58 protein-coding genes and 1 tRNA gene (1 of these 59 cut by a window edge) are annotated in these 56,527 nt (G+C 43.9%); 28 read left to right on the forward strand and 31 right to left on the reverse strand.

What is annotated here, in order from left to right:
* The 3 genes in view from AC04MQ_RS08940 to AC04MQ_RS08950 are tightly spaced (at most 41 nt apart) and all read left to right on the forward strand, a layout consistent with a single transcriptional unit that may run on beyond the window.
* Positions 1-2,276, forward strand: the 3' portion of a protein-coding gene (locus AC04MQ_RS08940) for a transglycosylase SLT domain-containing protein (RefSeq protein WP_475391875.1). It extends 97 nt beyond the left edge of the window; 2,276 of the gene's 2,373 nt are visible here — the last part of the coding sequence; its start codon lies beyond the left edge, outside the window; it ends in the stop codon at positions 2,274-2,276.
* A 41-nt stretch (positions 2,277-2,317) separates the two neighbouring features.
* Positions 2,318-3,205 (forward strand): ABC transporter permease, encoded by an 888-nt coding sequence (locus AC04MQ_RS08945; protein ID WP_235046125.1) that lies wholly within the window; start codon positions 2,318-2,320, stop codon positions 3,203-3,205.
* Positions 3,202-4,026 carry an ABC transporter permease gene (locus AC04MQ_RS08950; RefSeq protein ID WP_015091741.1) on the forward strand — a complete coding sequence of 275 codons (825 nt, stop codon included), beginning with the start codon at positions 3,202-3,204 and terminating at the stop codon, positions 4,024-4,026. Before AC04MQ_RS08945 ends, AC04MQ_RS08950 begins: the two co-directional genes overlap by 4 nt.
* Before the next feature lie 30 nt (positions 4,027-4,056).
* Here AC04MQ_RS08950 and AC04MQ_RS08955 read toward each other — a convergent pair whose 3' ends face one another.
* The 10 genes from AC04MQ_RS08955 to AC04MQ_RS09000 form a co-directional block, all read right to left on the reverse strand.
* The gene (locus tag AC04MQ_RS08955; RefSeq protein ID WP_475391876.1) at positions 4,057-5,526 is read right to left on the reverse strand and encodes an amidase; all 1,470 of its coding nucleotides are present in this window, start codon (positions 5,524-5,526) and stop codon (positions 4,057-4,059) included.
* A 51-nt stretch (positions 5,527-5,577) separates the two neighbouring features.
* The gene (ychF, locus tag AC04MQ_RS08960) at positions 5,578-6,678 is read right to left on the reverse strand and encodes a redox-regulated ATPase YchF (RefSeq protein WP_015091739.1); all 1,101 of its coding nucleotides are present in this window, start codon (positions 6,676-6,678) and stop codon (positions 5,578-5,580) included.
* A 35-nt stretch (positions 6,679-6,713) separates the two neighbouring features.
* The gene (gene pth, locus AC04MQ_RS08965; protein ID WP_015091738.1) at positions 6,714-7,277 is read right to left on the reverse strand and encodes an aminoacyl-tRNA hydrolase; all 564 of its coding nucleotides are present in this window, start codon (positions 7,275-7,277) and stop codon (positions 6,714-6,716) included.
* Between the two features lie 84 nt (positions 7,278-7,361).
* Positions 7,362-8,003 carry a 50S ribosomal protein L25 gene (locus AC04MQ_RS08970; protein ID WP_015091737.1) on the reverse strand — a complete coding sequence of 214 codons (642 nt, stop codon included), beginning with the start codon at positions 8,001-8,003 and terminating at the stop codon, positions 7,362-7,364.
* 115 nt (positions 8,004-8,118) lie between these two features.
* The gene (locus tag AC04MQ_RS08975) at positions 8,119-9,063 is read right to left on the reverse strand and encodes a ribose-phosphate diphosphokinase (protein WP_198298051.1); all 945 of its coding nucleotides are present in this window, start codon (positions 9,061-9,063) and stop codon (positions 8,119-8,121) included.
* 110 nt (positions 9,064-9,173) lie between these two features.
* Positions 9,174-10,283 carry a ribosome small subunit-dependent GTPase A gene (rsgA, locus tag AC04MQ_RS08980; protein ID WP_475391877.1) on the reverse strand — a complete coding sequence of 370 codons (1,110 nt, stop codon included), beginning with the start codon at positions 10,281-10,283 and terminating at the stop codon, positions 9,174-9,176.
* Positions 10,284-10,496: 213 nt separating this feature from the next.
* Positions 10,497-11,096 (reverse strand): RdgB/HAM1 family non-canonical purine NTP pyrophosphatase, encoded by a 600-nt coding sequence (rdgB, locus tag AC04MQ_RS08985; protein ID WP_015091734.1) that lies wholly within the window; start codon positions 11,094-11,096, stop codon positions 10,497-10,499.
* On the reverse strand, positions 11,097-11,828 hold the full coding sequence (gene rph / locus AC04MQ_RS08990; protein WP_475391878.1) for a ribonuclease PH: 732 nt from the start codon (positions 11,826-11,828) through the stop codon (positions 11,097-11,099).
* A 69-nt stretch (positions 11,829-11,897) separates the two neighbouring features.
* Positions 11,898-12,683, reverse strand: a complete 786-nt coding sequence (locus AC04MQ_RS08995) for an N-acetylmuramoyl-L-alanine amidase family protein (RefSeq protein ID WP_015091732.1) — start codon at positions 12,681-12,683, stop codon at positions 11,898-11,900.
* A 118-nt stretch (positions 12,684-12,801) separates the two neighbouring features.
* Positions 12,802-13,326, reverse strand: coding sequence for a hypothetical protein (locus tag AC04MQ_RS09000; protein WP_475391879.1), 525 nt, complete (start codon positions 13,324-13,326; stop codon positions 12,802-12,804).
* A gap of 476 nt (positions 13,327-13,802) precedes the next feature.
* Here AC04MQ_RS09000 and AC04MQ_RS09005 point away from each other — a divergent pair, with 476 nt between their 5' ends.
* Positions 13,803-15,002 (forward strand): coiled-coil domain-containing protein, encoded by a 1,200-nt coding sequence (locus AC04MQ_RS09005; RefSeq protein ID WP_475391880.1) that lies wholly within the window; start codon positions 13,803-13,805, stop codon positions 15,000-15,002.
* A gap of 58 nt (positions 15,003-15,060) precedes the next feature.
* On the opposite strand, the gene AC04MQ_RS09010 is transcribed toward AC04MQ_RS09005, so the two are convergent.
* The 3 genes from AC04MQ_RS09010 to AC04MQ_RS09020 are packed head-to-tail and all read right to left on the reverse strand — an operon-like array spanning position 15,061 to position 17,503.
* A complete protein-coding gene (locus AC04MQ_RS09010) occupies positions 15,061-15,552 on the reverse strand; it encodes a hypothetical protein (RefSeq protein WP_015091729.1) in 492 nt (163 codons plus the stop codon).
* A gap of 15 nt (positions 15,553-15,567) precedes the next feature.
* Complete coding sequence (locus AC04MQ_RS09015; RefSeq protein ID WP_015091728.1) at positions 15,568-16,710, reverse strand: mechanosensitive ion channel family protein; 1,143 nt, start codon at positions 16,708-16,710, stop codon at positions 15,568-15,570.
* 1 nt (position 16,711) lies between these two features.
* Positions 16,712-17,503, reverse strand: a complete 792-nt coding sequence (locus AC04MQ_RS09020; RefSeq protein ID WP_475391881.1) for an undecaprenyl-diphosphate phosphatase — start codon at positions 17,501-17,503, stop codon at positions 16,712-16,714.
* A 172-nt stretch (positions 17,504-17,675) separates the two neighbouring features.
* Between AC04MQ_RS09020 and AC04MQ_RS09025 the strand changes: the two genes are divergently transcribed.
* Together AC04MQ_RS09025 and AC04MQ_RS09030 are read left to right on the forward strand one after the other, a co-directional pair.
* Complete coding sequence (locus AC04MQ_RS09025; RefSeq protein ID WP_475391882.1) at positions 17,676-19,220, forward strand: S8 family peptidase; 1,545 nt, start codon at positions 17,676-17,678, stop codon at positions 19,218-19,220.
* A gap of 177 nt (positions 19,221-19,397) precedes the next feature.
* Positions 19,398-20,213: an enoyl-CoA hydratase-related protein gene (locus AC04MQ_RS09030; protein WP_475391883.1), complete on the forward strand. Its 816-nt coding sequence runs from the start codon at positions 19,398-19,400 to the stop codon at positions 20,211-20,213.
* Here the strand turns inward: AC04MQ_RS09030 and AC04MQ_RS09035 are convergent.
* From AC04MQ_RS09035 to AC04MQ_RS09045, 3 genes are read right to left on the reverse strand one after another with little or no spacing between them, the layout of a single operon-like run.
* Positions 20,201-21,031, reverse strand: coding sequence for a DUF6279 family lipoprotein (locus AC04MQ_RS09035; protein ID WP_475391884.1), 831 nt, complete (start codon positions 21,029-21,031; stop codon positions 20,201-20,203). The two genes, AC04MQ_RS09030 and AC04MQ_RS09035, sit on opposite strands and share 13 nt — an antisense overlap.
* A complete protein-coding gene (locus AC04MQ_RS09040; RefSeq protein WP_475391885.1) occupies positions 21,028-21,606 on the reverse strand; it encodes an inner membrane-spanning protein YciB in 579 nt (192 codons plus the stop codon). Before AC04MQ_RS09040 ends, AC04MQ_RS09035 begins: the two co-directional genes overlap by 4 nt.
* Entirely contained in the window at positions 21,603-22,958 is a 1,356-nt protein-coding gene (locus AC04MQ_RS09045) for a dihydroorotase (RefSeq protein ID WP_475391886.1), read from the reverse strand. The genes AC04MQ_RS09040 and AC04MQ_RS09045 overlap by 4 nt, the downstream gene beginning before the upstream one ends.
* A gap of 91 nt (positions 22,959-23,049) precedes the next feature.
* On the opposite strand from AC04MQ_RS09045, the gene AC04MQ_RS09050 reads away from it, so the two are divergent.
* Entirely contained in the window at positions 23,050-24,021 is a 972-nt protein-coding gene (locus AC04MQ_RS09050; protein WP_475391887.1) for a hypothetical protein, read from the forward strand.
* Between the two features lie 5 nt (positions 24,022-24,026).
* Positions 24,027-24,752, forward strand: coding sequence for a HEAT repeat domain-containing protein (locus AC04MQ_RS09055; protein WP_475391888.1), 726 nt, complete (start codon positions 24,027-24,029; stop codon positions 24,750-24,752).
* A 30-nt stretch (positions 24,753-24,782) separates the two neighbouring features.
* Here the strand turns inward: AC04MQ_RS09055 and AC04MQ_RS09060 are convergent, their stop codons facing one another.
* From AC04MQ_RS09060 to AC04MQ_RS09075, 4 genes are all read right to left on the reverse strand, one after another.
* Positions 24,783-25,247: a hypothetical protein gene (locus AC04MQ_RS09060; protein ID WP_475391889.1), complete on the reverse strand. Its 465-nt coding sequence runs from the start codon at positions 25,245-25,247 to the stop codon at positions 24,783-24,785.
* A gap of 59 nt (positions 25,248-25,306) precedes the next feature.
* Positions 25,307-25,753, reverse strand: coding sequence for a DUF4442 domain-containing protein (locus tag AC04MQ_RS09065; RefSeq protein WP_475391890.1), 447 nt, complete (start codon positions 25,751-25,753; stop codon positions 25,307-25,309).
* Between the two features lie 59 nt (positions 25,754-25,812).
* Complete coding sequence (locus tag AC04MQ_RS09070; RefSeq protein WP_011165078.1) at positions 25,813-26,328, reverse strand: hypothetical protein; 516 nt, start codon at positions 26,326-26,328, stop codon at positions 25,813-25,815.
* Between the two features lie 90 nt (positions 26,329-26,418).
* Positions 26,419-27,858: a hypothetical protein gene (locus AC04MQ_RS09075; protein ID WP_475391891.1), complete on the reverse strand. Its 1,440-nt coding sequence runs from the start codon at positions 27,856-27,858 to the stop codon at positions 26,419-26,421.
* A 257-nt stretch (positions 27,859-28,115) separates the two neighbouring features.
* Here AC04MQ_RS09075 and AC04MQ_RS09080 point away from each other — a divergent pair.
* The 6 genes from AC04MQ_RS09080 (at position 28,116) to AC04MQ_RS09105 (ending at position 31,749) form a co-directional block, all read left to right on the forward strand.
* Positions 28,116-28,192, forward strand: a tRNA-Met gene (locus AC04MQ_RS09080).
* A gap of 220 nt (positions 28,193-28,412) precedes the next feature.
* Positions 28,413-28,781, forward strand: coding sequence for a hypothetical protein (locus AC04MQ_RS09085; RefSeq protein ID WP_475391892.1), 369 nt, complete (start codon positions 28,413-28,415; stop codon positions 28,779-28,781).
* Entirely contained in the window at positions 28,782-29,537 is a 756-nt protein-coding gene (locus AC04MQ_RS09090) for a replication-relaxation family protein (RefSeq protein ID WP_475391893.1), read from the forward strand. It abuts the gene before it with no gap.
* A 13-nt stretch (positions 29,538-29,550) separates the two neighbouring features.
* Positions 29,551-30,867: a type IV secretory system conjugative DNA transfer family protein gene (locus AC04MQ_RS09095; protein WP_475391894.1), complete on the forward strand. Its 1,317-nt coding sequence runs from the start codon at positions 29,551-29,553 to the stop codon at positions 30,865-30,867.
* A gap of 129 nt (positions 30,868-30,996) precedes the next feature.
* On the forward strand, positions 30,997-31,329 hold the full coding sequence (locus AC04MQ_RS09100) for a hypothetical protein (protein ID WP_475391895.1): 333 nt from the start codon (positions 30,997-30,999) through the stop codon (positions 31,327-31,329).
* A 9-nt stretch (positions 31,330-31,338) separates the two neighbouring features.
* Positions 31,339-31,749 carry a helix-turn-helix domain-containing protein gene (locus AC04MQ_RS09105; protein ID WP_475391896.1) on the forward strand — a complete coding sequence of 137 codons (411 nt, stop codon included), beginning with the start codon at positions 31,339-31,341 and terminating at the stop codon, positions 31,747-31,749.
* Between the two features lie 4 nt (positions 31,750-31,753).
* On the opposite strand, the gene AC04MQ_RS09110 is transcribed toward AC04MQ_RS09105, so the two are convergent.
* Positions 31,754-32,635, reverse strand: coding sequence for a competence protein CoiA (locus AC04MQ_RS09110; protein WP_475391897.1), 882 nt, complete (start codon positions 32,633-32,635; stop codon positions 31,754-31,756).
* A gap of 82 nt (positions 32,636-32,717) precedes the next feature.
* On the opposite strand from AC04MQ_RS09110, the gene AC04MQ_RS09115 reads away from it, so the two are divergent.
* On the forward strand, positions 32,718-33,251 hold the full coding sequence (locus tag AC04MQ_RS09115) for a CGNR zinc finger domain-containing protein (protein ID WP_475391898.1): 534 nt from the start codon (positions 32,718-32,720) through the stop codon (positions 33,249-33,251).
* 27 nt (positions 33,252-33,278) lie between these two features.
* Here AC04MQ_RS09115 and AC04MQ_RS09120 read toward each other — a convergent pair whose 3' ends face one another.
* From AC04MQ_RS09120 to AC04MQ_RS09165, 10 genes are all read right to left on the reverse strand, one after another.
* Complete coding sequence (locus tag AC04MQ_RS09120; protein ID WP_475391899.1) at positions 33,279-34,085, reverse strand: hypothetical protein; 807 nt, start codon at positions 34,083-34,085, stop codon at positions 33,279-33,281.
* Positions 34,086-34,120: 35 nt separating this feature from the next.
* The gene (locus AC04MQ_RS09125) at positions 34,121-35,608 is read right to left on the reverse strand and encodes a DUF2779 domain-containing protein (protein ID WP_475391900.1); all 1,488 of its coding nucleotides are present in this window, start codon (positions 35,606-35,608) and stop codon (positions 34,121-34,123) included.
* Positions 35,608-37,476, reverse strand: coding sequence for a UvrD-helicase domain-containing protein (locus AC04MQ_RS09130; RefSeq protein WP_475391901.1), 1,869 nt, complete (start codon positions 37,474-37,476; stop codon positions 35,608-35,610). Before AC04MQ_RS09130 ends, AC04MQ_RS09125 begins: the two co-directional genes overlap by 1 nt.
* A gap of 2 nt (positions 37,477-37,478) precedes the next feature.
* Complete coding sequence (locus AC04MQ_RS09135) at positions 37,479-39,518, reverse strand: ATP-dependent nuclease (RefSeq protein WP_475391902.1); 2,040 nt, start codon at positions 39,516-39,518, stop codon at positions 37,479-37,481.
* 2 nt (positions 39,519-39,520) lie between these two features.
* Entirely contained in the window at positions 39,521-40,666 is a 1,146-nt protein-coding gene (locus AC04MQ_RS09140) for a GIY-YIG nuclease family protein (protein ID WP_475391903.1), read from the reverse strand.
* On the reverse strand, positions 40,666-42,585 hold the full coding sequence (locus AC04MQ_RS09145; RefSeq protein WP_475391904.1) for a DEAD/DEAH box helicase: 1,920 nt from the start codon (positions 42,583-42,585) through the stop codon (positions 40,666-40,668). The genes AC04MQ_RS09140 and AC04MQ_RS09145 overlap by 1 nt, the downstream gene beginning before the upstream one ends.
* Positions 42,585-45,248 (reverse strand): class I SAM-dependent DNA methyltransferase, encoded by a 2,664-nt coding sequence (locus tag AC04MQ_RS09150; RefSeq protein ID WP_475391905.1) that lies wholly within the window; start codon positions 45,246-45,248, stop codon positions 42,585-42,587. The genes AC04MQ_RS09145 and AC04MQ_RS09150 overlap by 1 nt, the downstream gene beginning before the upstream one ends.
* A gap of 170 nt (positions 45,249-45,418) precedes the next feature.
* The gene (locus tag AC04MQ_RS09155) at positions 45,419-45,706 is read right to left on the reverse strand and encodes a hypothetical protein (protein ID WP_475391906.1); all 288 of its coding nucleotides are present in this window, start codon (positions 45,704-45,706) and stop codon (positions 45,419-45,421) included.
* Position 45,707: 1 nt separating this feature from the next.
* Entirely contained in the window at positions 45,708-46,259 is a 552-nt protein-coding gene (locus tag AC04MQ_RS09160) for a hypothetical protein (RefSeq protein ID WP_475391907.1), read from the reverse strand.
* Positions 46,253-46,654, reverse strand: a complete 402-nt coding sequence (locus tag AC04MQ_RS09165; protein WP_475391908.1) for a helix-turn-helix domain-containing protein — start codon at positions 46,652-46,654, stop codon at positions 46,253-46,255. The genes AC04MQ_RS09160 and AC04MQ_RS09165 overlap by 7 nt, the downstream gene beginning before the upstream one ends.
* Before the next feature lie 322 nt (positions 46,655-46,976).
* Here AC04MQ_RS09165 and AC04MQ_RS09170 point away from each other — a divergent pair, with 322 nt between their 5' ends.
* The 13 genes from AC04MQ_RS09170 to AC04MQ_RS09230 are packed head-to-tail and all read left to right on the forward strand — an operon-like array spanning position 46,977 to position 56,426.
* A complete protein-coding gene (locus AC04MQ_RS09170; protein WP_475391909.1) occupies positions 46,977-48,125 on the forward strand; it encodes a hypothetical protein in 1,149 nt (382 codons plus the stop codon).
* Positions 48,112-48,591 carry a hypothetical protein gene (locus tag AC04MQ_RS09175; protein ID WP_475391910.1) on the forward strand — a complete coding sequence of 160 codons (480 nt, stop codon included), beginning with the start codon at positions 48,112-48,114 and terminating at the stop codon, positions 48,589-48,591. The genes AC04MQ_RS09170 and AC04MQ_RS09175 overlap by 14 nt, the downstream gene beginning before the upstream one ends.
* 8 nt (positions 48,592-48,599) lie before the next feature.
* Positions 48,600-48,887: a hypothetical protein gene (locus AC04MQ_RS09180; protein ID WP_475391911.1), complete on the forward strand. Its 288-nt coding sequence runs from the start codon at positions 48,600-48,602 to the stop codon at positions 48,885-48,887.
* Positions 48,884-49,168 (forward strand): hypothetical protein, encoded by a 285-nt coding sequence (locus tag AC04MQ_RS09185; RefSeq protein ID WP_475391912.1) that lies wholly within the window; start codon positions 48,884-48,886, stop codon positions 49,166-49,168. Before AC04MQ_RS09180 ends, AC04MQ_RS09185 begins: the two co-directional genes overlap by 4 nt.
* Positions 49,140-51,293 carry a TraG/VirB4 family ATPase gene (locus AC04MQ_RS09190; RefSeq protein ID WP_475391913.1) on the forward strand — a complete coding sequence of 718 codons (2,154 nt, stop codon included), beginning with the start codon at positions 49,140-49,142 and terminating at the stop codon, positions 51,291-51,293. Before AC04MQ_RS09185 ends, AC04MQ_RS09190 begins: the two co-directional genes overlap by 29 nt.
* Positions 51,275-51,835: a hypothetical protein gene (locus AC04MQ_RS09195; RefSeq protein WP_475391914.1), complete on the forward strand. Its 561-nt coding sequence runs from the start codon at positions 51,275-51,277 to the stop codon at positions 51,833-51,835. The genes AC04MQ_RS09190 and AC04MQ_RS09195 overlap by 19 nt, the downstream gene beginning before the upstream one ends.
* Positions 51,822-52,763, forward strand: coding sequence for a hypothetical protein (locus AC04MQ_RS09200; protein ID WP_475391915.1), 942 nt, complete (start codon positions 51,822-51,824; stop codon positions 52,761-52,763). Before AC04MQ_RS09195 ends, AC04MQ_RS09200 begins: the two co-directional genes overlap by 14 nt.
* Positions 52,729-53,295 (forward strand): hypothetical protein, encoded by a 567-nt coding sequence (locus AC04MQ_RS09205; protein WP_475391916.1) that lies wholly within the window; start codon positions 52,729-52,731, stop codon positions 53,293-53,295. The genes AC04MQ_RS09200 and AC04MQ_RS09205 overlap by 35 nt, the downstream gene beginning before the upstream one ends.
* Complete coding sequence (locus AC04MQ_RS09210) at positions 53,270-53,740, forward strand: hypothetical protein (RefSeq protein WP_475391917.1); 471 nt, start codon at positions 53,270-53,272, stop codon at positions 53,738-53,740. The genes AC04MQ_RS09205 and AC04MQ_RS09210 overlap by 26 nt, the downstream gene beginning before the upstream one ends.
* Positions 53,737-54,531, forward strand: coding sequence for a TraB/TrbI/VirB10 family type IV secretion system protein (locus AC04MQ_RS09215; RefSeq protein WP_475391918.1), 795 nt, complete (start codon positions 53,737-53,739; stop codon positions 54,529-54,531). The genes AC04MQ_RS09210 and AC04MQ_RS09215 overlap by 4 nt, the downstream gene beginning before the upstream one ends.
* 36 nt (positions 54,532-54,567) lie before the next feature.
* Positions 54,568-54,927, forward strand: a complete 360-nt coding sequence (locus AC04MQ_RS09220; protein WP_475391919.1) for a hypothetical protein — start codon at positions 54,568-54,570, stop codon at positions 54,925-54,927.
* A 60-nt stretch (positions 54,928-54,987) separates the two neighbouring features.
* Positions 54,988-55,260: a helix-turn-helix domain-containing protein gene (locus AC04MQ_RS09225; protein ID WP_475391920.1), complete on the forward strand. Its 273-nt coding sequence runs from the start codon at positions 54,988-54,990 to the stop codon at positions 55,258-55,260.
* Entirely contained in the window at positions 55,251-56,426 is a 1,176-nt protein-coding gene (locus AC04MQ_RS09230; protein WP_475391921.1) for a tyrosine-type recombinase/integrase, read from the forward strand. Before AC04MQ_RS09225 ends, AC04MQ_RS09230 begins: the two co-directional genes overlap by 10 nt.
* Positions 56,427-56,527 lie beyond the last annotated feature (101 nt).

Below are 56,527 nucleotides of genomic sequence, written 5' to 3' on the forward strand. Positions count from 1 at the left end.
CCCTGGATCAGTTCCGCGCAGCGAAATACGATCAGGCCATTCCCGCTCTTCAGGATATTCTGAAAGAGAAAACCACACTGGAAGAATACGTGCGCTTCTATCTGGCGCAATCCTATATGAAAACTTCCAAATGGGATGATGCTGAAGGGGAGCTTAAAAAAGTTCTGGATCTTTCCCCGAACGTGAAAATGTCCATCGAGGCCTCCAACCTGATGGGTCAGATCGCGCTGGAAAAGAAGAACTATAAACTGGCCAGCACGCAGTTTGTGAAACTGGAAAAAAGAACCCGCAACACCGAAGACTATCCGGATGTGATTTACAATCTGGCGATCGCGGAAAAAGGGTTGAATCGTCACGGCCAAATGTGCAAATGGCTGGTGAAATTGTACGAACGCTATCCCGCTTATCCGAAAGTGGCGGACTGGAGCGTGGATCTGGCCATCAATGAATTTGAAGGCAAACCTTCTGACTGCAAAGTCACACCAGAAGACTTCCGCACGCGCGTTCGTTATCTGCTATGGGCTGGTCTTGACCAAAAAGCTCAGGGCGAAATCAACATCATGAAATCCAAAGTGGCCAAGTCTGACAAGTACCTGGCAGACAAACTTCAGGCCCAGTTCTATCTGCAAGAAGGTGAAGTCACCAAAGCAGTGGAACTGCTGAAACCGTATTATGAAGCCAACAAAAGAAACTTCGATTTCCTGATCCTGTTTGCATCTTCTGCGGCAAGAGCGGGTGAAGTGCAGTTGGCCGTGGGCTCTTATTATTCCGCTTACAAGCTAAGCCCGAAATCCAAAACGGGTCGTCAGGCTCTGTATCAGTCGGCATTCCTGTCTTATCAGTTCCAGGATTACGACGGGGCCGCCCGCCGCTTCCAGGAATTCATGAAAGCGTACCCAAATTCTGGTCTGAACCGCGATGCCCAGTGGCACCTGGCTTGGTTGAAATACCTTAAAGGTGATTACCAGGGGGCTTACAAAGCTCTGGGAAATCTGAATGCGGCGAAAAAGAAAAACCGCAAAGCCTGGAAGTCCTTCCCGGAAGACCGTGTGACTTACTGGATGGCGATGAGTCTTTTCCGTCAGGGGAAAGTCGAGCAAGCCAAGGTCATGATGTCGTCTTTGGCGAAAGACCCTTTGCTGGGTTATTACTCGATCGCCGCTCAAAGCCGTTTGAAAAAAATGGAAGAAGTAAAAGTGCCTCGTTTGGCTGAATCCAATCTGCCAACGCAGCCGCGCGTGATTTCCCGTTTTTCTGCCGGTGAATTCCTGATGCCAAACTCTTCCGACAGCTATCGCGGGGACGAGTCTGAATCGGAAGAAACACTGATTCTGACCCAGTATTCTGCCGATGATGAAAAAGGTGAAGAAGAAGAGGCGGAAGCTTCTGACAACCCGGATTTGAAATCTGTGGAAGTGGCTGGATCCGAGGAAGAAGTGCCGGATGCCAGCGGCGAGAAAGTGACCACGTTCTCGAACCCGGCTTTGATGAAGCGCTTTGAAAGAGCCCGTGACATGATGATCCTGGGTGAAAACGAATGGGCGCGCTGGGATCTTTATGACATCGAAAGAAAGACCTCCAACCGCGAGTACCTGCGCACTTTGATGAGCGAATACAACACCGCAGGTCACTACAACCGTTCTTCTTATATCGCGCAGATTAATTTCGGTGGTCAAAGAGCGGCTCACGGCGTGGACGGCATCCGTTACCTTTGGGAGTTTGCATACCCACGTGCGTATTCTGAGCATGTTGAAAAATACACTAAGAAATTCACTGTGCCTGAAGAGCTGGTATGGGGGATCATGCGTGCTGAAACCCATTACCGTCGCGATGCGATTTCTCCGGTAGGGGCGTTGGGTCTGATGCAGGTCATGCCATTCACAGGTCACAAAGTGGCGACACTTTTGGGTGAAAAAGAATTCAAAGCGCCTTTGTTACTGCAACCAGAAACATCGGTGAAGATCGGCAGCCGTTATTTGAAGCGTCTGATGGATCGTTTTGAAAACACAATTCCGCTGGTGGCGGCAGGTTACAACGCCGGTCCACACCGCGTGAAAAACTGGCTGTCTTCTTTCGGCAACCTGGAAACAGATGAGTTCATCGAGCACATCCCGTTCCTGGAAACACGTAATTATGTAAAGCGTGTGGTTTCAAACGCTTATATTTATTCTCAATTGTACGGCAACAAGAAAGATCTTTTCCCCTATATGGCAGGCGCGGTTCCGGTGAAATTCCAGGCCGAGCTGGCGGGGAAAGAAAACTGGGATGACATTTGATAGACAGCGCGTTTCGGTTCGTCTTTAACAAAATAGTGGAAATGACAGCGTCGCTAGGGGTCCTAGCGGCGTTGACGTTTGTGCTGCTGAAAGCTCTTCCGGGCGGTCCCTTTGATGAAGAGACGGCCCTGAATCCATTGGTGCGCGAGAAACTGGCGCAACACTGGGGCCTTGAACAAAGCCTTCCTTCCCAAATCGGGAACTATCTTTTATCCGTCGTGCAAGGGGACTTGGGCGTTTCGATGTCGAAGCCTGATCGCACGGTGGTTGAAATCATCGGTCAGGGCCTGGGTAACACCCTGACCTTAAACGCCATCGCGCTGGGTGTGATTTTGGCGGGCGCTTTCGTGATCGCGGTGGCCGCGACTCGTTTCCGTGAAACCTGGTTTGAAAGTCTGGTCGATCAGACCGTGATCGCATTCTTGTCCTTGCCCAGTCTGTTCTGGGGGCCGTTGTTGATTTACGCTTTTGGTTTTTACTGGAACCTTTTACCGGTGGCATTTTTGTCGTCGCCCGTGCACTACATTTTGCCAGTGGTGACTTTAAGTGTGCGCCCGCTGGCTTCACTGATTCGCTTGCTTAAAAATTCCCTGAATGAAAACCTGAATCAAGACTATGCCCGCACCGCCAAAGCCAAAGGTGTCGGCGTGTGGGGGGTATTGATCCGTCACGTGCTGAAAAACTCGTTGATTCCTTTTTTAAGCTACGTAGGCCCTTTGACTGTGTCCTTACTGTCGGGCTCTTTCCTGGTGGAAGTTCTGTTTGCCGTGCCGGGTTTGGGCAGTGAATTCATCGCGGCCCTGAACGATCGTGATTACACGTTGATCGTGGGCCTGACGTTGTTCTATGGAAGTCTTTTGATTGTGGTGAACTCCTTTATTGATGTGCTGCTGAAGTTGGCGGATCCACGCCTGCAGGAGCGTGCGTGAAAAAGGTGCTTCTGGTTTTTGCCATTTTGTTCCTTTCAACCCTGGTGCTGGCCACGGTTTTTTATCCGTGGGTGTTGAACAGCTCGGGGCTTGAACAAAATGTCGAAAGCATTCTCATACCGCCGGGATCTGAACACTGGTTTGGCACGGACACCTTGGGGCGGGATCTGTTTGCCCGGGTTCTGATGGGTGGGCGTATTTCGCTGTTGGTGGGGCTTGTAGGCTCGTTCCTGGCGTTTATGATTGGCTTTATCTATGGAGCCATTGCGGGCTGGTTTGAGGGGATCGTCGATCGCATCTTGATGCGTTTTTGCGATATTCTGATAGCGGTCCCAAGCTTCATTTTGGTGTCGGTGATGTGTTTAAGTCTGCAGTTGCTGCTGCCGTTTGAAGACCCTTTAAGTCGTGCGCTGCTGGGTCTTTGTATCAGTATTGCCGTCACACATTGGATGAGTTTGGCGCGTGTCACGCGCGGCATGGTTCTGGAAATCAAACGCAAGCCCTACGTGGAAGCGGCAATTTCATTGGGGGGCAGTCGAGTGCATGTGATGCTTCGCCATGTGCTTCCGAATATGCTGGGAACATTGCTGATTCTGGTGGCGATGCAGATTCCGACCAATATTTTGTATGAAAGCTTCATGAGCTTTATCGGTCTGGGGATTCATCCCCCTTATACCAGTTGGGGAATTTTAGTGCGAGAAGGATGGAAGACCCTTTCAAGCTTCCCGCATCTGATCTTGTATCCAAGCCTGATGCTGTTCCTGACGGTCTGGAGCTTCCACATCATCTTGGATCACCTGCGTACGAAGTATAGAATTTGAATGGGGCTGCGACCTCTGGGGTCGCAGTTGTTACAGATTTTTCGGAGGTTGCCAGCCGCCGAATGTTGTTTCCAGGAACTCTGCACATGCCAAAGTCAGGTGGTCTTTCATGTAAGGACCGACAACCTGAACTCCCAATGGAATACCATCTTCGTTCAAGCCCATCGGTACCGAGGTTGCGGGATGGCCCAGCGTTGTAAAGATCGCCGTGTAAATGAAATCAAACGGGGACCATAGAGGAGCTCGGTGTTTCGGTGCCACACGCGGGTGCGGAGGCAGAATCAGAATGCCGTCAGCACCCAGTTTTTCATCGAGGTCGGCTTTCATTTTTGCCAGGGCCTGCATTTCTTCGGTGAAGTCTTTTTTGCGGGTGTCAAAGATTTCAGCCAGGGATACCAGCAGATTTGGCAGGGTGTAGTTGCCTTTACCGAAAGTCAGTTGCAGGATCTCTTTCCCAATCGACAGATGTTGGGTTGGACCCATCAGGGTTTCATACAAGTTTCTGTTCTTGGAATTTTTCACCGCGGCAAACCACAGCTCTGCCGAGCGAACAAAGAATCTTGGATCCAGTTCTTCAACGACTGCGCCCAGTTCTTCAAACAGCTTTCCGCAGTTTTTCACCACTTGCACCAGCTCATCATCCGTTCCGCGTGCGCGATGGAAGATCGGGTTGGAACAGATCAGAACCTTGCGGCCTTTCCATTCCTGCGACAGTTCTTCCATAGTCGGATTTTTCAGCGTGTGCTGGTCGATATCATCAGAGCCCATCAGGATCTTCATCATCGGCGCCAGATCCACCGCTTTGCGGGTCATCGGCCCCATGGAAGTGTAAGGATACTTTTGATCCAGCAACAATGTGCGGAAGTCATTTTGTTCAAACGGGAAATGGCCGGTCAGTGGCAACAAATAGCGAGACGGCTTGTGACCAAAGACCCCGCAAAAAGACGCCGGCATTCTGATGCTGCCGCCGATATCACTGCCAAGACCCAGCGGAGAAGCCCCCGCGCCCAGCAAGGCTCCTTCGCCACCGCTGCTGCCACCGCAAGTGCGGCCCAGATCGTACGGGTTGCTGGTGCGACCATAAACGGGATTGAAGCATTCAAACCAGAATCCCAGTTCCGGCACATTGGTGGTGCCCATCGGAATACCACCGGCTTTTTTCATACGTGCGACAACCGTGGCATCCCAGTCCATCACATCATTCTTGTGATGGATGCTGCCACCGGTGCGTTTCATGCCCTGATAAGAAAACATTTCTTTGACGGTGAAGGGAACACCAAACAGCGGGGGAAGCTCAGAGTTGTTTTTCGCCAGGGTTTCGGTCTGTTCGTGCGCCAATTTTCTGGCACGGACGAAGTCATTTTCCACCATCGCGTTCAACTGAGGATTCACCTGCTCAATGCGGGTGATATGCGCTTCCAGCACCTCAGAGGGGGAAACTTCTTTATTTTGAACTTTTTTATGCAGATCCAAAGCGGACAAAGTCAGCAATTCATTCATACAAAATAAAAAAGGGGCTTTGCGGCCCCTTTTTCCCTTCTTAAGAAGAAATTAAACGTTGAACTTGAAGAACAGAACGTCGCCGTCTTTCACAACGTACTCTTTACCTTCGATGCGGTATTTACCAGCATCTTTGATCGCCTGTTCAGATTTGTATTTGAACAGATCTTCGCAGTGGTAAGTTTCAGCTTTGATGAAACCACGCTCAAAGTCAGTGTGGATGACGCCCGCTGCTTGTGGAGCTTTCGTGTTTGCACGAATCGTCCAAGCGCGAACTTCCGTCACACCTGCAGTGAAGTAAGTCTGAAGACCCAACAGCGTGTAAGCCTCACGGATCAGACGGTTCAAGCCTGGCTCTTCCGCGCCCAGTGCATCCAGGAAGTCCTTGCGTTCTTCTGGTGGCAACAATGCGATCTCAGCTTCCATCGCAGAACAGATCAGGATGGTTTTGTTGTTTTCTTCCGCGGCGCGGGCCTCAACAGCCTTTGTCCAGTCATTGCCGCCAGCTGCGAAGTCAGCGTCGTTGACGTTCATCGCGTAAAGAACCGGTTTTGCAGTCAGAAGGTGCATCTCTTTCAATGCAACCTGTTCCATTTCATCCAAAGTTACAGAGCGGGCCGGAAGACCCTTGCCCAAAGCTTCTTTGATTTTCTTGGCAACTTCAACATCCAGTTTCAGCTTTTTGTCGGTGGAGTTTTTAGCTTGTTTCTCTGTGCGCTGAAGGCGCTTTTCAACAGAGTCCAAATCCGCCAGCAACAACTCGGTGTTGATGATTTCAATGTCACGGATAGGTTCAACAGAACCCGCCACGTGAATGATATTTGGGTCGTCAAAGCAACGAACCACGTGAACGATAGCGTCTGTCTGGCGGATGTGGGACAGGAACTGATTTCCCAAACCTTCACCCTGGGACGCACCTTTTACGATACCCGCGATATCCACGAATTCCATAGTTGTTGGAACAACCTTCTGAGGTTTGATGAATTCAGTGATTTTATCCATGCGAGGATCTGGAACTGTCACCACGCCCACGTTCGGGTCGATAGTACAGAATGGATAGTTGGCTGCCTCAGCCTTGGCAGATGTCAGAGCATTGAAAAGCGTGCTCTTACCCACGTTCGGAAGACCTACGATACCGACTTGAAGTGCCATTGAAAACTCCTTGCGAAATGACGGCTCAATCTAGCCTAAGTGTTGAATTTTGTCGAAGCTTTTTGAATTCCATCCAGGATGATGCTTTCCACAGCATCGCCGGCTTTATTCAGGAAATCCGGCATCTGCGCGAACTCTTCCTTGGTGAATTTGCCCAGGACATAGTCCGGCACCGGGATGTTCGGGTTGGCAGGGCGACCCACACCCAAACGCAGGCGGGTATAGTCCATAGAGCCCATCAGGCCCGAAACGCTTTTAATGCCGTTATGGCCGCCGTGCCCGCGGTTTTTCTGAATTTTCATTTGTGCAAAGGGCTGGTCGATTTCGTCGTGGATGACGATCAGGCGTTCCAGAGGGATTTTATAAAAGCCCATCAGGGGTTGTACGGATTCGCCGGAAAGATTCATGAAGGTTTGCGGTTTGCAGAAAATCACAGGGTGATCCTTGATTTTCCCTTGAGCGATTTCGGCTTTGAACTGATTTTTGATCGGGGGATTTCCCAGGCCTTCCATCAGATAGTCCACGGCCATAAAGCCGATGTTATGACGGGTCAGTTTATACTCGCCACCCGGATTTCCCAAGCCAACAATCAACCACATAGAATACCTCTTAGAGAACCATCGAAAAAGAAAAAGGCAGCTCGAGTGAGCTGCCTTTTTTGAAGATCAATTCGTGCGTGCGAATTACTTTTTCGCAGCAGGAGCTTTTGCAGCAGCAGGTGCAGCAGCAGCAGGAGCCGCGGCAGCAGCTGGAGCAGCAGCAGCTTCTTCTTCTTGAGCGTTAACAACTGCAACAGTTTGTTCTGCGCCAGTGATCATTTTCACAGAGCCGGCAGTTTTGATGTCGGATACGTGAAGAGCGTCACCAACTGCCAAGTTAGAGATGTCAGCAGTGAAGAACTCAGGGATTTCAGTTGGCAAGCACTCAACCTCAACGGAACGAAGAACAACGTTCAACAGACCGCCTTCAGAAAGACCGATAGCTTTACCTTCAAGACGAACTTCAACGTTAACGCGAACCGCTTTTTTCAGATCCAAAGCGAAGAAGTCAACGTGTTGTGGACGACGAGAAAGTGGGTGTACGTCTACGGATTTGATAAGAACAACGATACCGTTTGCGTTCTTGTCAGAAGATTTCAAGTTGAAAAGAGCATTCTCGTAAGCACGAGTGTTGTACTTAACGATTTCTTTTTCACCAACGGATACGTTGATTGGAGACACAGCTCCGTAGATTACAGCAGGAACGTTGCGGCTTACGCGCAGGCCACGGCTGTTGTGTTTACCAGTTTCACGAGCTTCAACTGTTAGGTCGATTCTGTTTTTCATTTTTTATCCTTCTAGTCCAATAGAGGAAGTTAATAATATCCATCAAATGATGGGTTAAGTTTTCTACTTCAGCTTGCGCGCCTTTCGGCGCTTCAGCTCTGTCGGCCGAGGCCGCTTAGTCAAACAATGAACTTACGGAGTCGTTGCCGTGGATTCGTTTCATGGCTTCGGCCAGAACCGGAGCTACTGAAACCACTTCAATTTTTCCGCAGTTTTTCGCCGCTTCAGACAGCGGGATCGTGTCGGTGACCCATACTTTTTCAATAGGGCTTTCCTTCAGGCGATTGATCGCAGGACCTGACAAAACAGGGTGGGTTGCAACGGCGAACACACGTTTTGCCCCATTCTTATACAGGCTGTCAACTGCTTGTGTAAGAGTTCCCGCCGTATCGATCATATCGTCCACGATGACGGCCGTTTTACCAGTCACATCCCCAATCAGGTGCAGGGCTTTAGCCTCATTTGGGCCGGAACGGCGTTTATCGATGATCGCCATGGAGGACTCAATTCTCTTGGCAAAGGCGCGGGTTCTTTCAACCCCGCCGGCATCTGGACTCACTGCAACAAATTCAGAGCCCTGGCCGTAGGCATCTCGCCAAGCGCGAGCCAAAGTCGGAATAGCGAACAAGTGGTCCACCGGAACATTGAAGAAACCTTGGATTTGGGCCGCGTGCAGGTCCACGGACACCACACGATCGGCGCCGGCCGTCGTGATCAGGTCCGCCATCAATTTGGCCGAAATAGGGGCGCGCGGGGCCACTTTTCGATCCTGGCGGGCATAACCGTAATAAGGAATCACGGCGGTGATGGAGGCGGCCGAGGCCCGGCGAAGGGCATCGAGCATCACAAACAACTCCATGTAGTTTTGATTTACAGGAGGGCAGGTGCTTTGGACAACAAACACGTGTTGCCCGCGGACGCTCTCATGTATTTCAACTTGGATTTCGCCATCAGCAAAACTGCTGACTTCACAGTATCCGAGCTCAACTCCAGCGGCTTCGGCTACTTTCTTGGCTAATGTGGGATTGGCATTGGCGGAAAAGATCTTTAGGCCCTTCATCACTCGTAGTCTCCTGAGTCAAAAGTGCGTTTAAAGGAAGCTAGCAAGGGGTCCTGATTTTGTCCAACGAAAAGGGGGTCTTTTTTGACCCCCTTTGCCGTGGGAAATACCTAGATTTCTCCTCTGGATTTCTGTTTTACGCGGACTCGCAGTCCTTGCGTGATTTTCTTCCATTTCTGGCGCTCCTCCCGGGCTTTTTCCGGGTCGGTTTTGCGCTCAAAATAACGCAGCTCCCGCTCCAGATTTTGAAAACTTTCCCAACGTTCCGCCTCCAGTTCCCCCGAAGCCAACCCCGCCTGTACGGCGCAGCCTGGTTCGGTCTGATGCTGGCAGTCCTTAAACCGGCAATGGGTCGCCAGTTCCAGGATGTCGTCAAAAAGGTTCTCAAAGCCCTCGCGGTGATCCAAAAGCCCCAATTCCCGCATGCCCGGCGTGTCCATCAAAAGGGCGCCAGAGGGAAGCTGATACAAGGACCTTGAAGTGGTCGTGTGTTTACCCTTGTCGTCGTCCTCGCGGATGCCCTGGGTTTTGATCTGTTCTTTTTCCAAAAGCAGATTTCCCAAAGTCGATTTCCCAACCCCCGAAGACCCTAAAAGCACCACGGTCTTTCCGGGCAGCAGGTGAGTCTTCAGCGGTTCCAGGGTTTGGGGATCCAAAGCACTCACGGCGTGCACGGGGACTGCCGGGTGGCGGTCCTCCACTTCGGCGATAAGGCCTTCAAGGTCTTCGGCCAAGTCAGCCTTGGTCAGAACGATGACCGGCGAAGCATTTGATTCCCACGCAAGGCTCATATAGCGATCCAGGCGTTTCAGGTTGAAATCCTGATTGGCGGATACAGCCACAAAGATCACATCCACGTTCGCGGCTACGATCTGGGCTCGGGCCCCGCTGCCGGGTTCCTTGCGGTAAAAGCAGCTGTGGCGCGAAAGAACTTCGTGAATCACGGCGTGCTCGTCATGGGAATGCAGCTCGCAGATCACCCAGTCGCCCACACCAGGGTATTCCAGATTCAGATCAGAATGGTCATAGCGAAATTTTCCTGAAAGCTGAGCCAGGGCTTTGCCTTCGTGGTCGTTTTTAAAGAACACCACGCGGTACATTTCGCGTTCTTGATTGATAATACGTCCAACGACTTCGCCTGATGTCAGAGGTCGAAGTTCGATTTGCGCCTGCAAAAGCGCGTTCCATCCCCAAGCGGGAAGGATTGATGAATTAGTCACGGATAACTCCATTGAATAAAATTAAAATTCAGGAGCTCTCTTGGCGAACTTAAGTTTTAAGAATGAAAAAACTAGAAAGACGCAAGGAGAGCGGCTTTAGCGATAAAAGTTGTTACAATCATAGGCCCTCCTTGTCGGGTGTGTTAAAGGCAGTATCGTTGATGCTTGCGAAATAAGCAAATAAAAAAGGGAACCTTGCGGGTTCCCTTTTAATTAGCCTTGAGTCTGATTCAATTTTTCCAGGAAGGCTTTTAAAGCCATCGCTCGGTGGGAAAGCAGGCTCTTATAGCCCGTACCCAGTTCCGCCAGCGTTTGAGTCTGGCCTTCCGGGATAAAGACCGGATCATAACCAAAGCCGTGCAAGCCTGCAGGTTTGGAAGCAATCGTGCCTTTCATCTCTCCATTGAACACCCACTCTTCGCCTGTCGGAGTGTAAACCACGGTCGTACAAACGAATTTTGCATTCTTGTTTGGCATTGGTTTCAGAGTGATCATTTTCAAAAGTTTGGAAACGTTTTCGCTGTCAGAAGCTTTCGGTCCCGCATAACGAGCCGAATGAATTCCGGGCAGACCATTCAGGCCCTCAACAACCAAACCCGCATCTTCACCCAGTACCCAGACATTGTTTTTCACCGCACGCAAAGTTTTGGCTTTGATGCGTGCGTTGTCTTCGAATGTTTTTCCGTCCTCAGGACGGGGAGTGAAGGATGCAATGTCGCCTTGTGAAAAGACTTTCAAGTCTGGCAGCTCACGCAGCAGTTGTTTGTATTCAGCAAGTTTTCCTTTGTTTCCAGTGGCGATCCAAAGTTCCATTTATGCTCCTGCGATCTTGTAGATTTCACCCATCACTGCCGCCTGGTGAATGAAAAGTTCACGGCAGCCCTTTTCAGCCACGTCCATCATTTTGAACAGCTGATCGCGAGTGAACGGAACGTGTTCGGCCGTGCCTTGGACTTCCACGAACTGACCCTTGTCGGTCATAACAAAGTTCATATCGGTTCCAATGGCAGAATCTTCGTCATAGTTCAGATCCAGCAGGATGTTGCTTTCATGCAGGCCCACGCTGATAGCGGAAACATAATTGATCAACGGCAAAGTTTTGATTTCGCTGACCGCGTGCAATTTTTTAAGAGCCAGTGCCAGCGCCACAAAGCCGCCGGTCACAGAAGCTGTGCGCGTGCCACCATCGGCATTCAAAACGTCACAGTCGATGATGATTTGTTTTTCACCCAGTTGTTTCAAATCCACCGCCGCACGCAAAGAGCGTCCGATCAGGCGAGAGATTTCCTGAGTGCGACCGCCCGTCATGGACTTGTCACGACGGATGCGGGTGTGAGTGGATCTTGGCAGCATGCCGTATTCCGCGGTGATCCAGCCAGCACCGGTGCCCAAAAGCCAGCTTGGCGCTTTGGATTCATAAGTTGCCGTGCAAAGAACTTTGGTACGACCAAATTCCACGATGGCAGAGCCTTCTGCGTACTCAGAAACATTCGGTGTGATTTTCACATTTCTCAATTGATCAAAAAGGCGTCCGTCAGCACGCATAAGAAACTCCAGTAAGGCCGTTCAGAAGTGGCCTTTTTTCAGTCTTGGTTTTTGGGTGATTAAAACAAACTAATTTAAGGATTTTGCTGCGTGGTTGTCCATCTTTTCTTTGTAGGACTGGAGGGCGGTGTAGATTTTTTGAGCAAGATCGTTTTGATATTCTGCGCTGACCAGCTTTTTGGCTTCTCGCGGGTTGGTCAAAAAGCCGATTTCGATCAAAACCGAAGGCATTGTCGTTTTTGAGATCACATAAAACGGGGCCTGCTTGATGGTTGCTTGAGCCGCGTTATTGTCAGTGCCCCACACCTGCGTCAGGGTTTGTGTCAGACGCAGGCTGCTGCTCAGACGGTTTTGGCGGTGCAGATCTTCCACGATCGCGGCCACATCGCCTTTTTTGGAAAGTTCGTCTCCGCCGGAAATGTCATGCAACTCGCGGCTGTTAAGAACCATCTGATTTTCCTGGCTGGCTAAAAACAGCGCATCTTCATCCGGTGGCAGATTGTTTTGGAAGAAAAATTCCACACCCTTGGCGCGCTGGTCAGATGCGGCGTTGGCATGCAGGCTGACGAACAAGTCCGCCTTCGTGCCTTCAGCCATTTTCACGCGCTCGGGCAAAGACAGGTTGCGGTCATTCGTGCGAGTCATGGTGACTTTGAACTTTTCATCTTTGGCTAAAAGTGTCTGCAGCTTTTGTGCGACTTTCAAAACCAGTTCTGCTTCTTTCGCGCCACCGTAGACCGCACCGGTATCAACACCACCGTGGCCGGGATCCAGCATAATGTGCAAAGCAAACGCAGAAGGGGAGCAAAGAATAAGCAAAGCGCCAAGGCTTCGTTTCAGAAACGGAAAGTTCATGCAGTCAGAATAAGAAACAAGCCTTGGTTGTGTCGAGTCCAGACGGGCTTGCGACAGGAACCTAGCCGTGAGTCAGGGGCAGAAGCAGGGCCCGCTCTGAAGCAGGCCCTGAATCAATTTACAACAGGCAAAGGCTTGGCTGCACAGACACGGGTTGCGTGACTGCTGGCAGGTCCGCTTCAGTAATAGGCGTGTATTCGTCGGCGTTTGTGAAATCGGTCTGGCGTTGGTCTTCAGACAAACCATCACCAGGGCCGTTGGCGATGAACAGCGTGCTGTTTTCGATTTTTACCGTAGAGTACTGATCCGTACAGCTGATGAATGAATGGAACTCCTGAGTCAGCGGATTTTGGCTTACAACGGTACCCGCTGTAAAGGTGCCGTCATCGCTGTAAGCGTTCGCCGCATCACCGGTACATTCGGCATTGTTGAATTCAAAGCGGGTTCTGGAAATAGTTGCGTCCTCTTTGATTTGCAAAACCACAAAGCCATTTGCCGGGGCGGTGGTTCTGGCCAGTGGATAGCATTCGGATTTCCAGTAACCTGTCAGCTCGGGTTCTTTGGAAGGGGATTTGGAACTGCCGCTGCCAGAGCAGGCCGCTGTTGCCAAAAGGGTTGTCACAATCGCGATGTTTAAACTCATTCGTAAGTTCGTCACTTCTTTGTCCTTTCAAGAAAACAAAAGTTGGTTCACCCACTGTGGGACAAGAAACGCTTGAATGGGATCGTATGTAAGGATGATCCAGCTCGTTTTTAGCAATAAACTGGACGATAGACTCAGATTTTGAGCTCATATTGAGACGGGGATGGAGGAAATTTTCTTGGCGGAAGGTCGTGGTTTGCAAGGGGCCGAAGCTCCCACAAAGATGCGTTTATGCGAAGGTTTGGTCCGACAATTGTCGTTTTCTGTCAAAAACCTCGACATAGGATTTGCTTCGGCTGTGAGTTTAATCAGTTTTGGCAAACATCTGGGCATGGCATCTGCGTTGCTTTAGTACAAGGCAACCCCCCATGGCGGCCAGGACCCTCCCCCCCCAATCCTGGTCGCTTTTTTTTTGCCTAAAATCCCTATATCCTAGTTGCTATTGAACATCGATGAATCATCGAAGGAGATTTTCAATGCAGGTAAAACCACTGGGAACACTTCTCTTGGCAGCTCTTATGACCGGCACCATGCCTTTGGCAGCATACGCACAAGTCGACAGCTCGCAAATTGAAGCCGAAGAGGCAACCGCTGACGCGGAGGCCGCCAAGGCCGAAGCCAATGAAGCGAAAAAACGTGCTGAAGAGGATCGCAAGCGCCGGGACAAAGTCCGTGCAGAATCCCAGTCGGCCATCAACAAGGCCCGCTCGTTGGAAAATGACGCCAAAAAAGAACAGGCTGATTCCGAACGTGAATCTGCAAAACTAAAAGCCGAAACTAACGAACATGACAGAGCTAAGACAGTCGCTGAAAAAGAGCAGAGTTCAGCTCAAGCGCGCATCAAGGCCGCTCAGGAAAAAACTCAAAAAGCCATCCAGGTTCGCGACGAAGCCCAAGGCAAGCGCAAGCAGGCTGAAAAGAAAGCCGAAGAGCTGGGTGATCAGGCCAAAGATCAGGAAAAGCAGGCGAGTTCTGCCACGGAAGCTGGCTTGACGGCAACAAAAGAAGCCGAAGCGGCAAAGAATGAAACTTTGAAAGCCGAGCAGAACCTTTCTAAAGCCAAACTGCTGACACAAAAAGCGGTGGCGGAAGCCAAAGCCCGCGAAGCCAAAGCCAAGCAGGAAATCGCCCGTGCTGAAGCCGACCGGGCTCGTGCGGAAGCCGAGATGTCGCGCCTGAAAGCGCAGGATGAACAATCCAAAGCGATGATTGAAAAAGTCGAAAGCGAATTGAAAGCGGCAGCAGAGGCTTCAAAGAAAGCCAAAGAAGAAGCCGAATCCGAGCGCAAAAAAGTGACTGAAACCAAATCGCAGGAAGAAAAGCTGAAACAGCAGGCAGCCAAAGCCCGTCAGGAGCTTGAAGGCAACCGTAACAATCTTCGTAAGGAGCAGGCGACCGCCAACTTGGAAATCGCAAGATCCAAGAAAGCCATCGCCGAGTACGAATCCGAAGTGGCCAAGTCTGAAAGTGAATTGAAACGTCTGACCGAAGAAACCGAGAAGGCTAAAAAAGAGCGTGAAAAGCTTGAAAGCCGTTTGGATTCTGCTAAGAACGAAGCTGAAGAAATCCGCATCAAGGTGGCAACAGCCAAAGCCAACTTTGAAGCCGAAGAATCGCGCATGGAGGCGGTTAAAATCCGCATCGATGCCGGTTTGAAAACCAAGAAAAAGAAATAGTCTTTGCTTAACGTCTTAAAAACACAAAACCCACAAACTTCAGAGTTTGTGGGTTTTTTTATTTCATCCTGTTCAGGAAGCGGAAGTAGCGTTCAGGCTGGATGTCCACCGACATCAGGTTGCCCCGGCTGTCGTGAACCTCAGGGAAGGAAAACTTCCACTGGCCTTCGTAAAGATAGAAATTGATACCGATGGTGAACTGCACTTGGGTTTCTTCGCCAGTGGCTTCGGAATAGTAGGGCACAAAGAAGCTTCTCATGCGCGCCTGGGCGGGCAGGAAGCCATCCACCATATTGACCTGATCGACGAAAGCCTTCGGGGCGTCGTGAATCATGATCTTGGGGTTTTTCAGCTTGGAAGACCAATTTACAAACGCACGGACCCCCAAAGAGTTGATCCCGCGCAGCTGTTCAAGATGCAGGTGCAGGTCCAAAGCCGCCGGAATGGCCAGTTCAGTTAAAGCCTTCTCGTCATTTTCAAGGACGCCACCCAGGCTGACACGAGCCAGGTTTTGATCTTTTAAAATAACGTGGTCGACTTTGACTGCCATGGTTTCTTGGGCTCCTTATCTTACCGTGGTCACCTGGTTATAAACCGTCTGAGTCGGGTAAGCAAAACTGACGTTCATATCGGCTGCGATCTTCAAAATCTCAATAAAGATTCTTTGCTGATGTTGCAGCTCTTCCGGTCCAGTGTACACCTTCAAATGGAAATTGACGAGAACATCCAAAGACGAGGCGTTGTAATTATTAAAGTGAACTGTCACGGTGTCCGCAATAACCTTTTCGTCTGACTTAATATAGTAGCGGACGCGGTCACAGAAGTTCTCGATAGTCTCTGGGGCTGTTTCGTAAACTAAACCGAGCACCTGACGAACACGGCGGGCAGGACGAACACCCATATTGTCGACAGTTTCTTTAGCCATCATAGCATTTGGGATCGTGATCAAAGAGTTATAGAACGTGCGGACGCGCGTGGAACGGAAACCGATTTCTTCAACCGTGCCTTCCATGTCCTTGATCTTCACCCAGTCGCCGACCTGGAAAGGGCGGTCAAACAAGATGGTGATGGATCCGAATAAATTCGCAGCTGTGTCCTGAGCTGCCAAGGCCAAGGCCAAGCCCCCCAAACCCAGACCGGCCAGCAAGGACATTACATTGAGTCCAAAGCTTTGCAGCACAATCAGGAAACCCATGACCACGACAAAGATCTTTAAGGCTTTGGAGGCAAATGGCACCAACTGGTCATCAAAAGTGCTCGGGGTTTTTGAAGTATAATCTGCGAGCACGGAGCAAGCCGCATCCACTGCATAATAAACCAGACGGATGATAAAGATCGCAATCAGGCCACGCATGAAGTGCTCATAGTAGCTGGCGAACTTGCCGGTCAGTTCAGCCGCATCACCGGCTGCAAACCACAAAAGGATCACCAGGATCCAGGCCAACGGACGATCCGTGTCGGTTCTTAGAAAATAACCCCAAAACGTTCTCGGGTACTTTTTGGTGATCGGATTGTGTTTCTTAAGTTCTTTCAGGATCAGGTGAAACACGGGGCGGATCAAAATCCCAACCGTGATTGCCAGCGCTAGGAAGGCCCACTTCCAGTTCGGCATCACAAAGGTTGTGGATTTTAAAACCTCGGTCAGTTCGGGAGTGAACCACTGGGATTCTTCAAACAAAAACTTTTCCATGGAAGAAAGCTCTTTCATATTACACCATCTGCAAGTCATGCCCTGTATAGAGCAGAATCAAAATCACCACACCCAGAACAATTCGGTAGTAACCAAAGCCCCGGAACCCATAGCGCGACACTATACCGATAAAGAACTTGATCGCAACCATCGCCACCACAAAAGCCACCGCACAACCCACCAGCAGCAAATTGATCTGTGCAGGCTCAATCGTCTTATAGATCTTTAACAGTTTGTACAGCGTGGCTGCGGCCATTGTCGGCACCGCCAGGAAAAATGAAAACTCGGCTGCTTCTTTTTTATTCATGCCAAGTGTCAATCCGCCCATGATGGTCGCACCCGAACGCGAAACACCCGGGATCATCGCGATGGCCTGGAACAGTCCAAGCTTCGCCGAATCTTTGTATGTCAGATCATCGGTTTTTCGGCCCATCATTGTCAGGTGAGCAAAAGCCTTGTCGGCCCAAATCAAGATCGCACCACCCACAATCAGTGACCAGGCAACGACCTGCACACTGCCCATCAGATGTTCCACCACATCCTTTACGACGAAGCCAATGATCGCCGTAGGCAGGAACGCCACGAACAGCTTGCGATAGAATCCCCAATGAGGAAGGAAGCGTTTCCAATACAAAACCAGAACCGACATGATCGCACCAAACTGAATGATAACTTCGAAGGCCTTTGTGAAAGAACTGTCTTCGATGCCCATCATGGAGCTGGCAATAATCATATGACCGGTGGAAGAAATCGGCAGGAACTCGGTGATCCCTTCGACAATGCCAAGGATGATGGCGTGCAGATAACTCATAGATGAACCCTCTTTCGCTGCAAAAAAACAGTCGCGAACATCATTGAAAAGAACGCCGGTGGGTTCAATATTCGATGGGTTGTGTCAAAAAATTTAAGATTTGTTTAAGATTTTTGTATTCAATGCTTACGAAAGGTGAATATTATTTTTTCACCACGGAGGGGGTTTAATTATGAAACGTGCATTACTAGTTGGTGCGGTTCTGTTTGGTTCTCAGGCGTTCGCTGGCGAATACCTGGTGAAATATTCGAACACACGCGCTTTCAACATGCTGAATACAATGACGACATCTAAGGTGTCCACGATCCAGATGATGGATCACAACGACACTGCTAGCTTGGTGTTGGTTGATGTGAACAAGAAACACGAAGCTCAGGCTTTGGCTTCTTTGTTGTCTCAACCAGGCGTTGAGTACATCGTTCCTAACTTCAAAATCAGAGCTTTCACAGCGCCAGTTGACGCTGCTGCTTTGAAAGAACAATGGGCTATCGCGAAAGTTCAGGCTGAAAAAGCTTGGCAGCGCGCTGGTAACAAAGGTTCCAAAAACGTGATCGTTGCGGTTATCGATACTGGTGTTGATTACACTCACCCGGCATTGGCTCCGAACATGATCACTGGTTATGACTTCCGCGACAACGACGCTGATCCAATGGATCTGACGGGCTTCCAAAACCCAGGTCACGGTACACACTGTGCTGGTGCGGTTGGTGCGACGGGTCTTATCGACGGTGGTATCGTAGGTCTTTCTCCTGAAGTTTCCATGATGCCTTTGCGCTTCCTGGGTGCTGACGGTTCCGGTGACCTGAACAATGCGATCAAGTCTATCGACTACGCTGTTGAAAAAGGCGCTCAGATCATTTCTGCATCTTGGGGTGCGGCAGTTCCTCGTTCTCAGGCAGCTCCGCTTCTTGAGGCCGTAAAACGTGCTGACGACAAAGGTGTTATCTTCATCGCAGCTGCTGCGAATGACGGTAAAAACAACGATAAAACTGAAATGTTCCCGGCGAACAACGGTTACCCAAATTCCATCACGGTAGCGGCTTCCGGCCCTGCAGATGCGAAACCATCTTGGTCTAACTACGGTACAGCGACGGTTCACGTTTCTGCTCCGGGTGAGAACATCATGTCCACTCTTCCAAAAAACAAATACGGCAACTTGTCTGGTACTTCCATGGCAACTCCGCTTGTTTCCGGTTTGGTGGCTTTGATGAAAGCTCAAGATCCTTCTCTGACTGGTGCGCAAATCCGCGCTATCCTTCAGACGACAGGTGCTAAAGTTTCCATCGAAACTGCATGTAACTGCCGCGTTGACGCTTACGAAGCGGTTGAAGCTGTTATGTCCAAGAAAATGGTTGTAGTTCCGTCTGCGGCAACTATCAAACCTTCTGAGACTCTGGCTTTGTCTGTTCTTCACGGTAAAGCGCCATTTAAGTTTGCTTCCAGCAACTCTGCAGTAGCGTCTGTATCTGACAACGGTACTATGACTGCAGCTTCCAACGGTTCCACAGTTATCACTGTGACTGATGCTGACGGTAAAACTGCTTCCACTCTGAACATGCACGTAGGTGCTTCTTCTGGTGGCGGTAACAATCCAGCTCCACCAGATGATGGTGGCGGTCTGCCTGACCCAGGTCAGCCTGGCGAATGTCCACTTGGTGATCCAGCGATCTGCCAAATCATCTGCCAAATCAAACCAGACCTTCCGTTCTGTCAGTAGTGACGAACAAAAAAAGGCTCCCTCAGGGGAGCCTTTTTTCGTTCTAAGAGGGAGCGGTCTATGAGACGCCAACTGCTGCGTTGGTCGGCGTCGACGTGCCAGTGGCACGCCTCCTTCTTCCGCCTTGCATTTGACATCTCCTAGGTCGCTTGGGTAGCGTCGAGGGTAGGGGGAATCGTGTCTTTTTATTCTCAAGCTTTTACGCATCTTTCGGTTTCGCTTAAAAATCATACGTTGTGGGTTACTTTGGCTAATCCGGAGCAGAGTAATGCTATTTCGCTGGAGATGGTGGATTCGTTGACTCGGGTTTTGAGGTTTGCGGATTTTGATTCTTTGGTGCGGGTGATTGTTATTACTGGTGAAGGGACTTCGTTCTGTGCTGGTGGTGATGTGAAGGCTATGCAGAACAAAACGGGCATGTTTGCCGGGGAATCGAATGAGCTTCGTATGCGGTACATGCATGGGATTCAGCAGATTCCTAAGTGTATTGAAGAGCTTTCTAAGCCGGTGATCGCCATGGTCAACGGACCGGCGATTGGGGCGGGGTGTGATCTGGCGATGATGTGTGATCTGCGCATCGGGACTGAAAAATCCAAATTTGGGGAAACCTTCGTAAAGTTGGGCCTTGTTCCGGGTGACGGGGGCAGTTTCTTCCTGCAGCGGGTGATTGGGTTTAGTAAGGCCATGCAGATGTCTTTGACCGGGGATCTGGTTTCAGGGGCTGAAGCGCTGAACTGGGGGCTTTTGAACTATCTGGTGCCGGTGGAATCTTTGTTGGCTGAAACTGAGAAGTTGGCGGACAAGGTTGCTGGCAATGCGCCGGTGGCGGTGCAGATGACGAAAAAGACCATGAAGATGGCTTATATGAATGATCTTGCCACGATCCTGGATCTAGCGGCGGCTTATCAGGGAATCACTCAGCGCACGGAGGATCACTTCACGGCCCTGGAAGCGATGAAAGAAAAGAAAGCGCCCGAGTTTCAGGGGCGCTGAGCGATCTTGTCCAGATCCTCGGCTCTGGATATCAGATTATCCCTTAGCACATTCTTTTGCGAGGAACTGAGGCTCTTCCAGAACTGCTCGGTCAGAAAAGCCTGGAAGGCGGCTTTGTGTTTATTCAAGGCCTCGGTGAATTCCGGCAGGCGGCTTGCTTCATAGTCGACAAAATAGTCCGCCACAAACTTTTGCAAGGCCGGGGGATTATGACTGGCCGCCAGGAAAAGTTTTAGCGTGTGTTCGCGGCTTTTGTTTTGAAGCTCCCACGGATAGGGGTTCGCTTTTAAGAATTTTTCGATTTCGTCTTGTTGTTTCACGGAAATCCCGCCGATCCAGAATTCAAAACTGCGGCGATAGCGTTTGTAGGAAGTTTTCAGCGATTTTTCCGCGGATTCGTTGTCTTCCTGGGTTTCAGTGATGTCTTCGCGGACTTTCCTGGCGAAGTGTTCAAACTGTGCCTTTGTCAGGGTGCCGGCGGTTTTAAGTGCCGAGTCTTTGAAATAGTTTGTGCCTTTTTTGAAATAGCTTTGAATTTCCAGAAAGTTTTTGGCGACCAGGTCTTTGTTGATCTGATCTTTTTTGATTTCTGGTTCCAGGCTGCGGAAGGTTTTTGCGACTTCGGGGAACATCTCTTTTCGCATCTTGGTGATGTCGTTTTGGATGTTTTCTTTCAGTTCGGATTTTTGTTCGCTGGACAGATCAAAATAGCGATCCGCGCGGGACGTCGCGGTGATGTCGGCCCAGCGGACTATCATGTCCAGTTGGCCGCACCCGGTGCACAGTAATAAGATAATTCCCAAGATCAGATTTTTCATTCTGATCTTTGTTTTAGAACGATCCTTCGAAGCAGAACAGCCTCAATGACAAGATACAGGATAAAACTGACGGTCAGGCCGAGGCCTTTTAACAGCGCCCAGTTGGTGGTGCTCCACTCGAGGGCCGCCCACGTTGCCAAGACGGCATGAATGGCAAAGAAGACACCCGTGCGGAAGGTGATTCCGGTCATGCGCGACTTAATGATGTCCGGAAACTGCTGCCCCTGCTGTTCTGCAAGATAGACCAGCAGCGGCTTTTTGATGATCAGCGAGCCCCAAAGCACAATCGCAAAGGCCCCTTCCATCAAAGCGGGCTGAAGCTTAAACCAAATGCCTTCGGACGAAATCAAAGAAATTGCACCCAAGCCCAGCAGCATCCCGTTGCCGATCCAGGTGATCTTTTGAACTTTCTTGTGACGGTAAAGTTCCCAGATGATTTCACCCAAACCAAAAACCATCCCGGCAATCAGACCGGGAATGATTCCATAGTATTCTTCAATCAGGGTGAAGGCGATAACCGGCAGCAGGCCACCAAAGAACAGGCCCGCCGCGGTTTTTTTCGGAGCTGGATTCATGAACGGGTTTCCAAGAAGTCCACGGCCTGACCTTGGCTTGGCAAAACGACTTGATCATTTTCCATCACAAGTTTTCCGCCCACAATCGTGTGCGTCGGCCATCCGGTCACACGCATGCCATGGAACGGAGTCCATCCACAGCGGCTGGCGATCCAGGAATTATCAATCGTCATCTCTTTTTTCAGATCCACAATTGTGATGTCAGCGTCGAAACCTTGGCGCAGGCGCCCTTTGTTTTTGACACCAAAGACGCGGCAAGGGTTTTCGGTGACAAGCTCGGTGAACTTTTTCAAAGACAGTCGTCCGTCATGCACGTGATTCAGCATGATCGGCACCAGGGTTTGCACGCCCGGAACTCCGGACGGGCTTGCCGGGTAGGGACGGTCTTTTTCTTCACGGGTGTGGGGAGCGTGATCTGAACCAATCACGTCCACGGTGCCATCCAAAAGGGCTTTCCAGATGCGGTCCATGTGGCGTTTTTCACGGATTGGCGGATTTTGCTGGGCATAGGTTCCCAGCTTGTCATAACAATCCGGCGCATACAAAGTCAGATGCTGAGGCAGCACTTCAACCGTGGCGATGTCTTTGGCGTCTTTTAGCAGATCCATTTCTTCGCCGGTAGAAACGTGCAAAACGTGAATCTTACGTCCGGTTTTTCGGGCCAGTCTCAAAAGACGAGTGGTCGAGTTCACGGCTGTTTCCACATCACGCCATACCGGGTGATAGTGGGGATCGGCCATATCAGAAGCAATGTGTTTGCGCTCACGCAGGCGCATTTCATCTTCACTGTGGAAGATGATGCGGCGGTGACCGCGTTTTAGGATTTGCTCCAGGGTTTCGTCGTCCTCGACCAACAAGTTTCCGGTCGAGCTTCCCATAAAGATCTTTACGCCCGAACAGTGAGGCATCAGCTCCAGTTCGGCGATATGGGCGACGTTGTCATGGGCTCCACCGATAAAGAAAGCATAGTTGCAGTGAGCCCGGTTTTTGGCTCTTTGCAGTTTGTCTTCGAAGGCTTCTTTGGTGGTGGTGGAAGGGTTGGTGTTTGGCATCTCAAAGATGCTGGTGACGCCCCCTAAAACCGCCGCGCGGGTGCCGGTTTCAAGGTCTTCTTTGTGAGTCAGGCCGGGTTCGCGAAAGTGCACCTGGCTGTCTATGACCCCGGGTAGGACATGCAGACCGTGGGCTTTTATGATTCTGAGGGCGGGCTCGTTGATAGAGTCGCGGATTTTTTCGATGCGTCCATCTGTAATGGCGATGTCGGCCTGCTGCTCGATAAGGCCACTTTCAGAGGGGTGGGGTAACAGGCAGATCCCGCCTTGGATGATCAGATCATAGGGCTTTTGAGACATAAGTATCACCTCGAGATGGAATCACGCTAACCCGAATACCTTCAAAGGTCCAGCATTGACGGGGCCCTTGGGATGGGTGAGAATTTGAATTGTGACAATTGAAAAATTTCTGTCCTTTTGGGATCACCACAATACCTCGATCATAGAGGGCCTTCTTGGGCTCATCATCCTTCTTGCGTTGTTCTTGGCCTTCCGGGCCTTTTTCGCGAAGAAAGGTTCTTCTTCCACATCTGCAGAAAACGGTCAGGGTATCGATGCGGCTCAGCTTGAGAAAACGCTGCAAAAGATCCTCGACAGTCAGGCTCATGCTCCGGCGGCGAAATCCCGCCCGGCGACGGAAGATCTGGGTGTGGATGTTGACATGGACGAATCCCCACTGACGACGAAGAAGGGGCAAGCTTCGGCGGCAGCTTCTTCAAGTTCAGATGCGGCCGCGGCGGTGGCAGAATCCGCAGCCGAAGTGGCGCAGCTGCGTTTGTCCTTGTCTGAAAATCACCAGAAAGTTGAAACTCTTCAGGCGCAATTGCAAGAAGCTCTTGCTGCAGCGCAAGCCGCCTCCGCTGGCGGTGGAGCTGGTGGCGGCGAAGGCGGAATGTCTTCGGCGGAAAAAGAAGAACTTAACGGCAAGCTTCGTGATCTGGAAGCACGCCTGGCGGAATATGAAATCATCAGCGAAGACATTGCGGATCTTTCCCGTTATCGCGATGAAAACGAAGACCTGAAAAAACAACTGGAAGCGCTGAAGGCGGGAGCTCCGGCCCCTGTGGCAGTAGCGCCGACTCCAGCACCGCCCCCTGCTCCAGAACCAACTCCGGAACCGGCAGCTCCGGCAGCGGAAGTGGCGGCCGAGCCAGCTCCGGAAGCTCCGGCTGACAGTGGTGGTGGTTCTGATTTGATCGATGATGACCTTATGAAAGAATTTGCAGCAGCGGTAGAAGGTCAGCGCGCTTTGGATAAGGCCGCTGAAAAAGCCGGTGATGGCAGCGAAGAAGCCGCCAAAAACGGAGATGAAACCAACCAGCTGATGAGTGAGTTTGAAAACTTCGTCACCAAAAAGAGTTAAAAGCTATGAATAAGATTCTTGTGGCCTCTGTTTTGATTGCGGGACTTTCTTCAAGTGCTTTGGCAGCAGGCCCCAAGGGTTCATCCAGCACTTTAACTTCGGCCATGGAACTGTTGAAGCTTCCTGGTGAAAACCGCCGCATGGTGGTCCAGGTTCAAGGCGAAAAATATTATCCCCAATTCGTGTCTTTGGCGTTTAATGATTCTCAGCCAATGAGTGTTCGTTGGAAGGCTTTGATGGCAGCCGCGGAAGCTCGCGGCCCGAAAGCCACGCCGGACTTGGTGCGTGCAGGCGACTCCAGTCAGTGGTTCATGCGAAACGCGGCGTTGATTGCGCTGAGTGAAGTGAACACGGACGAAGCCCAAAAGCTCGCGCAAAAGTTGATCAAAGACAAAGCCCTGGTGGTTCGTTCGGCGGCGGTTGAGGTTCTGGAAAAGAGCTCAAGCCCCGAAGTTCGTGACCTTTTGTGGGAAGAGCTGAATCAGAAATATAACTTCAAAAACGCCCACAGCCTGTGGATCCGTCATCAGATCGTGGATGTATTGGCTAAAAAACCAATGGATCGCGAGCTTAAGACCTTTGCGGGTCTGCTTTCAGATAACGACACAAGAGTTCACCTGCCGGCGGTGCGGGGGTTGGAACGCTTGACTGGGGTTCGCTTGAGCGACAAGCCGATCAAGCAAACAGCCTTGGTCGACATGTGGAAAGACTATATTAAGAAGAACAACTAATAAAAAAGCCGGGTCACCCCGGCTTTTTCTTTATTCAGTGGCAGGTTCTGCCTCTGCGTTTTCGATTTGTTGCTTTTCATCCGCATTTTCTGCGGCTTCTTCCGAGTCCTCTTCGTTGGAAACGTCCGGTTTGGCTTTGGCCAGGTTGTCGTTCACCGAAGAAGGAGTTTTAGCCAGTACCGAGTTGCAGGCAGGTTTGGCGCGGAAGAAGTGTTTCCACATCTCATCCCCTGGCTTGCCTTTGATTTCTGGATCTTGCAGTTCCGAACCCATGTAAGAGCTTGCGCCTGAATATTCTTTCAGTCGTTTCAGGCGTGGGATCTTGCGTTCGCCATCACACTCGCCCTGGGAGGCCTTGCCCCCTTCGGCGATAAAGCTGAAGGCCTTGGGCGGAGTTCTTCTTTTCGCCAAAGCGGCAGAGCTCGGGTTCAGGATGGGTTGAAGCAGCAATACGCTTGCAAAGATCAGGGCTTTTTTGAAATTTGATTTCGACATATCAAAAAGCCTAGCAGGATTCTGCGTCGTCTAAAAACGAAAAAAAGTCCGTTCAAAATTTACGTTGCGGCTTGGCGTGGTTTGTCGGATTTTTTCCGAACATACAGTGTCTTGCTAAGGGCTGCTACTTTGACGCCGTTCAGGTCAAAGATATCGGCCGGCAGGTCAAAAACGAACTTGTCTCCGGTTTTGGTTTTTTCTCGGATTTCGTTCAGCAGCGGATCGTCGACGCGGAACTCAGCGATCAGGTCGGTTTTGCCGGGCTTTAGGAATTCAATTTTCGCGGCCTTGTCCCAGACGATGTATTCAGACCCCAGGCTATTCAGCAGCAGGTACATAAAATGCGGGTCAGTCATCGAATAGATGCTGCCACCAAACTGGGTGCCCACGTAATTGCGATTATAGAAACGAAGCTTCAAACGCACGCGCAGGTATTTATAGTCTGACGAAATCTCTTCGACTTTGATGCCCGAGCCGAAATAGGGCGGGTAGATGTTGAAGAACATCCTCATAACAAATGTCGGGGATCTTTCAGCTATAGAGCGGAGGAATCTGACCAGCACGGTTAGAAGCCGGCTTTTTTCAAAGCTTCGTTGACGATCAATTCGCGTTCAATGCGATAGAAGATGATCTTTTCTTCCAGACCGTCGGTTTCCATTGTTTCAGGTTCACTGAAGAAGTCGCGCAGGATCTCCATGCGCTTTTCAATGGTGACTCGGGTGGATTCGCGGCCTTCGGTTTTACCTTTGGCAAAGATCAAGGTCAGTTTGTAGCGAATCCCGCTGGAAGGCGGGCGTTGTTCGTTCGGTGGAATCCAGCCGTCGACACCTTTGATGTATTCGGTTTCAATAACACCGGTGTCCTGGTTTTCCTGGGCAATCGGGTATTTCAAAACCGCGTGCGCCGCGCGCCAGACGTTGTCGTAGGAAGCAAAGAAGACTTTTTGTTTATTGATCTGTCCCATGCGCTGGTGGGCGGATGGTTTTTTGTCAAAAAGACTGCAACCCACAAATGTGCATCCTGTGATAATCACAAGTCCCATCAGAACTTTTTTGGATAGAATGCGCGCTGGATTAGACATCTAAGAAAAATCTAACAGCAACTTGGCGCTTTTGGAAAGCTTTTTGGCGCGAAAAAAAAGCCGCTTCGGGATGAAGCGGCTTTGAGTGTCTTAGAAGGAAACAGAGCTGTGGGTCACGTGAGTCGCAGATTCGATCATCTGAGGTCCCACCGGAGCCGTCGTTGCCGTCTGGCTTCCGACGAAGTTCACTTCCCAGCGTTTTTTGCCGGCTGGAACTGAGTCATTCGGCCATTGAGGCAGCTTCATGCGCTCAAGCCAGTTCTGAGCATAAACTTCCCATTGTGGGTTCAAAACTTTCACTTTGGCAGAGCCTTGAACCACTTCCTCTTCCTTGGAAAGGACAGAGTAAGTCGCAATCGGGCTGACGCCATCAATAGTATTAAACTTAGGCATCAGGATCTCTCCAGATTGCAGGGATGGATCCGGGATCAGAGGCAGCATTTTAGGAGCCACGCCAGCCGCGAACGGAAGAAGTGTCGCACTCATGCGGTCGCCACCGGATTTCATCTCGGAGGTTTTCTTCAATACGCCCAGAACCATCGGCTCGGACCCAGGCAGGGTGTTTAGACCCAGTTTTTTGCCGTTTTCGATCTTTTTCACGTCTGTTGGGATCAAATAGCCAGACTGATTGGCGACGCCGACCGCGATGAACATCTCATCACTACGGAACGCCGGAGCTGTCACGTCTTGTTTCGCGTTGAAGTTCAGCTCGCGCGTTGGCATATCCAGGCGGGTGCTGCCGGATTTCACGTCGATGTCACGAACTGCGCCACCGTTGATGGTGAAGCTGTTGATCAGCTCATAGAATTCAGCTCCGCCGCGAAGGGCGTCCACGGTGGATTTGAACGGGAAACGACCGCGAGCCGCAAAAACGCGGTTCACGCCGGTGTTTCCGTAGTAAATGCGATAGTTCGGTTTATCCAGAGTGATCGTGAACAGAGCGTATTTCTCGCTTTGGCGAGGCAGGGAGATGTTGGCTGGAACATCGATGTCCTGCCCCATGGCTTCAATACGGTCAGACTGCGGGCTGATCACGTTGTTGATGTCGAAGGAAAGCAGCGCCATTTTAGAGAACGCTGGCATCACCAAACCGAAATCCACATAACCGTCTTTGTCCTGAACCGGCAGACCGGAAGTCACGCCTTTGACTTCATATTGAGTGGTCGTCACGGACGGGCGCAGTTTGAAGGTCAAAGCGCCTGGTTCCTGGTTCATATAAGTAGAGCGAATAAAGCCTGGGGCTTGAACAGTCACGGCCATGCCAGAGTTCCAGCCGGCTGGGATTTCAACCTGGCCGTTAGCGTCTGTCGTCAGGAAGTTCCCGCTGAACGGGGAGTTCAGGGCATCACCGATCAAAATTTGAGCATTTTTAATAGGCTGGTCATCAAAGGTGCGAACGGAAATGACGTTAGCACTTTGTTGCCAGAACAGGCCTGCAAGGCCTTCAGAATCACCGGTTTTTGGCGTTTTCTTGTCAGAACAGCCTGCAAGTAGCGCTGGGACGGCCAAGGCCATCATAAGCTTTTTCATAAGTATCCCCTCCGTGGTGGCCCTTATATAAGGACCATGTTGCGGTCCCTGTCTTTGGGACCCAGAATCTGTCACAGTCTGTAATTGCATTGCGGAAAAGCCACACGGTCAAGACTTAAGGCGGGCTAAGTACGAAAATTTAAGATTCGAAATATAACGCAAAGCCCATTATTGACTTCCTGCGCGTTCACAACTAAAAATCTTGCTTCACGCAGACAAGTGGGGACTTCGTTCCTTACGAGTTGGCGTTACTGTGTGGTGGGGTAGCTCAGCTGGTTAGAGCAACGGAATCATAATCCGTAGGTCGGCGGTTCAAGTCCGCCTCTCACTACCAATTTTTTAAAAAGGCAGCCTTTGAGCTGCCTTTTTTTTATGTCCAAAGCGGGTTCAAATCCCGACGATCACCCCAATTTTCTCCCCCTATAAATCACAGATTAGACCTAAACTCTCGAAATCACGTACAAGTAAATTCAATAAGTTACATCATTTTCACTACGGCTTCCGTTACGGAAAGTTACAGTTCGTTACTCCGTTTGGCTATATTTGGCTATTCGTTGGCTAGACGAAAAAATCGTGAAAGTCGCTTCTATAAAGGGTTTCAGAGTTTATGCGGGAAACTGCATTTTTCTGAAGCCAAGGTTCTGGCTATCGAGACATCCATCAAAGAATCCATTCAAAGTCCCATCTCGCAAGATGGGCTTTGGGTGCGTTTATTCGCCGCCGCTGCCAGCTTTTTCAATAGCTTAGGGGAGAGGTCGGCCCGCTTTTTCTTGCTGACCACCCACTCCCAACAAGTTGAGAGCAGGTGGTCAGCAAGGCGGGCCTCCAAATACAAAAGTACAAAAAATCTGGCAGCGGCTATTACCAATTATTGTTGGGAGTGGTTTTTATTTTTTTATATAAAGTTAGGGAAAGGGATCTAAATGCAAACTTCTTACTGTTACTTCGATATGCCTGTGATTTCTGAAAAGGTATCTGTTTCTAAAGGTTTTAGATTTACAGATCGTGAGTTAGATATACTTGAGTTCGTCTTAGAGATGAAGTTTTCAACTCTTGAAGATATACACTCAAAATTCTTTAAGGTTACGAAATGGGGTTCGACAAGTAACTCTGTAATCTGGGCGCGGCAGCGCATTTCAAAATTAGTAAAATCTGATTACCTTCAGATTTTAACCGATGTATGTGCCAAGCATTTATATGTACTGACGCAAAAAGGTTTTCTTTTTTTAAAGAATTCGCGCCTTTCAAAAAGCTATTGTCGTCCTCTTTTTGAAGTAGATGGTCGTTTTTTCGATCACGACCAGCGTGTGGCGCAATTAAGAATTGCGCTCGAAAATTCTGGGGTTGTTAAAGAATGGATTTCTGAACGTCAACTTTCTGAATTTGACGAAGTTAAGAAATATCTATCTGCTGAATTTCGTCCTGATGCTATCTATATAACTCCCGAGGGCAAAAAGGTTGCCTTTGAGCTTGAGATAGCTCGCAAATCCAAAGAGCGATATCAAACTAAAATTAAAAGATACATTCAAGTGATGAGTGAACCACAGGTTGCATCATCACTTTTCGACAGTGTCCACTATGTTTGCGAAAAAGAAAAAATTTTGGATCTGATTAAATCCGAGGTGGCGCTATATCAGCCGCTTTTTAAATTCTCGCTTGAATCAGAATTCATTAAATAAGGATGTTTTAATAATGGAAAACGTAATCAAAAAATTTAAGGCATTTACTAATGCTGAAAATGAAAATGTTATTTTAGGAAAAGTGTCAGGTTCGCTTTGGAGAAAAGAAGAGTTGTCGGAGGGGCAGCTTAATCACCATGTTCACATTGTCGGGGCTTCTGGATATGGAAAGACAGTTTTACTTTCCCACATCGTTAAGCAGCGTATTTCTCAAGGTAAAGGTTTACTTTTTATTGATCTGAAATCAGACATGGAAACTTTGTTAAAGTTTTCTCAGTATGTCGCTGATGCTGGTCGGATTAATGATCTGCAAATCTTTTCGTTGTCTGAAAAAGCAATGTCACTGCCATATAATTTAATTCTCGATGGTACAGCGACGCAGCTTCGGGATCGAATAATACAGTCTTTAAATTGGTCAGAGGAATACTACAAAAACCAGTCGGGTAGCTTTTTGTTAAGGTTGCTACTTCTTTTGTGTTGGCTGCGTGATAATGGGGGAGTTCAGTTTAATCTTGGGACTATTCTAAGCTGTTGCTCTAAAGTTCAAACTGTTATCGACTTTGGAAACAAAGTACCTTTAACAAACTCTGCAATGAAATCCATTGCTCAGGATTTGGTAGATTTTCTAAAAGACAAAGATACCTACAGTTCTTTATCAGGTTTACGCGCGCAGCTGGAAAGTATTGTCATGTCAGATTTCGGTGATTTGATCGCCACTGATAATCCAGGTATTGATCTATTTGAGACGTATAAGTCTTCAAAGATCATTTTTCTATTTTTAGATTCTCGTCGGTATGGCGAAACGGCCAAAACTATTGGCCGTTTTATTCTTCAAGATTTAAAAAATGTATCAGCTAGGGTAGATGCTGAAATTCCAAAAGGTGATCGAAAGCCATTTTCTGTGATTATTGACGAGTTTTCAGATTTAGCCTCGGAAGATTTTATTGGGTTTCTTGATCGCGCCAGAAGTAGCCGCATGTCGGTGGTGGTGGCACACCAGGAGATTTGCGATTTACAGCGCATTAGCCCTGAGTTTGCTGGCCGTTTAATGGGAAACACATCAACGCTTTACGCCTTCTTGCAGAAGCGTCCTGAAAGCGCAGAGATTATTTCCGGTATGGCTGGGACACGTACTGCATGGAAGGCGACCATCCAATCTGAAAAATTCTTTGGGATTGATATTCCGACCGGGGGTAAATCACTGCGTGAAGTAGAGGAATTTATAATACATCCGAATCTAGTGAAGTCGTTGCGAGTGGGTAAATGTGTTTGCGTGAAGAAGTACCCTTCATCGAGGGCCTATTTAGTTGATGTGGCGTCGGGGGTCTAAATATGTACCTATTTGCAATAAAATGCTGTAAAGTCGAATGTATTAGATTTGATGGGTCAATATTATGACTATAGGTAATATATTGACTATTTTGAAAGGGTCGCTTATTATGAATTCAAGGATGCTGTTATGGCTAATACTCTAATAGAGACAGTTGGCTCTATCGGAGGGCAGCTAGAAATAGAAATCTGGTCTGATGATCTTCAGCATGCAATCGATGGTCACCCTGAGGTGACTATTGAAAAAGTAAGAGAGACTTTGAAAGATCCATCAAAAGTCATTCAAAGCAAAAGCTCAGCGAATGCGTGCCTCTTTTACTCTGTTGAGATCAAGATCAGTGACACAGAAAGTTTGTATTTTTGTGTAGTTGCTGCTGTTACTGGATCTGGTAAAGGAAAGTTAGTTACTGCATACGATGCAGACTTTATAAAAACCGGCAAAGAATTGTACTCAAAAAAGTAGGAGATATATATGAACCTTAAATACTTGTCTGAAAATGACCTCATGTACATCTACTTTGAAAGTAATGTTCCCAATACTCAAACTCGCACAGGTCACGAAGGTGTTTTTAAATTTGCGGCTAAGGCCGACAAAAGTAAAATTGTTGGTTATGAAGTTGAAAATGTTTCTGAAAATTTAAATTACGTTTTGACGAAACTAAATCTTAACAGCAAGCAAAAGCTAGCTATCTGCCTCTACTTTCTTCGTGAGCGCCAAGGAAAAACTCAGGAGCAAATTGCAGATACCTTAGAAATCTCTCTTAGCAAATATAAAAGTTTAGAGAAAGCGGACCACAATATCAATTTTGATACTTTGGAAAGTATTTTTGAGACTTTTCCAAATGAGCCGATTCTTGAAACTGTTTTTCATAGAGCTGGATAGTTTTTTACCATCTCTTAAGTTTTCTAGGCTTAATGTACATACGTGGTCGGGGATTGATCTGTTGTTGTAGCCAACGCAAATTATCAAGGTTCACTCTTGGATAAACTATTAATTCCTTTCGAGTAACTGGTGGATGTGCGGAATGGGACTGAATTCGTTTTGCAGCTTCCAGTAACTCTGGATTTTCATAAGCAAATATACTAGCCGATAGAAATGTCATTAGGTCTGAAAAAGTGCTTCCATTGAGAGATTCAGTGTGAAGAAGGACAAAATTTTTCCGTGAATACTCCAGAACATAGTAATTATCCTTAGTGGTTTTGGGCAAAAGACACCATATAGGAAAATCAGGACCAAAATCAAAAAATACCGGCACACCACATTCGGACCATTCTTTTAGTAGAGCGCATTCTTCAATAAACGAATGGAGTTTCAATAGTGGAGAATTTTGAGCTATTGGCATTGCATATTTTAGAAATAAATCGAATTGAGATTTATCTTTCTGACGTTTCAATCCATCAACTATCCAAACCAATTTATCTCCGTAGAATTTATTGCGAGACTCTCGCTCTTTTGAGTTTAAAAAGGAGTGTTGGAATTCAAGTATATAGTCATTTTTAGTTTTCACATCGGAGATGTGCCATTCACCTGTAATATCATCTTTATGTCTAATTTCTTGATTTTCGACTGGAAAATAGTTTTTCCATTTTCGATGCCATTCAGTTTCATTTTCCCACCAGTGATCGCATTCGCATTGAGTTTTATGTGCCCAATGCCAAGTCTTTATAGGTCCACATTTTGGGATTGTGGGTTGTCCACAACCAATACATTCGCCGATCAGGCCTTTTTCAGGTTCGCGACGTTCGCCATTAACTATTGATAGCTTCATGGAAATTCTCCTTTCATATCTGCTTAAAAATTGTTACACGATATAATCATAAAAGGTGTAACACATTCAAGGGGGCTATTTTTTGAAAAAAGCGCAACATTCGGAAAAAAAGCAGTTTTTGCTTTATGAAAAAGGGCAGCTTATTGAATGGGGTATTGATGACGTTAAAAACTTACTAAAAGCGGCAAATGCAGCGGTTATTAACGAAGAAACTAAAACTCGTAAGCTTAACTTTGATGAATATTTTAATATTATTATTCATGACTGGTTTGAGATTTTTGTTAGAGATGGAATAACTGAAAAGGTTATTAAGCATTTGAACGATAGGCTATCGCACATTCGTTATCACCACGTATTGATGCACTCGAAAAGCGGAATGCCATATTGGCGATATATCGCGAATTCTGATTCAATTATGACTGACCCTGAACTAAAATCGGCCTATGGCATTACGCACTTATTAGCAATTGGTGCGCTAAAGAACTTAAAGCGCTGTAAGGTGAAAGATTGCCAAAATTTCTTTGTAGGACCTGCAAATAGGAAGTGGTGCTCAAAATCTTGTGGTTCCCTTTATCGAGTTAGACAAAAACGAAAAAAGATTCAAAATTATCTTTAACTTTTATGGTGAACTGAGCGCACATAACTAGAGTAAATCCAAATACGGAATAAGCACTCCGCAGTACAACCCAGAAAAAAATGGTGAATCGCCAATGGCTTCTTCGTCGGGGGTGAAAACCTCATTCATTAGCGTGCGAGTTTTCTCTTTTTTAAGGTCATCTGAGGATAAAAAATTTTCTTCGATATAACTACGAATAGAATCATTTCGTTTTCTACGAGATTGCATTCTTGACCACATTGGATTTTTAACTTCTTGTTGAAGAAATCCATATACATCATCAGGAAATCCAGAAAAAAATCTGTTAAAATCCGTAATTGGTTCAATTCCAAAAACTTTTTCAACAGAGAGAGCACTATATGTTGTTGGTATTGATGTAATGGTCATTGTAGTTAATGAAGAATCCAGTGTACCTGTATGACTCTTTTGTTTACCAAGCGAGGGGTGATTTCTTAATTGTTTCGCACCAACAAACCTAGTTGTTGGGAGTGCGATGTAGTTCTCACGCTTATAAGAGCGCCAACTGTGAATACTTGGAAATCCATAAAAAACGAAATTCTTCTTTCCCATTGGGAGCTGAGCAAGCTTCTTCATTTGCGAGTCATCTATTTTGAATTTAAAATTGCCCTTTCGATCAACGGATTTAACAACTTTCCACTGGATAAAAAATGCGCGACCATTTGGGAATTTAGTCATAACATCGACGCCATCTTTGTCTTCTTCTTGCTGCGTATATCCCTTCCAAACTGTATGATAACCCAATAAACTAAAGAACCTTGTGAGTTCTGAACAAAGATTTATTTCCATTGTTTTTTCGTTTAGTAATTTAGGCATCAATATCTCCAGTTATATTTTTTAAAGACTTTGAGTTAATTTGATACTTCCATTAACCATTTAACTAACTCAACCATCACGAGCGTATCTTTTCTACAGTATTGAAGCGAAGCCTCAATAAGATCGTTTCTGCGCGATGACTCTGTATTTTCATTTAAAATCTCTTCATAGGCTCGCTGTGCAGCAGTGCCATTATGAACAGCCATTCCTTTATACGACGAAGCTTCACCTAAAATAGCAGGAGCTACATTTTTAAGACTGAATGAACCGGCGAATGAATTGTCATAAACAAAATCACGAACTACTGGCAATGGGTCAACTATGCGATCAACTAACGTTTTAAGTTGTGTATTGTGTTCAGGTGAATAATCGGCCATCTCAGAAATTCTGCTAGACTCGAACTGGCCATAATATGCAACAATAGAACCATTCAATCCACAGGCTTCAAGTAATTTTGGAATTAAATTTATTCGCGGATCAGATTTGTCAGTATGTAGATATTCTTTATGAATTAGATTTGATGTTGGCGATTCCCAAATGTGTGCACTAAATTGAAATGGCACTTGTTGGTATGGAGCAGTTTTGTCGTATCTTGGGATTGCAGGATTGATTGTTTCAAAATCTAAAAATACTAATGGAAATTGCCACTCTGATAAAGCCTTTTTAATTCCTTCTTTATCAACGAAGCGGTTTTTACTTTTATAAACATCAACCACACGTTGTTGAAGAGGTGAAAGATCAGATAACTTTGGATCATCGAGTGAAATAATTCCTTTAGAATATAAATCCCACTTTTTTGCTTTAATGCTAGGTAAGTTAAAAACACTAAAATCTGGAATATTTTTTTCTGACCAACAATGGCTAGTAAAAGGACAGTCGTTCGGTTGAAAGCAGTGAGGACCAATGTCTATTTCCGGTGAAGCCTCGGCTCTAATAGCTTTAAAAACGTTATTCAGTTTTGCAGGGATGGCGGGATGTCTAGTTCTAAGCTCATCGGTTATATCGACTGTCGTAAATAGGTTTTCGAGGTTCGGATAGCGACACTCGTTATTAATATGCATTGCGCATATTTTTTCTATCGGCAATCCAGCATTTGCCATAATCCAGACCTGCAAACCAATATCATCAAAATGCTCTTCTTTTACCTTGGTAGTCGATTTAACTTCGTAGATAGACCATCTTTTAGAAGACTTTGAATAAGTAATAATATCAGCGCGCGCAAAACAACCTTTATATTCGAAGGCAGCTTCGAATATAACTTCGGTTTCATTTAGTAGAAGTTCTCGAGTTTTTTTCAAAGCACCGAAGAAATCCCATGCAGGATTTTCTACTAAAACACCATTAGGGTATCTTTTTCGAGCTTCTTCGCCGACCAGATTTCCTTGATCAAAAACGGCTTGTAAGTCTGGAGTGACGGGTGGTTCAAGTTCTTTTTTATGTAGCGTCAGGTATATACTTTTTAGGCATTGATAACCGCGCATAAGACGAGTTTTACTAAGAAGTTTAGGTATATTTTTTTGCATTATCCACCACTACGATCAATGTGTTCAATATTTACGGCAGTCAAAAAATCATAAATTGCTTGAATTGAGTTTTTATTTTGTCGCCATCCATTTCTTTGATGGCAAAAAGTTAAATATAGTTCTGATTTTGGTCTAGATATTCCTACAAAAAACGTTTGAATATCCTCTGCAGGTTGGTTCGAAAAACTCCAAAACATTCCGCTTTCTATACCAATAAAAAATACTACCTCGAATTCGAGTCCTTTACTCTTATGGATAGACATACACGGAACAACACCATTTCCCATGAATTCATTTACAGAATGAGAAACATTTTGATGCCGATTGTATATTTCAAAAAACTTTGTACTAAATCTTTCAAGAGAGTTATTTAGATTATCCGCGGTGAATCCTTGAATCAAAACACCTAGCCGTGCGATTCCTATAAAATTAAATATTTCGTTAAGGAATGTTAAAGTATCTTCCTTGGTTGAAAAATTATAACTTCTGCTACAGGTATTCCTAAACTGAGCTAATCTTTGTTCTGAACGACGCAACTCACTTAAGGGAGCGTCAGCATCAATCAACAATCTAAAAACTTCATCACGTGCCTCTGAATCAATCCCAAAAATATACCTAGTGAAAGTGAGAGCTAACTTTACAGTATCATCTTTGAGTAAATCCTGATATTCATCTTCAACTCTAGCTTTGACGCCTAATGCGTTAAGTTGTTGAATAATTTGTGCTGAATTTTGTGGTACTTGTTGTTTGAATAAAAAACAAATTTGTTCAGGTGCAATTCCGGTTTGAATTATCCTATGAACTTTTTGCGAAAGTTCGGCTGCTTCCTGATTTTCGTTTCGAAAATCAATATTTTTTAATACTCCTCCAGTCTGTCTGTTTGGGACTTGAGGAATTGCGTTCGCGTCCAGATAGCGCGCCACTACTGTTTGAAGTTCAATTAAGCGTGGAGCACACCGAAAATTCATAGTTAGAGTTTTTTCTAATGCAGTAAATTCATTTTGAAAATCTGTAAAGACGGTTATTCTCGCTCCAGCCCAAGTCATGATTCTTTGTTTTTTGTCACCGACACCAGTTAGAATTGCATTAGATTGATAGAAACAAGATTTTACAAATTCATATTGAATTGATGTCGTATCTTGAAATTCATCGAGAAATAGATGTGAATAAGTCGCTAGAATTGAATTTCTAACGAAGGGGTTCGATATAGCTATGTATTCGGCAAGCCGCGAAATCATTTGAAATGTAATTTTACTTCCATTTTCATCTCCTCTTATTAAATACTGCCAGAGTAAATCACTGGCCCAGTCAAGGATGTGAGTCCTTCCAGTAGTCCCAAGGCGAAAGTTAGTAAAATGATTTTTTATAAAATTATCAATGAGGCGACGTCGATCTCGCTGTGTGCAATTAATAATTTCAATGAGAGGTTGTGTATTATGTCGATCTTGAAAATTCAATCCAGCTAAGAATTGTTGGATCTGGTCGTCTGTTAAAGTCGCTATTTCGTATTTTTTTGTTGGTCGAAGATTGTCTGGTAAAACGTTTCTAAAATTATCCAGAATTGATTTTGCAAAACTATCAAATGTTAGTGAATCGAATCTGATATGCTTTTCGTCTAGGCGTTTTTCCACTCTTTCTTTTAGGTTTGAGGCAGAGTCTTTCTTAAAACTGATTGCTAAAATTCGTCGAGGATATTGACAAGTGTTTGTTTGAAGTAAAAAACATGCTTTCTGTGCTAATAGTTCTGTCTTTCCTGCCCCAGGACCAGCAATAACGAGAAGATTTGAATTATCCTTTACGGATTCTAAAGCAGCCGGTTCTAATGCTGTTACGCCAATAGGAATCCAATCTTCAGGCTTAATTTTCATAGTTATTGTCCAATCACTTGAGTATCAAGTTTTCTAGTGACGGCTTCGCATAGCTGGATAAGAACCTCAGGAAAATTAGAAACTAATTCCTCAGAAGCTATATTGTTAAGAGCTAAACTGTGTGTAAGCGGTTTACCTTTACCTAAGAAGAAATATCTGTAGTAGTTTAATTTTGTCGGATCATATAAAGCAGGGATAGAGGTTGAGTTAAAAATAGCAATTAAGATTTCATTAAGACGTTTTGTATAATCTGGGTCGTTTAGAGCGGGAAGTGCACGCGGCCCAACTTGAGGTTCTTTAATTGTTTCTATATATTTGGTTAAAAATTTATCCAACATCATCATGTCAATGTCCATATTTTTTGAGAAAAAGACACTATATTGATTTTGAAAATGATTAATCCAAGAGGTAAGCGATTGAAAATGTTCTGGCAATGAAGGTATCCACGTATGCATTTGTTCAAAGCTTTCGACAGTTATAGTATTTGTTACAACATCATTATAATCATGCCCGAGATTAACAAGTTGCTGAATAACGTATTTTATTCTTCCCCAGCCTCCACCTTCTTTACCTAAATCAAGATCAAGTAAAGTGACATACGGAATATTTAAATCATGTAGCAATTTCCAGAAGTGATTTACAAAACGTCCGCCAAGTGGAACTATTGAAATCATAGAACGATCGAGAGGAAGTCCCTTTACTTCAAAAAGTTTTTTTAAAATTACCTCTTCTGAATCACCTTCGCCAAGGACTACAATTTTTGAAAAATATAATTCGGGATAGGATTTAATAGCTTCTTTTACATATGTGAAGGCATCTGACTGATTGGGTGGCAGGGTTAGTTTTTTTGCAATGGAAGAGTTGCCATCTTGTCTAAAATACCGAATGTCTTCTGGTGAGATTCTAGATATAATTGAAGGTGAGTGACTTGAGAAGATAACCTGTGAGTTGGATGATTTTGCAATTCCCCTAAAGGACTCAATTAGATGGCCGAAATGATGTGGTGATAAATGGTTTTCAGGTTCCTCGATTGCCAATAGGGTTAAACTTGGGAATTGAAGTTTCTCTTCATCAAAAGACTGTTTTATTCTATGATTCTCTTCGCTAATTATAATCTCTTGATCCGTTAAAAATGCTTCTTTTAGACTTAACGAGCTATGAAGCAATGAAAAATAAAACAAAGATTTTTCGCCATCACTAAGGTTATCAACCTCTGAGTGTTTATTAGATCCCTGAGTTTGAAAATTCATCGATACATCTTTGAGTAATTTTTTTACATCATCGTCTATAAAACTAAGACTTGGTTGAGAGTATCTTGAAGTTGAAGTTAGATTACTCCATCTTTTAGTGACAGCATCATTGATCAATTTAACACCGGGCTCCTGATTTATTGCTCCCTTTACTGTATTAACAGCATCTTTTAGGGTAGTCTCCGGAGATGTCGCCCAATTTATTGATTTGATAAAATTGCCAATTAGACTTCCCGAAAATTCTTTAAGTTGCGTATCGGGACTTCGGCTAGCAGGGGTGTAGATCACTCTGATTTTTTGCCGATCATGTGAACTAAGTAATGATTTTCTTTCCTCTTCAGCTTCGGTTTCAAGATAAGAATCCTTTATCCAATATGCTTCAGTCTTAATTTCTCCGTCGCCATATTGATCTCTTGTATAAACCGACTCTAACCTCATGCGAACATAAGGTGCCTCATTTACCCCAGGGTCAATGGTCATATTTCTAAAGCACTCTGCCACAGAATCTTGATTTAAATTTGCATCTTGGAGTTCCGGAAAAATTGCTTTAACTTCTATAAAGAACTTTCTTTCAGGAACATCGTCAATATGTTGTCCAGGAGGTAGATAGAAATCTTCGTTAACAATCTGTCTATCTTTTTGTGTAATACCAAAAAAACGATTTAAGGCTATTAAAAATGAAGTTTTGCCGACGCCATTTCCACCAATAATCGATGTTAAATCATTTAGTAAAATCTCTTGCTTGCTACCAAACGATCTAAAGCCTTTCAAAATTACTTTCTCTATTTTCATTTTTAGCGTCCAACGATTTCTTTTCTTTGTGAGTCGTATCGAAAATTAACTATTTCACCATTTAAAATGTAATGAATTGCTTGTTCAATGATCTCTAGTGGTGCAATGAACCATTCTCTTGGGACAAATCTTTTTCCATTTAAGTCTTCAATTTCTATATTTAAACATGCCATTCCAAAGAACTTGTGAAGTAGAAGTTCTAGTTTTTGGGGATTTAAATTGAAGCATTTAAATGTAGATACAATCTGCACTGGTGCTAGCAAAAAAGTAGGATCTTCATGAGCATTTTTAATTCTTTGCTCAACTGGTAGTGAAGAAAACCCTACCTTAAATAAATCTTGATACTTTTTAATCTCTGGTAGTTCGCTCTTAGATTTAAGTACATAAATAAATCCCGACTCAACATCGTCAGATGTTATATCTTTTAAGCCATCCATTAAATTCTCTTCGTGTTCAGAAACTCTTCTACCATCTTTATATAAAGCTGCGCCCAAAGAATGACCAAGAAGATCAGCTTCAGTTTCATTCTCAAAAATGATTCTAAGTCGTGGGCTTCTTAAGTTTTTTTTATCTGCAAATACATCTGCAATATAAAGTAAAACTCCTTTCAATACAAAAAACTGTCCAACAGTAATTTGTTTCTCTTTTGCGAAAGGTAGTAGCTTTCTTTTATTGTTAGATATATCTGCTTGGCAGTTAAAAAAGATATTTTTGAAATTTTCAAAATCTTTGCAGGGTTTTCTTTTCGCAATGTAGTCGGCGATAGTTTTATCCTTTTTAATATTTTTGATTTCAAAAATACTATTTTCATCCTCTTTTAAAAGGCCTAAAGGATCATCATTGTAAATATCTTCAACAGAGCTTAATGTTTTAATATTTTCCAATAAATGATGTTCATCATGCACTTTAAGTTTTTCGATTTTTAATGGATCAGATTTTATTGATTCCAATCTACTGAATAATTTAAATTCCATTACGTCATTCTGCTTTGGCTCAGGTAATCTTTTATTTTCAGCAATGAATTTGTTTATCTCTAAAAAAGAAGCAACCAGCCGATCATCGTCTGGAGTAATAGAAGATTTTGGTTTGACTTTTAGTAACCCTAAAGCATCTTCTTCAATCAATTTTTTAAGAGATTTTTTATCCATTAGACACCTTGTTGTCGTCGTTGGTTTTTAAGATATACTATCGCTTCGGCCATTCTTCTTTCCAAAGGATCTAGCGAATTTAGGTCTGGCGGATTTCCATTGGTTTTAACGAAAGTATTTATTTTCGGCCAAAGAATTAAAGCCTCTTCTTCAGTCATTTGAATTCTAGTAGCTTCAATAGATTCTTGGATTAACTTTAAAACGTGTGTGGTTACTGATTTTGATAAAATTTCAAATGCTTTTTGGAATGGATTTATTTTATCAATGAGATCAATTTGAAGATCATCAATGTTGACAAATTGCCCTGCCATTCTAACAAAACGCTTATCTCCAGACTCTTTAATTTCTCCATTTTTAATTACCGAATCGACGATAACGTGCTGTCGCACTTCTTCAATTTCATTATTTGTTAAATCAGGATATTTAGTTTGAATTATTTTAGGAATCAAAACCTTATTAATTACTTCAGGGTCGAGATTGCCTGGAAGTGCTTTAACCAAATTGTCATCTTGTAAGATTGTAGCTTTTAAGTCATTTAAATCAGATTCGAGAATTTCTTTAACTCTTTTAGAAGAGGGTTCTTTAAATCCTTTAATTTTGATATTTGTACCTTCTGACTTATCATCATCGTTTGCTTTTGTCTTAAACCTAAAGTTTGGTGCTAAAACTTGCTCCATAAGTAATGAGCAAGTGATGGCTTTGAGCATGTTATTTACGGATAATCTTACTAATTCATCGCCAGCATCTGGCTGCGCGATTAAATTAGTAAATTGAGCATGGGTTTTGTTAGAACTATCTCTAGTACATCTTCCAATAATTTGAATAATTTCTGTTAGAGAACCTCTATAGCCAACAGTTAGTGCGTGTTCACAGTAAGGCCAATCAAAACCTTCCTTCGCCATTCCAAGAGCAATAATTAAATCTAAGTCATCCGGTGATTTTACACTTCTAAGAAACGTTACTATTTTTTCTCTGTCCTTACCTCTGTCATCTACCAAATCAGCAACTTTAATTATTTTTCCATCAGAATTTCTTTTGAGATGAATTACACCAGTTAATTCATCCTGTTTAATAACAGACCCTATGGAATCCAATATTGTATCAACCTCATTATGCTTGTCTTTCGTCGACTCGCCAGATTGTACATTTGGAATATGAAGAATAGTTTTTTTGTTGGTATCAAGAATTTCTTGAATGGCAGAAGTGTACTTTCCTTGATAAAAATGATAACCAATTCCAAGAGACTTTAAAAAATTGTATCCATTTAACTGTTCATAGTAATTGTAAGTTACCTTTGTAAATTTGTTCTCCATTTCAGGTTCTAATACAGGAACAGTATCTCCTCTAAAATAAGACCCGGTCATAGCAACAATATGGGCGTTTGAGCCTTTGATTATTCTTTTTAAAAGTTCACCAAGGCGATTTTCTTCATGAGCAGAAACATGATGAAACTCATCAATGGCGAGTAAACAATCTTTAAACTCTTCTTCTTTTATCGCATCAAAAGCAAAGCGTAAGGTAGCGTGTGTACAAATAAGAATTTTCTCATCGCTTTTTAAAAACTCTATAAATGAGTTTACTTTGCTTTTATCCCCACCAGCCGTGCATAAATTATACTTTGGATTAGGCTCCCAATCTGAAAAAAATCCTTCTTTACTCAACTCATTGTTTCCAAAAGAACCTCCAATAGATTTTTCAGGAACTGCAACAATTACTTTCTTAATTCCCTGATTTTTTAGCTTATCGAGAGCTATAAACATTAATGCTCTAGATTTTCCTGAAGCAGGCGGAGCTTTTATTAAAAGATATTGGGCATCTCTTGCGGAAAATGCTCTTTGTTGCATTTCTCTCATGCCATATTGATCAACTTTAGTGCTTTGGCCAGTCTGGGCGTATTTAACATCAACTGTGTTTGGCATTATTTTTTCCCTTTTTCAGATTTTAAAGACATTTCTTCGTATAACTTGAAAAGATATTCCAGACGTTGCTCTTCATTTAAAAATGGAGTTGCTCTGTAACATTTTTCAATAAAAGTATCTAAATTTTCATGTGCGATTTTCAACTCTTCAGGCATCTTTTCAGGATCATATAGATTAGCTAATGTTTCGTGAGAGTGCTTTTCGCGCTCTGCTAGGATGTTGAAAACATGATTTGTAATTGTTTGCTTCTGTTTTTCTGAAAGTGTCGGGATTGGAAATGTATTATAAATACACCCTGAAGAATATCTATAGTCAGTTTTTAGCCTGCCACCTACAGCTCTAACCCATGTCATGTGCATTCTCGATGTAACAAATCCAAATACGTATGGATCAGCGGAGTAAACGGCTTGAGCAGCATCGGAAATTATTGTGTCACTATTTAAGAATCCAATAGGAATATATGCCCTTCGTTCTGAAGAGTGCCTTGGAACAATGATTGAGTTACCGTCTTCATGTGCAGAAAAATAAAATTTATGTGGAAATTCAGCCATCGCTCTAGTGCTTTTTTCAGTGCTTTTTAGGCGAAACTTTGAAACTTTTTCGAGTCGTAGTTTTATTGGAGGTATTTTTGTTGCCTCTTTAATGCTATCATCTTTAATCCAAAGACACCAACGCTCAAGGCCTCTTATAAACTCAACTGAGCCTGTAAATCTCTTTATGAACTTATTCGCGTCAGGGTAATCCTTAATTAAAGCGTTTTTTTCTTCTGTGCTTAAAATTAAATTTCCGTCATCGACAATTTTGTTCCCATATATCATAGGGGGAACTGTCGAAAGTGGTTTCATTCTTTTTTCGACAACAATGCTTTTCCCAATAGAAAGATATGGGTTAATATTGCTCACAGTTCGACTGCCTTGAGAGTTGATCAAATATTTTGGCTTACTATTGATATTTCTAATTCCTAGAATAATACAAATTACAGCAGCATTTGATTTAGCATTGTTTTCCCATTTGAAAGCCTGATGAGCGAAAGCAATTTCTTGATTGTTTTTAAAAATATGAGGCCAGAGAAGGGGAACGAGTTCCCCTTGGCAAATTGAATTTGTAGAAACAAATGCAAATTGAGCATTCTCTCTTCCTTCGATAAAACGTGAGGCATTTAAGAACCAACAGGAAATATAATCTAAATCTTTATAAGACTTAAAACCCTCACAAATTTTTTGAAGCTCCTTTTTCTGATCTGCATTTTGTAAATATGATCCAAGATAAGGTGGATTACCCAAAATATAGCATTCACTCTTTTTATCAAATGAGCATATTTTTTCCCAATTGACCAAATTTGCATTTGCGCAAATTACATTGCCTCCACTTTTTAGTGGCAATGTCGGCTGCACATCTCCAAATTCATCTTTAAAAGCTAAATTCATTTGATGTTCAGCAAGCCACAAAGAAAGAATAGCAATCTCATGTGCAAAATCATCTAACTCAATGCCATAAAATTGACCCAACTGTATTAGTGAGTACTGAAAAGCTTGTTGCGTTTGAACTTTTGCCTTTTCTTTAAATACTAAAATTTCTAACTTTCTGAGTTCTTTATAGGCAATGATTAAAAAATTTCCTGAACCACATGCAGGATCAAAGATTTTAATATGATAAATTCTTTTTAGTAGCTTATCTAACTTGTTTGAATTTCCTTTTGCTTTATCAAACTCAGAATATAAATCATCTAAGAATAGGGGGTTAATAACTCTAAGAATATTTGGTACAGATGTGTAGTGCATTCCTAATCCACCTCTTCGAGAAGGATGAACTACAGCTTGAAACATCGAACCAAAAATATCTGGATTAATTTCTGACCAATCTAATTCACCACATTCCAATAAGAGTTTGCGAGACTTAGTGGAAAATTTAGGTGATTTGTGAGCCTTCGCAAGAAGTCCACCGTTTACATAAGGAAAGTTTTGTAAAAATGACGGGTATTCTTTTCTACTCTTAGTATTTAAAACTTCAAAAAATCTATCAAGATACTTATTTAAATCTGAACCATCGCTCGTGGTATGTGAAGCGATTGCTTTTGTAAAAGAGGACTTTTCAAAAATTCCAGTATCCTCAGCAAAATAACAAAACAATAATCTGGATAAAAAAACATTTAGAGAGTGTACGTCTTCGGAATTTAAATTGGGATTGTCATCCCTAATCTGGTCATACAGTTTAGCCATTTTTTCAGCGGCTTTAGTATCTGCTGGGTTCTCAATAATTGTAGAAACTTTTTCTAGACCTGCCCATGGTAGAAAAAAATCAAAATGTTTTCCAAGTTTGTTGTATTCAATATCTAGAGTAGAAAGTGTTTTTGTGTCTAAAGACAGTATAGTTTTATAATCAGTAACTATTATAAAGCGTGGCTCTTGTTTTAATAAGTCTTTATTGTTTTTTGCAGAATCAATTTCTAGGTGTAAATCTCCCTTTAATACTTCCTTGAAAAATAATTTCTTTTTCCAAAGAATCTCACCATCTTTCTTAGATAAATTATATGTTCCTTGCTTTAATCTAGTTATAGCGGCCTTTGGATGACCGTATGCGATCAATAGATCATAAATAAATGAGTCCTTTGAGTGCTTAGACATCAATTTAGATACGTTTTCTTCAATTTTAGTAATATTCACGAAATCCTCCAGAAGCCCGAAGGATTAAAGAAAAATATAGCAATCCGCACTTTTATCCCTCCATGGTAATTAGCACGAAAAATTCATCTGAATTTCTATACATTTATGATAGAAAAAGGCCTGCCGATCGGCAAGCCTCGTAATATACGTTTTTATTTATGCGCAGCGAGTTATTTTAACTCAGTCCAAGCGTTTAATATCGTCGAATCTTGAAGTGCTTTAACAACAGCTAAATCAGTCATTAATTCAGATTCCGGCATTTCTATATTCTGAATCTGCCATTTCTGATCAACAAGTTGACCATATGCGAACTTAACAAACCCATCTTGCTTTCCAATGTTGTAAACTATCTGTGGGTGTTTTGCTGACATAGTTCTCATCATAACACCGCCACCGCCGGTGCCAGCTAGGGAAAGTTGAGAAAGAAAAATTGTGGTAATTAAAATAATTGCTTTCATTTTATTGTCTCCCTGGAAGTACGTCGACTGCTGTGAATGACATTTTAAAAATGCGGTCATTGTTTTCAACTTTTGACGAATTCTTATAAGCTTTTTCAAAAGCAGCATTTATATCTGAATAGAGTTCCTTAAGTATTTCAACATTTGATGCGAAACATCTGTGATCAACGGCCATTAAAGCCTCTTCAGATAGGTGATTGATGATTTGGCGAGAAATTAAAGAGTGATCTTCGATTACATCAGCCTTTTTCCCCTGTGTTACGTTCAATTGCACGAAGTTTCTGCCTTTAGATGGTGCATATCCATTGGCATCTTTCTTCAGGTGACCCAATACAGTAAGACCTTCCAGAGCTTCAATAACCGTATCTACTGTTAGATTCAGCTTTGAAGACAACCAAAGCGGGGAAGACTGAAAGTCTGGTAAGTCAAAGGCTGCATAGACAACCCACCAGTCTGTGTTCTTTTTGTGATTTTCAAGAGCATCGGCATAGCTTATTTGGCTTTGCGATGATCCCGTGGAAAGTGACGCTGTCGAGTTATTATTTTCTAACAAACAGTCCTCCTAACAGTTTTGATTGAGTCGCGATATTTTTTTAAATTTGTCACTCGCACCTTTGTGTCTGAGCTTTTATTATTTTTAAAACTTGTAATTAAAGTGTCGGCGATTGTTTTGCGAGTAATCGGGCTTGATTGTTCTAAAAGATAACTAATATCTTCCCCAATAGTAATATTGTCAGCCGTTCCTAGAACTCTGCTGATTTCTTTCTTCATAAGACTATCAATATCGGCACCTAGGTAATTTAAAACTTTGATAAGCGCATCAGCCCGTAGATCAGAACTTTCATTCAGATAACGAGAAATAGCGGTCGCAGACACACCAGTGTTTCTAGCAACATCTACCTGATTAAGTCCTCTTGCTGTCATAAGCATTTTGACTAGTGCGACCAAAGTTCCTCCGAATTAAGATAAACAAGGATTTATTAGGCTATTGCTAGAAGATAAAGGAAAATCGTGTCGTTTGCGCCGTGTTATAGGCTTTTTCGGGAGAGGATTGCGTATTCGCAATTATATTGCGTTATAGGAATGAAATTGCAGATACGGTTCGAAATTTCTAGTTCGCAACCAATGAAAATATTTTTTTGAAATCTCATATATTTCTTTTTAGGTTCAGCTCGTAACAACAGCGACAGGTCCAAATCTTCATCTAAGAAATAATCCGAAATCCGGATTTCACATAAAGTGACCTCTACAAAATTTAAAGGAGATGAAAATGCGTTTATTTAACGTAGTGGCCGTGCTTTGCCTTGCAGTAATAGGTTGCGCCGAATTCAAGGATGAAAAGACAGAAAATCAAGATCAGGCAAATATGCGCGTGAGTTCGCAGAATCTATCTGACTTTGTAAAGATCGGAGTTCAGCCAACAACAGAGCCAGAAAAATACATGGTCTATTTTGGATGGCCGAAAATTTCTGATGCGCGCCGAGTTCGCATTCGCATGGAACAAACGTTAGCCGTGGTGGAATCTAACCAAACAACTTTTTCACATGAAGTTAGTCATAATCAAACGCTTACTTATACTTTTGATATTTTAAGTGGTGATAACAAGATTGAAAAAAGTTTTTCTAAACTAGTAAAAATTCCACGTGATTTCGTAGTTCGTAAAGATCAGTCAGAGTTTTTAGAAAACACAACGTTATCGGTTAACCGAGTGTTTTTCGATGAGGTGCCACTTAGAACAAATGGTTTCAATATCGAAATTCAGACAAACGAACTAATCGCGAATAAAGGAATCATTGAAACATTCACCGACGGCATCAAAGCAAAATTAAATGCTGAAGGACGCGGCGGTGGGAATCTTATCATCAACGCAAATTCCGCTCATGGAAGTTTAAAAGTATATATGCGCGGCGAGCACGGTGGTGATGGCGAAAAAGGCCCCGCATTTCCTAATCGTGCAAATGGTGGAATTGCGGCTGGTGATGGATCTTTGTTCTGTGATTGTGTTGGTCGAAATTGTATGGGGCCTGTCTCTACTGAACTTCAGATACAAGCTCATGTGTGTTCATGTGAATCCACAGGGCGAGATGCTGGAAACGGTACTAATGGAGCAAAAGGTAACAAAGGACTTCCTGCTCGTAACGGTGGAAGCTCTGGGAATTTAAAAATTAATATTAAGGATGGCGCAGGCTTTCTTATCGAAACTTTTAAGTCTTTCGGGATTGCTGGAGTTCCAGGTGAAGGCGGAGATGGTCAGTTGGGAGGCCTTGGCGGAACTACTACAGGTAAAAAATGTTCTGGTAAAGCTGGAGGCGGAGGAGCCACTGGCCCCAAAGGCGACAGTGGAGACAAAGCAGAAGATGGAAAATTAGGAACAATCTGTGTGTACGTTGCTTCGGAGGGTAAAAATGACTGCTACTAAATTTACTCTTTTGCTGACAGTAATTTTTATCTCGTCATGTTCCTCTACGAATACGCGAAACATAATTCTTCGAGATATGGCTGTAGGTGCCGCTGTCGGAGCTTTAGTTGGACAAACGAGAAACGAAAATCGTGAAGCTTATTCAGCAATGTACGCAGGCATTGGTGCGGCTACTGCTGGTGCTGTGAGTGCATTGATAAACGTACCAGACGAAAATCAGATAAAAAAAGAAAATGAAACTTTAAAAGAACAAGTTAGAAAATTTGAAAAACAACTTCAACCGCAACTTGTTCAGCAAGGAAACTCATTGTTCTCATCTCCAATCCCCAAAGAGGTTTCTTCGCTTGTCGAACCGGGCGAGTGGAAACGCTACAAGATGGATCAATGGGTGCAAGACCAAAATCAACCGAACACTTGGTATCGACAAGTTGAAATGTTCGAAATTATTCCACCAGTGTCACGTTAGGAGAAGATATGGAAAGAATTATTAGAATTTATAATCTTTGTTTGGCCGCTAGTATTTTAGTTTTATCTAATCCTGCATTCGCTAATCGCTTAGAAGAAGCAGCAATGCGCGGACAGAGCATGGTGATCTCAATCGGACAGGTTACTGCTGTAATTGGTATTGTTTTAGGTGGTATCGCACTTTCTATTGGCATGGCAAATGTCGGAAAGATGGTTCTAATGAGCGGAATTATCGGGGCTGCGGCAACATTCGGTGGACCAGCAATTATTGACGTCGTGAAGGAGATTTTTCGATGAGAGAACGTAAAACATCACGCGTCCTTAACGACGAATCTTATTTTTTGGGTCTCTCATACACAGACATTTCAGGAGCTGGAGTTTTTCTTTTAGGGCTTATGCTTTTGTTCAAGGCCTTTGAAATTAAAAGCACGATCTGGGCACTATTGATTTCAATCGGTGTTTTAGGGCTGTTAGTGCCGGTTCGAATGGCTTTTCGTAGAAAAATTATCAGAGATTCATTTCAATATCTTTTTAAAAGCGGAGTGACCAATGTTTCAAAAAATAATCGAAACAAGTAATCTTTCGGATTTATACATTCATACTTTAGAAAATGGAACGCTCAGTGCAGGTTTTGAAATTGATCTATTTGATGAAGAAGTATTTGGTCTTGATAGCGCAGAGCAAATGCTGCAAAGCCTTTTACGTGATCTTCCGCAAGGTCGCACACTTCGTATCTATTTAAAATCGGAATTTTCAGCCACTGAAGATAACGACCATTCTCGTCGCGATGCCATTAAAAGCATTGGCTTCATAAAGAACCGTGCTTTTGTTTTTTTAGAAAAGCCTGCGAAATTGGAACTTTCATCTCTATTTAAGCGTGGTCAAGGGCAAGCTCAGAACCTTTTGACTGATTTTAACATTCTTAAAGATAATGGGATCAAAGTTAAGCCGCTTAACAAACAAGATGTCGAATCCATTTTTCCTGAGATTAAAACAGAAGTGAATCACACATTTCAGACTGTTGATCTTGGCTCAAGTGTTGTCAGTATTTTACGACTGACAAAACAATCTGAATTTGGAATGGATCTATCAACTTTAAGCCATGTAAAGGACAGCTTGCCGCTTCCGTATATGATTTGTTGTTCGATTCAGGCAGTTCCACAGACAGAGGCAGAGACTTTCCTTCGCCGTAGATCTAAACAAAATGCTCAAGTCTCAGATCTAAATGAAAATAGAAAGTTCGCGGAAGCCCAAACGGATTTAGAAGATATCTCTCTAAATGGATCAAAACTATTTCGATTTGAATGGCAATGTTTGATCGAAAGAACTTCAGAAGATCTATTAAGAGCTGATCGTGACGAAGTTAAGCGCAAGTTAGACCCGATTGGTGAAATCTATATCGAAAGCGTAGGTGCTCTTAAAAGTCTTAGAAGTTTTTATCCAGGAGAAGAACCTCATTTTACGCTCTTAGAGAAAGACTCGACGCTAGTGACATATATGCCGTTGGTAAGTCGCGGTGATTCAAAATCTACTCAAAACGTAATGAAAAGATCATTGGCATTACATCGTAAAGATGAGTCTTTAACGTACATAAATATTTTTGATCCAAGTTATGAGTCATTTTCTTGGTGCATTTTTGGAAGGCCTGGAACTGGAAAATCTGTCCTCACAAATGCAATCACTAGAGCACTTGCTTATGATTCAGAAGTGAGAGTTATTAAGATTGACGTAGGAGGTAGTCATTCCAGAGAAACTGAAATTTTGGGTGGTGTTGAGAAAACTCTTACATTAAATGAACCTACCGGAATCAATCCATTCAATGTCATTGAAGAGTTAGGTGCAACCAAGGAAGCAGTGCAGATTTTAGCTGCATTTATGGAAGTATTAATTCTTGAAGAGGGCGAAGTAAAGCTTTCGAAAACTATGAAGTCTGATCTTGAAAGGGCTATCCTGTCCTATGCTGAGTCAAATACTCAGGATCTTTCGCTAAATGATTTTTATGAAGAAATGACTTCTGCTTTACCTAGAAAAGAACTGTTTCAGCGTTGGGTTGGAAATGGTGTTTACGGTAATGCCTTTGCTCCAACTGAAGCTGGGATGATCGAGTTAAACAAATCACTGACATATTTTAACTTTTCAAAGATCTCGCAGGCGCTAGACCCAGATTACGCACAAGGTGGCCTTGCTGCTGTGATGGCGCAGTTCAATCTAGAAATGCTGAAGAAGTCTGAACATAAAAAGAAAATAGTTTTTATCGCGGATGAAACTCCATTTTTTATCAAGAAATGTTTTTCGTTTTTTAATCTATCAATCGCTAATGTTCGTAAAGAAGGCCATGGATTTATCACGGTAGCCCAAAAATCAGCTCATGTGGTGATTGATGGGGATACTGGTATTTTGGATAACTCACCAAATAGAATCTACTTTTCTGCAGATGGTGATGACGAATCATTCATTGCGAGAAATCAGCTTACTAGAAGTTCGATTGAAAATATTAAAGTTTTGCGTCGTCAGCAAGGTGAGTTCTCTGAGTGCTACTTTAAAGATACTCACGGAGAACGAGTCTTAAAAATACGTCTAAATGGTCAAGAGTATTGGCAGTACACCTCAAAAGACGAAGACCGTAGAAAGTTTCACGAATTAAAAGCAGCTTGTCCGAGTTTATCGCTTAAGGAGATCGTTCAATGCCTGTCTTTATCTTAGTTTTCTTTTTCTCAATTCCTAGTCATGCGTTTTTAGACTTTATTGGCGATCAGGCAAAGAAAGCAGTTGAGCTTGCAGCTTATGTTGATGCTGCGGCCGAATTGTCATCTGAAATTGCTCCTGATAAGGATTTAGAAAATGGAGCTAAAGATATTCAGAAGCGTGCCGAAATTCTACGTTCAGAATCATCAAATGCTCGATACATTTCAAGAAGTACACAGAGTGTTTTAAAAGGCCCGGATTGGTCTTCTCGCAGACTAGAGACTAATATTCGTTCAACCACAGACTATATACGAAGACTTAAACGTCTGTTGGTTCGCGCCGTAGCTCTTGGTACTGACGGAACTATCGCTCTTAACACCACAGAAACAAACGTGGCATTAAATGAAGTTCAGAAGAACCAGCAAGCAATGATTATGCAAAATGCTGATGCTCAGTTGCGCTCGATGGAAAAAGAAAATGAAGAATCTCGTCAGTGGACAGCGTTTTCAGAAAAGCAACGTAAGATAAGAAATCAAGAGGCACCTCGTGGAAAACTATAGTGAACTGCATGGTGTGTGTATTCAGGTGTTTGAAGCGGTATCAAAAACAACATCTATTTTTATTTTACCACTTTTCATGGTCCGCATTGTTTTTTCAAATTTAGCCGGAGAAGGTAATAAAGCATTTCAGGCAATTAAGGGTGTGTTAATTTATTTTACGCTGTTAGCTGCATTTCCTATGATTATAGACATTCTATTTTCGATCCCTGAATCCTATTTGCCTAAATATGCGGGACTGGCTTCCTTTTCCGAAAACTCTCCAGATTGGAACTCAACAAGTATAATTCCGTTTGCTGTGGATCGAGTTCTAGAGGTTGTTCTAGCTGGTCTTTATTGGATTGCGTATTACCTACATATCTTTTTTATGATTGCGATGTGTTCTATGGCGCCAGTGGTTTTTCTATCAAGCACACTGCTTGGATTTGGAATGGGCTTAGAAATATTTTTAGGACTTTTAGTTGTAGGAAGTTCGTGGCCAATAATCTGGTATGGATTCGATCAAGTTCACGCAAGTTTATCAACCGCTCAATCAGATGAATTTGGTTCGAAATGTTTAGAACTTCTTCTGACTCTATTTAAAGGAATTACGCCAGTCGCATTTGCAAGTTTGGCAGTGAAAAGTCCAGCAGGACAAGCGGTTTCAAAAGCTGCTCAAGTGGGTATTTCTGCTGGAAAATGGATGGCAATGAAAGCCATTCCAGCAGCCTCGATACCTGCGAAAATACTTGATCGCAGTAAAGAATCTAGACAAAGAAAATTTGAAGATCGTCAAAGAGCTTTCTTTCCAGGAAACGGATTAAGTTCTCAAAATGGAAAAGATCCTAATGGCAAATCAGATAGATTGTCTAAAGCAAAATATTATTCAAATTCATTTCAAAAGAAAGGACAAGTAAATGAAAATTCACGCTCAAGAGATATTCAAGCGTAATATCCAATTTATTCTATTTATAACGATGGCGGTGGTTTGTACGCTATCAGCATCACTCAGTTTGAAAGCGATGAGCAAATCAAGTAAGCCGATCATTATCGGTATAGATTCAAACGGCACACGAATCGTGAGTGAGGCAAGTGATCCAATTTATAAAACAGAAGCTATCGCATTTATACAAAAATTCTTCTTCAATGCTTATAACTTTGATTCTAGAAATTTCTTTAAGAGACTAGGTTTTGCTACAACCATGATGAGTGAAGACCTTTGGAAGAAAAAGGAATCAGAAATCATTGATCTTAAATCTAAAGTTGAGAGAGATGGCATTGCACTTTCGGGAGAAGTTTTAAAACTTACTCGTGATGAAGACAATACGTATCGTGGTCTCGTACAAATCAAAGAAAAAACAAGGCTCAACGAGCAGGATCATAAAGTTGTAGTTTCATTAACATTAAAGTCAGTTCCTCGAACTGCTGAAAATCCATTCGGATTAGAGGTTGATTCTTATGAAGAATCTGTTGTTCGCGATTAATTTACTTTCATTACCGGCTTTTGCTCAAGAACGTATTCAATCTATGCGATTCGACAAAAGCCAAGTGCAACGTATCTACTTAGCTCCAGGTTTAGGGTCGATTGTGCTCTTTCCGTGTGGTTTACAAGAGGTTTTTATTGGACGTGGTGAAGATTTAAAAGCTCAGATATCGCCCAATGATAAAAGGACGCTATTTCTTAATTTGAAACTAAACTCATCGCTTCCTACAAATGTAATTGTTAAATGCACACCAGAGAAAAGTATCTTCGTTTTTGATGTGATTCCAAGTCGAACTAGGCATCAAGATTTAGTTGAAATTCGGTCTTCATACGGAAGACCAAATCTTATAGGCGGGCAACGTCTTGAACAAATCAGTCAAACAAAGACCGTTAATCGTTTGATCGTAAAATCGCCTGTTTTAATGGAAAACGGAGGGCGAAAATGATTTTTCTTCTTTTAAGCACACTTGCTTTCGCCGGAGATATTCAAGGAGAAGAAATTTGGACTGCTCCTGTAACTACAAAGACTGAGCATGAAGTTGTTATACCGACCGTGAAAAAGATAGTTACGAAGAAAAAAGTTAACTCAGGAAATGGTAGCCACGTGTCGGCAAACATTCCAAGTGAATACCTTTCTATTCATCGTGAATCTAATAACTCAGAGTTAATACAACCACCAAAAGGTTCAAGTGAAGTTTTCCGAGGAATAAAGATAGGAGATATTTTGGAAGTTAGAGTTCCACATTCAGTTGTAGCATTTCCCGACGAGAAAGCCCCTGTAGTTGGTACGGCTGAAAGCGGTCAACTTTCTGGGTTTCGATTTATTGGTGAAAGTTATTTAGAGAAGAACACAAAACGTATTTTTATCAATATTTCTAGAATTGTAATTGGTCAGCAAATCTACGAGGTCAAAGGTGTCGGTGTATCGAGTGAAGGGCAACCTGGCCTTACGGGTGAGTATCACTCTCGTGAAGCTGAATATTTCGCTGGTGATTTTATTGCAAGTTTTGCTGCTGGGTACTTTGATGGACTAGTTCCTAGAAGAACGAATGTATTTGGACAACTTGAAACGGACTCATCGGTCGATAATGCGGTTAAAAAGGGTCTAGCAAGTGGAGCGCTGAGTACAGCTGACAGGTTTCGTGAAAAATTAAAAAAGGTTCCTGAGTTCTCAGAACTTAAAGGTCCATTCAATTTAAAAATATTAATTTTAGAACAAGCAAAAACAACAAATTAAACGGCAGACGGAATCTGCCACCAATAGGAGGTATTAATGGAAGATTCTAAACCCGTCGATAAAGCATCTAAAGATAAAACATCAACAACGGTTAAAAGAAAAAATGTACTAAAGAAGCTGGATCTTGAATCGGCAAAGCTTTTGGCGTCTTTAAAAGATAAGGCGAATAAAAAGAATTACGGTCGTAAAATTAAAGATGCAGAAATTATTTGCAAAGCTCTGGGACTTGTTGAATCTCAGCATATTCAAGAACTTCAAGAAACGACATTAAGTGAAAAAGACCGTCTTCACATTGCACATGACGATTTTCAAAAAAAGAACGGTAAAATTTCTCTCGATCAGTTCATTGGCAAATTATTAAAAGGTCAAATTAACCAGCAGCAGGCGCCCATCTAGTGGCTATGCCGCATAAACTGCTTATGGGTTCAAAAAAATATTGAACCCGTGGAGGATAACATGGATATAATGAACCCAGCTTTCGTTCTACCCTTAGAAATTCAAAAACAAGAGGATGAGCTTAAGATTCGCTCTTTGACAATTAAACGATGGCTCAGAACCGAAGAAGTGGCTCTTTACTTGGGAACAACAGTTGGTGCAATTCGTGTGATGGTTCACCGAGGTCAACTTAACCCTAAGAAGTATTGCGGTCGCAATTACTTCAGCCGTACAGATATTGATGGGCTTATTGAAACTTCCGAAACTAAAAAAAGGAGATTTCAATGGCGATAAGACAAAAATTAAATTCTGAAGGCAAGACCACTTATGAGGTATCAATAAATTTAAGAAGTAAAATATATCCTGATCTTCGAGTCCAAAAAATGAGGACTCTAATCAAGACTTTAAAAGAAGCACAAACAATCGAAAGAACTATCCTTCGAGAGTGTGCAGCTGAATTGGCTCGAAAGGAAGGATCTGAAACTACGTGGGATGATCTCCTAGAACAATGGGAATTAGCTCACAGGTTTCAACATGATAGTGCTGTAGAAATTCAGGCAGACACAGTTCGAGAGATGACTTCATTTTTACGAAGATGGACAAACTCTTGGATGAAGCGTGAATGTCATGAAATTAGACCTGGCGATGTAAGACAAGTTATTCAAGAACTTGATAACCAAGATTACTCGCACAGTCGCAAACGGGCATTTAGAACAGCCGTAAACGTTGTTTTTAAATGGGGGATTGCCGAAGGTAAAATTCGATCAATTCATCATTCACCAGCGTATGGGCTTGAACTAAAGAAGACTCGCGATGAAAAGCCGCCTTTGATTTTATCCTTGGCTGAAATTCACAAACTTTTGGAATCAGCAAAAGCAATGGATCACGAATGGTACTATGTATGGGCGATGGCCTTAAATACGGGTATGCGTTCAGGCGAACTTTACTCACTGGAATGGAATGACATCGACTGGGATAGTAAACTCATCACTGTGTCGAAGTCCTACAACGGTCGCTTAAAGGCGGTTAAATCCACGAAGGCCGGGTACTGGCGTAAGGTTCCATTTAATTCAGATACTGAAGAATTGCTGAAAGAACTACGAGTTCGCGCTCAAGGTTCTCACGTACTTCCACGTATTAATAAATGGCGCCGAGGCGAAGCTGCGAAAGTAATTAGAGAATTCTGTGAAGGGATCGGGATTAACTCGGTTAGCTTTCATGCTCTAAGAGCTTGCTTTGCAACGCACTTGCTAAACGCTGGCGTGACAAGTCCGGTAGTTAAAAAGATTTGCGGTTGGACTGAAGAGAAGGTCATGAACCGTTACATCCGACTAGCGGGTATCGACGTGGCAGGGGCAACAGAGAACTTAGGATTTATCAGGCAGGTAGATAACACACCGAAGATGGTGGTTAATCTACATTCTTACAGACCTATGCGAGGCACTAAAACTAATGAATAAACATTTCGAGAGTCATCATTTAATCTGGCTATGCGGGCTGGAAAAGGCGTCTAAGGTATTGATTTCATTCAATTGCCGAAGATCACCCCATTTTTCCCTTC

The sequence above is a fragment of the Bdellovibrio sp. MYbb2 genome (genome assembly GCF_056175685.1).

What these genes read in the sequence shown, in the direction of transcription:
- AC04MQ_RS08945 (WP_235046125.1), top strand. Translation starts at nt 2,318, where the DNA reads ATGACAGCGTCGCTAGGGGTCCTAGCGGCGTTGACGTTTGTGCTGCTG.
- AC04MQ_RS08955 (WP_475391876.1), bottom strand. Translation starts at nt 5,526, where the DNA reads ATGAATGAATTGCTGACTTTGTCCGCTTTGGATCTGCATAAAAAAGTT.
- ychF (WP_015091739.1), bottom strand. Translation starts at nt 6,678, where the DNA reads ATGGCACTTCAAGTCGGTATCGTAGGTCTTCCGAACGTGGGTAAGAGC.
- pth (WP_015091738.1), bottom strand. Translation starts at nt 7,277, where the DNA reads ATGTGGTTGATTGTTGGCTTGGGAAATCCGGGTGGCGAGTATAAACTG.
- AC04MQ_RS08970 (WP_015091737.1), bottom strand. Translation starts at nt 8,003, where the DNA reads ATGAAAAACAGAATCGACCTAACAGTTGAAGCTCGTGAAACTGGTAAA.
- AC04MQ_RS08975 (WP_198298051.1), bottom strand. Translation starts at nt 9,063, where the DNA reads ATGAAGGGCCTAAAGATCTTTTCCGCCAATGCCAATCCCACATTAGCC.
- rdgB (WP_015091734.1), bottom strand. Translation starts at nt 11,096, where the DNA reads ATGGAACTTTGGATCGCCACTGGAAACAAAGGAAAACTTGCTGAATAC.
- rph (WP_475391878.1), bottom strand. Translation starts at nt 11,828, where the DNA reads ATGCGTGCTGACGGACGCCTTTTTGATCAATTGAGAAATGTGAAAATC.
- AC04MQ_RS08995 (WP_015091732.1), bottom strand. Translation starts at nt 12,683, where the DNA reads ATGAACTTTCCGTTTCTGAAACGAAGCCTTGGCGCTTTGCTTATTCTT.
- AC04MQ_RS09000 (WP_475391879.1), bottom strand. Translation starts at nt 13,326, where the DNA reads ATGAGTTTAAACATCGCGATTGTGACAACCCTTTTGGCAACAGCGGCC.
- AC04MQ_RS09005 (WP_475391880.1), top strand. Translation starts at nt 13,803, where the DNA reads ATGCAGGTAAAACCACTGGGAACACTTCTCTTGGCAGCTCTTATGACC.
- AC04MQ_RS09010 (WP_015091729.1), bottom strand. Translation starts at nt 15,552, where the DNA reads ATGGCAGTCAAAGTCGACCACGTTATTTTAAAAGATCAAAACCTGGCT.
- AC04MQ_RS09015 (WP_015091728.1), bottom strand. Translation starts at nt 16,710, where the DNA reads ATGAAAGAGCTTTCTTCCATGGAAAAGTTTTTGTTTGAAGAATCCCAG.
- AC04MQ_RS09020 (WP_475391881.1), bottom strand. Translation starts at nt 17,503, where the DNA reads ATGAGTTATCTGCACGCCATCATCCTTGGCATTGTCGAAGGGATCACC.
- AC04MQ_RS09025 (WP_475391882.1), top strand. Translation starts at nt 17,676, where the DNA reads ATGAAACGTGCATTACTAGTTGGTGCGGTTCTGTTTGGTTCTCAGGCG.
- AC04MQ_RS09035 (WP_475391884.1), bottom strand. Translation starts at nt 21,031, where the DNA reads ATGAAAAATCTGATCTTGGGAATTATCTTATTACTGTGCACCGGGTGC.
- AC04MQ_RS09040 (WP_475391885.1), bottom strand. Translation starts at nt 21,606, where the DNA reads ATGAATCCAGCTCCGAAAAAAACCGCGGCGGGCCTGTTCTTTGGTGGC.
- AC04MQ_RS09045 (WP_475391886.1), bottom strand. Translation starts at nt 22,958, where the DNA reads ATGTCTCAAAAGCCCTATGATCTGATCATCCAAGGCGGGATCTGCCTG.
- AC04MQ_RS09055 (WP_475391888.1), top strand. Translation starts at nt 24,027, where the DNA reads ATGAATAAGATTCTTGTGGCCTCTGTTTTGATTGCGGGACTTTCTTCA.
- AC04MQ_RS09060 (WP_475391889.1), bottom strand. Translation starts at nt 25,247, where the DNA reads ATGTCGAAATCAAATTTCAAAAAAGCCCTGATCTTTGCAAGCGTATTG.
- AC04MQ_RS09065 (WP_475391890.1), bottom strand. Translation starts at nt 25,753, where the DNA reads ATGTTCTTCAACATCTACCCGCCCTATTTCGGCTCGGGCATCAAAGTC.
- AC04MQ_RS09070 (WP_011165078.1), bottom strand. Translation starts at nt 26,328, where the DNA reads ATGTCTAATCCAGCGCGCATTCTATCCAAAAAAGTTCTGATGGGACTT.
- AC04MQ_RS09075 (WP_475391891.1), bottom strand. Translation starts at nt 27,858, where the DNA reads ATGAAAAAGCTTATGATGGCCTTGGCCGTCCCAGCGCTACTTGCAGGC.
- AC04MQ_RS09090 (WP_475391893.1), top strand. Translation starts at nt 28,782, where the DNA reads ATGCAAACTTCTTACTGTTACTTCGATATGCCTGTGATTTCTGAAAAG.
- AC04MQ_RS09095 (WP_475391894.1), top strand. Translation starts at nt 29,551, where the DNA reads ATGGAAAACGTAATCAAAAAATTTAAGGCATTTACTAATGCTGAAAAT.
- AC04MQ_RS09100 (WP_475391895.1), top strand. Translation starts at nt 30,997, where the DNA reads ATGGCTAATACTCTAATAGAGACAGTTGGCTCTATCGGAGGGCAGCTA.
- AC04MQ_RS09105 (WP_475391896.1), top strand. Translation starts at nt 31,339, where the DNA reads ATGAACCTTAAATACTTGTCTGAAAATGACCTCATGTACATCTACTTT.
- AC04MQ_RS09110 (WP_475391897.1), bottom strand. Translation starts at nt 32,635, where the DNA reads ATGAAGCTATCAATAGTTAATGGCGAACGTCGCGAACCTGAAAAAGGC.
- AC04MQ_RS09120 (WP_475391899.1), bottom strand. Translation starts at nt 34,085, where the DNA reads ATGCCTAAATTACTAAACGAAAAAACAATGGAAATAAATCTTTGTTCA.
- AC04MQ_RS09125 (WP_475391900.1), bottom strand. Translation starts at nt 35,608, where the DNA reads ATGCAAAAAAATATACCTAAACTTCTTAGTAAAACTCGTCTTATGCGC.
- AC04MQ_RS09130 (WP_475391901.1), bottom strand. Translation starts at nt 37,476, where the DNA reads ATGAAAATTAAGCCTGAAGATTGGATTCCTATTGGCGTAACAGCATTA.
- AC04MQ_RS09135 (WP_475391902.1), bottom strand. Translation starts at nt 39,518, where the DNA reads ATGAAAATAGAGAAAGTAATTTTGAAAGGCTTTAGATCGTTTGGTAGC.
- AC04MQ_RS09140 (WP_475391903.1), bottom strand. Translation starts at nt 40,666, where the DNA reads ATGGATAAAAAATCTCTTAAAAAATTGATTGAAGAAGATGCTTTAGGG.
- AC04MQ_RS09145 (WP_475391904.1), bottom strand. Translation starts at nt 42,585, where the DNA reads ATGCCAAACACAGTTGATGTTAAATACGCCCAGACTGGCCAAAGCACT.
- AC04MQ_RS09155 (WP_475391906.1), bottom strand. Translation starts at nt 45,706, where the DNA reads ATGAAAGCAATTATTTTAATTACCACAATTTTTCTTTCTCAACTTTCC.
- AC04MQ_RS09170 (WP_475391909.1), top strand. Translation starts at nt 46,977, where the DNA reads ATGCGTTTATTTAACGTAGTGGCCGTGCTTTGCCTTGCAGTAATAGGT.
- AC04MQ_RS09175 (WP_475391910.1), top strand. Translation starts at nt 48,112, where the DNA reads ATGACTGCTACTAAATTTACTCTTTTGCTGACAGTAATTTTTATCTCG.
- AC04MQ_RS09180 (WP_475391911.1), top strand. Translation starts at nt 48,600, where the DNA reads ATGGAAAGAATTATTAGAATTTATAATCTTTGTTTGGCCGCTAGTATT.
- AC04MQ_RS09185 (WP_475391912.1), top strand. Translation starts at nt 48,884, where the DNA reads ATGAGAGAACGTAAAACATCACGCGTCCTTAACGACGAATCTTATTTT.
- AC04MQ_RS09190 (WP_475391913.1), top strand. Translation starts at nt 49,140, where the DNA reads ATGTTTCAAAAAATAATCGAAACAAGTAATCTTTCGGATTTATACATT.
- AC04MQ_RS09195 (WP_475391914.1), top strand. Translation starts at nt 51,275, where the DNA reads ATGCCTGTCTTTATCTTAGTTTTCTTTTTCTCAATTCCTAGTCATGCG.
- AC04MQ_RS09205 (WP_475391916.1), top strand. Translation starts at nt 52,729, where the DNA reads ATGAAAATTCACGCTCAAGAGATATTCAAGCGTAATATCCAATTTATT.
- AC04MQ_RS09210 (WP_475391917.1), top strand. Translation starts at nt 53,270, where the DNA reads ATGAAGAATCTGTTGTTCGCGATTAATTTACTTTCATTACCGGCTTTT.
- AC04MQ_RS09215 (WP_475391918.1), top strand. Translation starts at nt 53,737, where the DNA reads ATGATTTTTCTTCTTTTAAGCACACTTGCTTTCGCCGGAGATATTCAA.
- AC04MQ_RS09220 (WP_475391919.1), top strand. Translation starts at nt 54,568, where the DNA reads ATGGAAGATTCTAAACCCGTCGATAAAGCATCTAAAGATAAAACATCA.
- AC04MQ_RS09225 (WP_475391920.1), top strand. Translation starts at nt 54,988, where the DNA reads ATGGATATAATGAACCCAGCTTTCGTTCTACCCTTAGAAATTCAAAAA.
- AC04MQ_RS09230 (WP_475391921.1), top strand. Translation starts at nt 55,251, where the DNA reads ATGGCGATAAGACAAAAATTAAATTCTGAAGGCAAGACCACTTATGAG.